A 57,671-nucleotide genomic window follows, 5' to 3' on the forward strand; every position below is an offset into this window, starting at 1 on the left:
GGCCAGGGCCGAGCCAAGCAACATGACCACGCAAACCCCGAGGACCAGCGCCCGGTGGTTCAGGGCCCATTCCAAAAGCCACAGGTAGGCCCTCTTGGACCTGGACCGGACGACATTCCCGTCAACGGCGAGCGCGGGCGCGGCGGTCTGGTAACGCGCGGAGAGGACCGGGTTGATCACCAGGGCCACAAAAAGGGAGCCCGCGAGCGCCAGAATGACCGTCTTGGGCAGAAAGGACATGAACCCGCCCATGATGCCGGGCCAGAAGATCATGGGAAAGAACGCCCCAACGGTGGTCAGGGTCGAGGTTATGACCGGCCAGGCCACTTCGCTGGTCCCGTCAAGGGCGGCCTGGAAGCGGTCCTTGCCCTCCTGCATGTGGCGGTAGATATTCTCCACGATGACGATGCCATTGTCGACCAGCATGCCGAGCGCCAGAATGAGGGAAAAAAGAACGACCATGTTCAGGGTGATGTCCAGCAGGCGCAGGAGCGCAAAGGTGATGAGCATGGACACCGGGATGGCCACGGACACGAACACGGCGGAGCGGCCACCGATGAAAATGAGCACCACGCCCAGAACCAGTATGAGACCGGTCAGGATGTTGTTTTCCAGGTCGGCGACCATGTTGCGGATGTCCTCGGCCATGTCCGCGGTCAGGCTGATGGTAAGCGTGGGCGGCAGAAGAAGGCGCATCTCCTCCACCACGGCGGCAACGCGGTCGTTGATGTCGATGATGTTCTCGCCGCTGCGCTTGATCACCTGCAGAGTCACCGCGTTCTCGCCGTTCAGGCGGCTGAGCGTCGTAATATCCTTGTAGTGATCGCGAATGGCGGCCACGTCACGCAGATAGACGGGCTTGCCGTCGCGCACGAAGGCCACGATGGAATCGATCTCCGCCGGACTGCGAAAATCTTCGGGCACACGCACCTGATAACGCATGTCGCCGATGTCCATGGAGCCGCCGGGCATGTTCACGTTACCCCGCTCCACCGACTGCAGCATAGCTGCGAAGGGCACCTTGTAGGCGCCGACGCGGTCCAGGTCGAACTCGACGTGGATTTCGCGCTCAAGGCCTCCGATGATCCGGGCGTCGAGCACCCCGGAAATGGACTCGAAACGATCTTCCAGATCCTCGGCGAAGACCTTGAGGCGCTTCAGGCTAAAAGGGCCGGACAAGACCACCTGGATGATGGGCATGTCGGAAAAATTCATCTCGCTGACCAGCGGATCGTCTTCAAGGTCCGACGGCAGGTCGCCCGAGGCCTGATCGACCTTGTCGCGGACCTTCTGCAGGGCATCGTCGATGTCCTCGCTGGGCAAAAACTTGATGGCGATGGTGGACGTGCCGTCGTCGGACTGCGAGGTCAGTTCCTCCACGCCCTCCAGGCCTTTTAGCTTGCGCTCCAGAGGGACGGTGATGAGCTTCTCCATGTCCTCCGGCGCAACGCCCTCGTAGTCCGTGGTCACGAAGATGTAGGGAATCTGGATGTCGGGTGCGGCCTCGCGCGGAAGATTGGCGTAGCTGTACAGCCCCGCCACGATGATCAGCAGCAGGGAGACCAGGACCAACGGTTGGCGACGCTGCGCGGCTTCGTTGACGATCATCGCACGTTCACCTGCGTCCCGTCCTCGACCTCGGCGTGCCCGGCCACGATAAGCCTGTCACCGGCGGCCAGTCCTTCCAGCACCTGCACGCGGTCGCCTTCGATGATGCCGAGCTTTACGGTGCGCGCCCGGGCCACTCCGCCCTGCTCCACGAAAATGATCCGCTCCCCGCCCTTGTCCTGCACGGTGAAGAGCGGCGCGGTCACGGCACCCTCAATCAGACGACGCAGAAATGCGCCCCGCGCGATCATGCCGGGCCGGATCATACCGCCCTCATTGTCCACCACCACCCTGACCTGAAAGGTACGGGTCGCGGAGTCGGCCTTCCAGGCCACGAAATCAATCGTCCCTGTCCACCGCCCCTCGGGATAGGTGTCGACAAGCACCGTGACCTCTTGCCCTTTGGCCAGGAAACGCACGTCGCCTTCAGGCACGGAAAAGTTGATGCGCATGGTGGCCACATTGACGATATCCGCCACAGGCCCACCCTCGGCCACGAATTCTCCGGGATCGACATGGACCTTGTTGACCACGCCTTCCAGGGTCGAGGCCACCGTGCCGTACTCGTATTCAACCTCGGTCTCGCGCAGCCGCGTCCTGGCCGAAGTCAGCTCGTTGCGGGCCTGATCCAGCTCCTCCCGGGCAAGAACGCCCTGCGCATGAAGCGCTTGCCTGCGCCGCAGCTGATCGTCGGCCAACTGCACGTTCGCCCGCGCGCGATCACGGGCGGCGCCCAAGGCCGACAGGTCGATGCGGGCGACATGATCTCCCGTGCGCACGGCGCTCCCTTCGGTCACGCCGACCCACTCCACGACGCCGCCGCGCTGAGCGGCCAGGCGCACATCATGCAGGGCCTCGGTCTCCCCAGGCAGGACCAGAATGTCGCGCATGGTGACGGCCTTGACCTCCTCGGTCAGGACATTGACCACGTAAGCCGGCCTGGCCGGTTCCGAGGCATTGGAAACCGGAGAATCCGCCGGCCCATCGGAGCACCCGGCAGAAAAAACGCCCAGACAAAGGACAAGACCCAAAAACAGATTCTTTCCCCAAACCATATTCATTAGCTGTATTCCTTAAACCGCCCACGGTCCTGAAGGTAAGGGGCTGGAAAGGTTCAAGTGCAAGGCGCTAGGCCAAAATCTTCCCCTTAAAACCGACCACGGTCCTCACGGTAAGGGGCTGGGAAGGTCCGAGTGCAAGGCGCAAGGCCAAAATGCAAGCCGAAGTGTAGCCGACTACATGAGGCTTGCATTTTGGCCGCAGCAACGCAGCAATCGCACCATTCGCACAGATTCATACGCAACCCGAACCAAAATCTCTTCCTTAAAACCGCCCACGGTCCTGGAGGTAAGGGGCTGGGAAGGTTCGAGTGCAAGGAGCGCGAGAAAAAACGGAGCCGAAGTGTAGCCGACTACATGAGGCTCCGTTTTTTCTCGCGGCGACGCAGCAATCGGACCTTCCCAGCCCCTTACCGGCCGTAGAGATCTTCGAAGCGGACGATATCATCTTCTCCGAGGTAGCTTCCAACCTGCACTTCAATAAGCTCCAGCGGAATCTTGCCCGGATTGGCCAGACGGTGCACTGCGCCGAGCGGCAGGTAGACGGATTCGTTCTCGCGCAGCAGGATTTCCTCGCTGTCCCGGGTCACCACCGCGGTGCCCTGGACCACGACCCAGTGCTCGGCGCGGTGGAAATGCTTCTGCAGCGACAAAACCTGACCCGACGTGACCACGATGCGTTTGACCTGATAGCGCGCGCCGTCGCCTATGGACTCGTAGTGGCCCCAGGGCCGGAAGACCTTTTTATGAGACACGGCCTCGATGCGGTTCTCGGCTTTAAGCTTGTCCACGATCTTCTTGACTTCCTGCACCCGGTCGCGCGGGGAGATGAGCACCGCGTCGGAGGTCTCGACCACGATGTGGTTCTCAAGTCCCACGGCGGCCAAAAGGCGCGTCTCGGCGTGCAGATAGGAATCGTGAACGTCGCAGAGCACCACGTCCCCTTTGGTCACGTTGCCACTCTCGTCCTTGCCTCCGGCCTGCCACAGGGCGTCCCAGGAGCCCAGGTCGTTCCAGCCGCAGGACAGGGGGACCATCACGCCCCGTTCCGTCTGCTCCATGACCGCGTAATCGACGGAGTCCTCGGGACAGGCGGCAAAGGCCTCACGGTCCAGCCGCAGAAAGTCCAGATCCCGCCCGGCCAGGGCCAGGGCCTTGCGGCAGGACTCCACGATGGCCGGTGCGAATCGTTCCAGTTCGGACAGCACGGCCTGCGCCCTGAACACGAACATGCCCGAGTTCCAGAAATATTGCCCCGAGGCGACATAGCCCTCGGCCGTCGCCAGGTCCGGCTTTTCCACGAAACGCTCGATGGCACGGGCCGCCGAGTCCGGAAGCGCCGGTCCTTGCAGGATATAGCCGTACCCGGTCTCGGGAGCCGAAGGAACGATGCCGAAGGTGACCAGGTGATCCGCGGCGGCATGCGCGACGGCCTGACGCACTGCCTCGTGAAACTGCGCCGGATCACCGATGAGATGGTCCGCCGGCAGGACGAGGAGAACCGCCTCGGGGTCGGCGACCAAGGCCTGCAGAGCCGCGATAGTCACGGCCGGAGCAGTGTTTCTGCCGACGGGCTCCAGAATGATCGCGGCCGGGGACACGCCCATGGCCCGCATCTGCTCGGCGATGATAAAACGGTGCTCTTCGTTGCAGATGATGATCGGGTCCGCAACCTCGTCCAGGCCTTGCAAGCGCAAAAGCGTGTTCTGGACCAGGGTCCGGTCGTCGATGAGCGGCAGCAGCTGCTTGGGGTACAGTTTCCGCGAAAGAGGCCACAATCTGGTGCCGGACCCCCCGGCAAGAATGACTGGAATGATCATGTTCTGCTCCAAAAAATAAAGAAATAAGGACATGCGTGCCAAAACCCGGCTTATGTACCGTGGATGATGACAAAATCAAATGGCAATTTCGCGGCCCTGGGCACGTGGGGCGGGCCATGCGCTTCCCGCCGGTCCCGGCCCGGCAAGGGGTCTGGATTTGTGAATGCCTTTGCCGTACAGGGAGGGTTAACGCCAACCGCGGCACATAAAGAGGCAGGATGATGACCAGACAAGTGATCGATATCTTTCCCGATGAACTGGAAGAATTCAAGAACAAGACCAGAGAGCGCGACTACCTTCTGATTGACGTCCGCCAGCCTTCGGAATTCGCAGAGGTCCATATTCCCGGTGCCCAGCTCATCCCGCTGCCGGAAATCGAAAACCGCATCGCGGAGCTGGACGGGGAAAAAAATCTGGTCCTGTATTGCCGCACCGGCGGCAGGTCATCCGTCGCCGCAGCCCTGATCAAGGACGCCGGGGCCCGGCAGGGCGCGATCTACAATCTGGTCGGCGGAATCGCCGGCTGGGAAGGCAAGGGCCTCAAAGACATCCCGCATCTGGAGCTCTTTCCCCGGGACATGGCCCTGAACCAGACCCTCTACAGGGCCATGAACATGGAAAAAGGGGCCTGGCTTTTCTACAACGATCTCGCTCAAGAGTACAAGGGCACGGAACTTGGCGACATGATCGAAGATATTGGCGGCATGGAAGAGGTTCATGCCCGCAGCATCTTCACATACTGGAAGAAGAACAACCCGGCATCCATCACCGACAGCTTCGATGAAACATTCGAGCGCCTGGACGGCCGGATCATGGAAGGCGGCAAGCCCATTTCCGCCTGGATGGCCCGTCTGGGCAAAGACCCCAAGGATCGCATGCTGCGGCTCCTGGAGTTGGCCTGCGAGATCGAGTACTATGCCTACGATCTTTACCGGGGCCTGGCCAAACGTGACCGCGACACCGAAGCGGTCCAGACCTACCTGCTGCTGGCCGAGCAGGAAAAAGCCCACATCCGCGTCATTACCAAGGCTCTGGACCGGTTTTTTGGTGATTAAGGTCTTTTTGAGGCAGACGCCGGACTACACCCATGCCGCAAGCATGATTCCGAATCTGCTCGACAGCGTGCTTCCGGACATTTCCGGCTTGCGTCTGCTCATCAAACCCAACTTCGTGGCTCTGCGAAACGCGCATCTGTGCTGTACCCATCCCGCCGTCATCGACGCGGCCGCAAGGCACTGCGTCGAACGCGGAGCCCGCGTCACCGTCGGAGATTCCCCGGCCTTCGGCACGGCCCAGTCCATCGCCCAGGCCATCGGGCTGCCCGAACTGCTGCGCCCCCTTGGAGTCGAGGTCGTGACGCTGGCCCGCGGGGTCTGCATCAAGAGCGGACCTGTGCGGGTCCAGGTCTCTGCCGCCGCGCTGGACGCGGACCTGATCCTAAATCTCCCCAAATTCAAGGCCCACTCGCAGATGCGCTTCAGCGGCGCAGTGAAAAACCTGTTCGGATGCGTGACCGGCGTACGCAAGGCCTGGCTGCACGCCCGGCACGGTGACAAAAAGAACCGTTTCGTTGCGATGATCTGCGGACTCATGAACGTGTTGCCACCCACGGTCAGCCTCATGGACGGGGTGGAGGCCATGCATCGCACCGGCCCCATAGCCGGCGAAGCCTTTGCGCTTGGTTTCATGGGAGCAAGCGCGAGCCCCGTGGCCCTGGACACGGCGGCGGGCATGGTTTTGGGCGCACGGCCGGAACGTTTCCCCATCTGGGACCACTGCCTGCGCGAGAAGCTGCCCGGAGCCGATGCAACAGCCCTGGACTTTCCCCTGCACAGGCCCGAGGATTTCGACGCCACGGACTTCATCCTCCCGGCGTCGCTCAAACCGGAGTCGTTTCGGCCGGACATCCTGCTGACAAGCCTCATCAAACGCATGTGGCTGGCACGATTCAGACGCTGACCCGGCGAGGCATCTGAACAAACAAGGACATCGCACATGCTCATGCAACGCTGGAAATGGATCATCACCGGAGGAGTGCAGGGAGTAGGATTTCGGCCCTTCGTCTACAAGGCCGCCCTGCACGCCAGGGTCACGGGACGGGTCCTGAACACCCCCGAAGGCGTGCTCATCGAAGTCCAGGGCGCGCCGGATCAGCTCGGCCTCTTCGAAGACACGTTTCAGGCCACCATCCCGCCTCTGGCCCGCATCGTGACCTGGGACCGGGAAACCCTCGACCCTCTGCCCGGCGAGGACGCCTTCCAAATACTCAAAAGCACGGGCGGGCATGGGCACCAGGTGCTCATCAGCCCGGACGTGGCCACCTGCGACGACTGCATCGCGGACATCCGCGACCCCGAAAACCGCAGATACCGCTACGCGTTCACCAACTGCACCAATTGCGGCCCGCGATACACCATCACCCGCGCCATCCCCTACGACCGCGCCTGCACGTCCATGAGCTGTTTCCCGCTCTGCCCGGACTGCCTGGAAGAATACGAAAACCCGCTGGACCGGCGCTTCCATGCCCAACCCAACGCCTGCCCCGTGTGCGGGCCGAAACTGTGGTTGACGGACAGAACCGGCCGGACCTTGGGCGAAAACGACGACGCCATCCGCGCCACGGCCAGATTGCTTATGGATGGCGGACTGGTGGCCATGAAGGGGCTCGGAGGCTTCCACCTCGTCTGCAATGCCCGCGACCAGGAGGCGGTGCAACGGCTGCGGGACCGCAAAAAAAGACAGGACAAGCCGCTGGCCATCATGGTCCGGGACCTGGACGCGGCCCGGAGCCTCTGCGCCCTACGCGAGGCCGAAGGAGATCTGCTGACAAGCAGGCAGAGGCCCATCGTGCTCGCCCAGGCCCGCCCGGACAGGGGCCTCGCGCCGGGACTTTCCCCGGACACCGCCTATCTGGGCGTGATGCTGCCCTATACACCCCTGCACCATGTGCTTTTCGACGAACTGTCGCATTGCGGCGCAGGGCCCACAGCCCTGGTCATGACCTCCGGCAATCTGAGCTCCGAGCCCATCTGCCTCGGCAATCGGGAGGCACTGCAACGTCTGGGGAGCATTGCCGACACTTTTCTGCTGCACAACCGCGACATCCTGATCCGCTGCGACGATTCGGTACTGCGGGTGGTGGACGAAAGGCCCCAGTTCATCCGCCGGGCGCGCGGCTACACGCCCGCCCCCATCGACCTGGCCCAGGACGGCCCCGTGGTGCTCGGCGTCGGCCCCCTGCTCAAGAACACCCTCTGCCTGACCAAGGGGCGGCAAGCCTTTGTTTCGCAACATATCGGCGACCTGGAGCACCTCGAAGCCTACGGTTTTTTCCGCGAAACCCGCGCCCATCTGCAGGACATCCTGCAAGTCCAGCCCCAGGCCGTGGTCCATGACCTGCACCCGGATTTTTTGAGCACGGCCTTCGCCCGCGAGTCCGGGCTGCCCTGCCTGCCGCTGCAGCACCATTTTGCGCACATCCACGCGGTCCTGGCCGAAAACAAATACATGGGGACGGCCATCGGACTGGCCCTGGACGGAGTGGGGCTGGGCGACGACGGCACCCTGTGGGGCGGAGAAGCCCTGCTGGTCGACACGCAAAAAATCCGGCACCAGAGGCTGGCCCGCTTTTCTCAGGTCATGCTGCCCGGCGGGGACGCGGCCACGCGCGAACCCTGGCGGCTGGCGCGGGCGTTTCTGCATGCCCTGAACATCCATGCTCCAGCGGACAAGCCGTGGCCGTGGCTTGCGGACTTCGCCGGCGCCGACAAGGTGGTCGGGCAGGTGCTGGAACGCCGCATCAATTCGCCCCTCTCCTCCAGCTGCGGACGACTTTTCGATGCAGTGTCGGCCATGCTCGGCCTGTGTGGACGCATCTCCTATGAGGGTCAGGCGGCAATCCGACTGGAAGCCATACAAGACAAGGATGAAAAAGGTGTTTATACGTGCTCTGTAATTGAATATGAGGGGATTGTGGAACTTGATACCCTGGAACTTTTTGCGCAGGTTCACGCCGAGTGGCTCGGCGGCGAATGCCCGGCAAAAATCAGCAGGCGCTTTCATCTGGGTCTCATTGACGGCCTGGCCAGGCTCTGTGTCCTCCTGGCCGAAAAGTGCTCCTGCCGCACGGTGGCCTTGAGCGGAGGGGTCATGCAGAATCTGACCCTGGCCGCCGGGCTGCCCCGGGCACTGCACGCGCATGGGCTGACCGTGCTGACCCACCGGGAACTGCCGCCCAACGACGCCTGCATCTCTCTTGGCCAGGCCGCCTACGGCCAACTGGTCCTGCAACCCTAACAGGAGTGCATTCCGTGGAAATACTCGACCGCATAAAATCAATCCTGAGCATCCTGTGGAAGGTTTTGAGCACCACCAGAGTCGTCGTTGCCAACATCTTCTTCCTGCTGGTGGTCATCATACTCTTCGGAGTCTTTTTTACCGACACGGAAGAGACGCTAAGGCAGAACTCGGTGCTGGTCGTCAATCCGGCCGGAGCCCTGGTCGAGCAGCGCAACGCGCCGAAACCGGCCGAAGCCCTGCTCAGGAAAATGGGCCGGGAGACGGCCAAGGCCGATGAGACCAAAACCCAGGACATCATCGACGCCATCCGCAAAGCCGCCACGGACTCCAATATCCTGGCCATGGTCATCGACCCCCGGGACCTGCAGGGCTGCGACACGACCAAACTTCTCGACATCGGCAAGGCCATCCTGGACTTCAAGGAAACGGGCAAACCCGTGCTGGCCCACTCCATGGTCTACACCCAGGGACAATACCTGCTGGCGTCCTATGCCGACACGATCTCGGTCAATCCGCTGGGCGGGGTGATGATCACGGGATTCGGCATGTACCAGACCTATTTCAAGGGCCTGCTGGACAAGACGCGCATCAATTTTCACGTCTTCCGCGTCGGCGACTACAAGACCGCCGTGGAACCTTTCGTGCGCGAATCCATGTCCGAAGAAGCAAAAGAGGCCGGACGGGAATGGCTGGGCGGGCTCTGGCAGGCCTATCTTGATGAAGCTTCCAAAAACCGGGGCGTCTCCCCTTCCGACATAACGTCCTACGTGGAGAACATCGACACCAGACTTGCTGCGGTGGGCGGCGATGCCGCACGCCTGGCCGTAACTGCGAAACTGGTTGACGAAATCAAGACATCCACCCAGTTCGACCAGCTGCTGGCCGGCAAGACCGGAAAGAAAGTCGAAGACCTGAACCGGGTCGACTTTCAGGACTATCTCGCCATGTCGCCCTCCGGGCAGACGGCGAGCAAGGAAGTCATCGGCATCATCAGAGCCCGGGGGGCCATCCTGCCCGGCAAGCAGCCGGAAAACATGACCGGCAGCGAATCCATCGCCGAACTTTTCCAGATGGCGCGGCAGGATCCGACGGTTCTGGCCGTGGTGCTGCGCCTGGACAGCCCCGGCGGAAGCGCGGCCGCGTCCGAGGAGATTCATCACGAGATCGCCCGTACCCAGGAAGCGGGCAAGCCCGTGGTGGTCTCCATGGGCAGCGTGGCCGCCTCGGGAGCGTACTGGATCGCGGCCGGGGCCAACCGCATCGTGGCCGCGCCGACCACTCTGACCGGCTCCATCGGCATTTTCGCGGCCTTCCCCACTTTTGAAGACACGGCCATGAACCTGGGCATCACCACCGACGGTATCGGCACGACCCCTCTTGCCGATCTCGGCAACCCCCTGCGCCCCCTGTCCGCCCAAAGCGAGAGGGCCATAGGGCACTTGCTGCGCTTCGGCTACGACCTCTTCATCGACCGCGTGGCCAGCGGCCGCAGGCTGCCTGCGGCCGACGTCGAAAACTCGGCCCAGGGCAGGGTTTTCCTGGGACAGGAGGCTCTCAGCCGCAAACTGGTCGACCAACTCGGCGATCTGGACGACGCCTTGAAGACCGCCGCCAGCCTGGCGGGATTGACCGTGGTCAACAGCAAGGAGTTGCGCCGCGCCCCATCGTCCCACGAAAAACTGCTGCAGACCTTTTTCTCGACGGCCCAGGCCCTCTTCACGCAACAGTCCCCGGCCATCTCCAAAATGCTGAACATGGTCGAAACCCAGGCCCGGATTTTCGAAAGTTTCGCCGATCCGAATCATATCTATGCGCGCAGCCTGGAGTGCGAAGGGTCGCTGTTCTGATTCAATTCCCCGCCCGGCGCCGGTCGCCGGGCGGGACCCATCTTTTTGCGTCTTGCCAACCCCTCGCCTTGTGATTAAAAAATAAGGTTTGCCTGACAGCGAACCCTCTTTTTGCGTCCTGTCTCAAACCACAACGCCGCCTGCCGGCCTTACATATGGAACCAACATGCCTCAAAAAGGACCACATATCTCCTTGGCCCCCGAACGCCTGGTCAAGCGCGTTCTGGGACTCCCGCTTGAAGAATTCCAGACCTGGCCCGAATATCTGCAGCAACTGGCCCTGGATCTGGCGGAAGAACTGTTCATCATCCGCTACAATCCCTTCATTCCGGCCAAGGATGTACGCCAGAGCGTAAACGCCAGGCTGCAGGCCGAACGCGCGGCCCTGTCTCCGGAGTACTACCGCGAGCTGTCCGGTTGCCTGGAACGTTTCTGGCAAAGCTACGAAGCAGACCAGAAATTCAAGACCACGCTGATCTCCCGCCTGTCCTCCATCATGAACAAGGAGCAGGTCGTCTCGACCTCGAACAACCTCATCGAGTGCTCCACCGACGCCACCGACCTGCGCATGGAATTGCCGGCCCTGGTCGTTTTTCCGGAAAACACCTCCCAGATCCAGGGCATCATCCGTCTGGCCAACGAGATGGGCTTTCCCATCGTGCCCCGCGGCGGGGGCTCCGGCCTGACCGGCGGCGCCGTGCCCGCCAAGCCGCGCAGCGTGATTTTGAGTCTGAGCCGCTTCAAGGAAATCCTCGACATCGACGTGCAGGCCCGGACCATCACCGTGCAGTCCGGGGTGATCACCCTGACCGCCATCCAGGCGGCAGCGGCCAAGGGGCTGCTCCTGACCGTGGACCCAGCCTCCAAGGCCGCGTCGTCCATCGGCGGCAACGTCTCGGAGAACGCCGGCGGTCCTTTCGCCTTCGAATACGGGACCACTCTCGACAACCTGCTGTCCTACAAGATGGTCATGCCCACGGGCGACGTGATCCAGATCAACCGCGTGAACCATCCCCGGCACAAGATTATGCCGGAAGACACCGCGGTGTTTGAGGTCATGGACGAATTCGGCAACAGCCGCGATGTCATCACCCTGCAGGGCGACGAGATCCGGGGCACGGCGCTGGGCAAGGACGTGACCAACAAGTTTCTGGGCGGCCTGCCCGGCGTGCAGAAAGAGGGCGTTGACGGCATCATCACCGAGGCCACCTTCACCCTCTACCCCATCCTGCGTCACTCGCGAGTCATGTGTTTGGAATTTTACGGAAATTCCATGCGCAACGCCATGTACGTCATAAAAGACATCGTGGCCCTGCGCGACGAGATCCGCACCCAGGGCGACCTGGTCAAGCTCTCGGCTCTGGAGGAATTCGGGATCAAGTACGTCCAGGCCATCGAGTATTCCAAGAAATCACAAAAATTCGACGGCATCCCCATTTCGGTCCTCATCGTGCAGCTTGACTCCGTGGATGAAGAGGCCGTCTTCGAGGCGGTGCGCCGCATCACCGGGATCTGCGAACGTTACGACAACGTGGACAGCTTCGTGGCCGCCGACGCCCAGGAGGCGGAGGTGTTCTGGCACGACCGCCATCAGCTCTCGGCCATCTCCAAGCGCACCAGCGGATTCAAGCTCAACGAGGACATCGTCATTCCCCTTGAGGTCATCCCGGATTTCGCGGATTTTCTGGAAGAACAGAACCTCTATTATCTGGCCATAGCCTACCGCGATGCCCTGCAACAGGTACAAATCCTGCCGGGCATCGAGGTCGACGACGAGTTCATCCGCATGGAGATGGACGTGGCCTCGGCCATCATCAAGGGCAAAACCTCCAAGGAGGACCTGCCCGAACAGGAACTGCAGCTGCAGACCTCCTTCTTCTTCCAGCACTTGAAATCCAAATATTCCAAACTGCATGAAGAACTGACCAAGATCTTCGACACCATGCAGAGCACCCGCGTGGTCATCGCCAACCATATGCACGCGGGCGACGGCAACTGCCACGTCAACCTGCCGGTCAACTCCAACGACCCGCGCATGCTGGGCCTGGCCGAAGAAGCGGTGGAAAAGATCTTTCACAAGGTGCTAGAGTTCAAGGGCCAGGTCTCGGGCGAGCACGGCATCGGCATCACCAAGATCGGCTTTCTGGCCGAAGAAAAGATCGCAGCCCTTCGGACCTACAAGAAGAAGGTCGACCCCAACAACATCTTCAACCCCGGCAAGCTGACCCAGCGCGACCTGGTGGTCGTGCCCTACACCTTTTCCTTCAACCGGCTCATAAAGGACATCAACAAGACGGCGCTGCCGGGCAAGGAAAGTCTGATCAATCTGCTCCTGAACGTGCAGACCTGCACCCGCTGCGGCAAATGCAAGCAGGTCTGCCCCATGTATCTGCCCCAGAAGGGGCTGCTCTTCCACCCGCGTAACAAGAACATCACCCTCGGCGCACTGGTCGAGGCCATCTACTACTCGCAACTCCAGAACGGCGAACCCGAAACCCGCCTTTTGGGCGAACTGCGCAAGATCCTGGAGCACTGCACGGCCTGCGGCAAATGTTACGCCATCTGCCCGGTCAAGATCCGCACCCAGGACGTGACCCTGCAGATGCGCGCCTATCTGGAGGAAAAAGGCGCGGGCGGACACCCGTTCAAGAACCGGGTCCTGAACCTATTGAGCCAGGACCCGCAGACAACCCTGCCCAAGATGGCCAAGATCGCCGGCATCGGGCAGGAAATGGGCAACCGCGCAGTAAACCTGCTGCCCGCCAAATGGCGCGAGCGCCTGGACAGCCCTCTGCTGCGCGGCAAGGGTCCGAGCACCCAGTTCAAGAACCTCAAGGAAGGCCTGAACCTGGACAAAGGCAACATCATCACCTCCGAAAATATCGGCAGCAAACGCGCGGTGATCTATTTTCCGGGCTGCGGCGCGGGCCTTTTCTACCAATCCATCGGCATGGCCTCGGTGCGTCTGCTGCTTGACGCGGGGGTGAGCGTGATCCTGCCGCCGAACCATCTCTGCTGCGGCTATCCGCTCCTGTCCTCGGGCTGCAAGGATCAGTTCGAGCGCATTGGCGCGGACAACCAGAAAGTCATGGAAGGGCTGATCCGCCAGGCCGAAGCGGCGGGGTTCGTCATCAAGGCGGTACTGACCGCCTGCGGCACCTGCCGTGAAGGCATCAAGGGCTATCGCCTCAAATCCCTGGAAACGCGGCAGGTGGAATTTCAGGACGTGGTCCAGTTCATCATCCAGCAAGGCAAGGGCGGATTCGGACAGGGCCCGGAGCAACTGCTCTACCATGCGGCCTGCCATCACGAATGGACCGGCGTCGCGCCGCTCAAGGCCGGAGAAATCTACGCATCCGAGCTGGGCAAGATGGTCGGCTCGAAAGTGGGCATCTCGCCGTTCTGCTGCGGCGAATCGGGCCTGGGCGCGCTGACCTCGCCCAAAATCTACAACCGCCTGCGCATGCGCAAGAAGGAACAGCTCACCGTTGATCTCGCCGGATACCCCGCCGAGAGCCCGGTGATCGTCGGCTGCCCGTCCTGCAAGATCGGCATCAGCCGCACGCTGCTTGAAATGGGAGTAAAGCGCGATGTCGTGCACACTCTCGAATTCCTGGCCCGCCTCAGACATGGTGATGCGTGGCGCAAGAATTTCCACAAGCAGCTGGCCAAGGCCTCCGTCCAGAACACTGTGCAGACGATTACGCAGGCACCATGAAGATACTCGGCATCGATTACGGGCAAAAAAGAATCGGATTGGCCATGGCCCGGCAAGGCATGGCCTTTCCGTTCAAAACCCTGGACAAAAGCACCCGCGACAAGCTCTTCGCCGATCTCATGAGCATCATCGAGAGCGAAGGCGTGGAGGCCATCGTCCTGGGCCTGCCCCTTGACATGAACGGGGATGAGACCCTGACCACCCGGCAGGTGCTGAACTTTCGCGACAGCCTGGCCAGGCGAACGGAGCTTCCCATCCACCTGGTCAACGAGGCCCTGACCTCCTTTGATGCCCGGCAGCGTCTGCGGGAAGCCGGCGTGCCTGAACGAAAGCACAAGGAAATGCTCGATCAGATGGCCGCGGTCTGCATTCTGGAAACGTACCTGGAAAATTCATGAAACTTTGGCTGAAGTTCTTCCTGGCAGGACTTGTGCTCGTGGCGTTGGCAGCCGGGGCGACACTGTTTGCGGCCCGGCAATTCATCGAAACGCCTCTGGACCCTGCCTCCAATAGCACGGTGATTTTCAATGTCGAACCGGGCGAGAACCTGTTCACGGTATCCTCGCGGCTGGAAAACGAGGGTCTGGTTCGCTGGGGCGAGGCTTTCCGAACCTACGGGCGTTTTCGCAAGGCCACGTTGCAGGCCGGAGAGTTCGAGCTTGCCGCGAACATGTCGCCACGGCAGATACTTGAAGTCCTGTCCTCCGGCCGGCCCATCCTCTATCGGCTGCACTTCCCCGAAGGGCTGACCATGCGTGAAGTGGCCCAGGCCGTGAACGCCACCGGACTGACCACGACCGATAAATTTCTCGCCGCCTGCAACGACCGCGACTTTCTGCAGTCCCAGGGCATAAACGCCACCACTGCCGAAGGGTACCTTTTCCCGGAAACCTATTTTTTTCCGCGTATCCCGGGCCAGGATCCCTATCCCATCTTAAAAGCCCTTCTGGACCATTTCAGGGCCACGGTGGCAGAGCTTCCTCAGTCCAAGGACCCTGATGAGCTGCACCGCATGGTCATTCTGGCCTCGCTGGTGGAAAAAGAGACGGCCGTCCCGTCCGAGCGCGGTACAGTGGCCGGAGTGTATGCCAACCGCCTGCGGGTCGGCATGCTGCTGCAATGCGACCCGACCATCATCTACGGCCTGGGCGAGAAATTCGACGGCAACCTGCGCCGCTCGCACCTGCAGGACCCCAAAAACCCCTACAACACCTACGTCCACCCCGGCCTTCCCCCCGGCCCCATCTGCTCGCCCGGCGCGGCGGCGCTGCAGGCCGCATCCGACCCCGAAAAGCACGATCTGTTCTATTTCGTGGCCAGACAGGACGGGTCCCACCACTTCAGCCGCTCCCTGCGCGAACACACCAACGCGGTCATCAAGTATCAGCGCAGGGGTAGGCCGTTCCCGCAATGACAACGGCCGGCTCGCTCCGCCACGCAGAGATGTCTGCGTTCCTTCGAGCCATCCGCGCAGTGAAATGCGCAACGGCGCAATGACGTCTTAACCGGCAATGACGAAAACGCTGGAGCCGGGACCAAAAATAGATTATAGATACTCCAAGCTAATTTTTCGCTTCAGTTATTTCGAATAATCGGCTATGTTTATCGCCGCTTGCCCGTTCACGAACTGACAAGAATCAGCGTGTTTATCCAGACGCCTATCGACCAGACCACGCTCACGCGAGACCCCCCGCCGGGATGTTCCCGGCAGGACGCCATATCGATTCATCATTCAAGGAGGTTGTTTGTGAAAAAACTGCTCTTTTTCGCGCTGGCATTCATCTTTCTGGCCACGGCTGCCCAAGGCAAAACCCTGAAGATGGCCCTCGACGCCGATCCGGAGTCCATGGACCCGCATGTCCAGCTCTCCGGCGGCATGCTGCAGTACACCCACCTGTGCTTTGATCCGCTGATCCGCTGGACCAAGGACATGAAATTCGAGCCCCGCTTGGCCACCAAGTGGGAGCGCATCGATGACCTGACCGTGCGTTTTTATCTGCGCGAAGGCGTCAAGTTCCACTCCGGCAACCCCTTCACCGCCGCCGACGTGGTCTGGACCATCGACCGCCTGAAGAAAAGCGAAGATTTCAAAGGCCTCTTCACTTCCTTCGCAACCCCCAAGATCATCGACGACTACACCGTCGACATCATCACCACCGAGCCCTATCCGCTGGTGGAAAACATGGCCACCTACATCTTCCCCCTTGATTCCAAGTTCTACACCGGCACCGACGAAAAGGGCCTGCCCAAAGACGCCATCGTCAAGACCGAATATTCCTTTGCCAACCAGAACGAGTCCGGCACCGGACCTTTCTATGTCGAGTCCCGCGAACAGGGCGTGAAGATGGTCTACAAGCGCTTCGCCGACTACTGGGACAAGGACAGCAAGGGTAACGTAAGCGAAATCATCCTCACCCCCATCAAGGAAAACGCGACCCGCACAGCGGCCCTCCTGTCCGGCGGCGTCGACTTCATCGCCCCTGTCCCCCCCCAGGATTTCGAACGTCTGGGCAGCAACAAGGACATCAACCTGGTCTCCATGGCCGGCAGCCGCATCATCACCTTCCAGCTCAACCAGAAGAGAAAGCCTGAATTCGCGAACCTCAAAGTCCGTCAGGCCGTCATCGCGGCCATCGACAACGCCGGCATCGTGGCCAAGTTGATGAAGGGCACCGCCACCGCCGCCCAGCAGCAGGGCCCGGAAGGCTTTGACGGCTACGTGGAAGGCCTGGCCCCCCGCTTCGACCTGGCCAAGGCCAAGCAGCTGATGAAGGAAGCCGGTTTCGAGAACGGCTTCGAAGCGACCATGATCGCCCCCAACAACCGCTACGTGAACGACGAGAAGATCGCCGAAGCCGTGGTTTCCATGCTCTCCAAGATCGGCATCAAGGTCAGCCTGAAGACCATGCCCAAGGCCCAGTACTGGGATGAATTCGACGCCCAGGTGGCCGACATCCAGATGATCGGCTGGCACTCCGACACCGAGGACTCCGCCAACTACTCCGAATACCTGCTCATGTGCCCCAACAAGGAAACCGGCAAGGGCCAGTACAACAGCGGCAACTATTGCAATGCCAAGCTCGACGAACTGGTCAACCAGGCCAACGTCGAGAACGACCGCGTAAAGCGCAAGGCGCTGCTGCAGGAAGTTGAGAAGATCGCCTACGAAGACGCCGCCTATGTGCCCCTGCACTGGCAGAACCTGTCCTGGGCAGCCAAGAAGGGCGTGGATATCCAGCCCGTCGTCAACATCATGGACTTCCCGTACCTGGGCGACCTAGTCGTGGAATAGCCCTCTTTGACGACTTGATCCATTTGCCAAGACTGTGTACGCGGGGCAGGCTTTTCACAAAGCCTGCCCTTTTTCGAACAAACACCCCCCGTCCGCGCGGCCGCAAGCGCGCTTGACCGCCAGGACGGCAACGGATTCACACATGTTTGCATTCACTGTCCGCCGTATTATCCAAGCCATCATCGTCATGCTCATCATCAGCTTCATCGGCTTCGCCCTCAAGCAGAACGTGGGCGACCCGGTGCGCGAACTGACCGGCATTTCGGTTTCAGCCGCCGAGCGCGACGCCATCCGCGAGAAGCTGGGACTCAACGACCCGTTCCTCATTCAGTACGGCCGTTTTTTGAAAGGCGCCGTGCTGGAAGGCAACATCGGCCAGTCCTTCTTCTACAAGAAGCCGGCCATGGAAGTCATTTTGAACAAGGCTCCGGCGACCATCGAGCTGGTCATGTGCTGCACGGTTCTCATTGTCATCCTGTCCATCCCCATGGGCATCTACAGCGCCATCTACCCCAGGCGGCTGCTCTCCAGGCTGATCATGGGCCTGAGCACCATCGGCGTTTCCGTACCCATTTTTCTCATCGCCATCCTGCTCATCTATGTTTTCGCCATCGAGCTGAACTGGCTGCCGTCGTACGGACGCGGAGAAACGGTCAATGTCTGGGGCTGGGAATCAGGACTTTTGACTCTGGACGGCCTGAGGCACCTCATCCTGCCGACCACGGCCTTGACCGCGCTGATGCTGCCGCTCTTCGTGCGCCTCATCCGCTCGGAAATGATGGAGGTGCTGCAGACCGAATACGTCAAGTTCGCCTGGGCCAAGGGACTGCCGCGCATGCGCATCTGGTTCGTGCATGCCTTCAAGAACACGCTGCTTCCGGTCATCACCGTGGGCGGCGTGCAGATCGGGACCATGATCGCCTTCACCATTCTGACCGAGACCGTGTTCCAGTGGGGAGGCCTCGGCTTTCTGTTCCTCGAAGCCGTCGAGCGGGCGGACACGTCCCTTTTGGTGGCCTATCTCATTTTCGTCGGCATCATCTTCGTGGTGGTGAACACCGCCGTTGACATCATCTATGGCCTGGTCAATCCCATGGTCCGCATCACAGGAAGGAAATAATGAGACTTTGGAAGCAATTCCGCGGCTCGTACTTTTTGTACAGCTTTCTGCATGACCCGGTGGCCATGGGCAGTTTCATCGTGCTGGCTCTGCTGACCCTGGCCGCCTTCGGCGCGCCGGTCATCGCTCCGCACGATCCCTACGACACCACGACCATCAACATCATGGACTCGGAAATCCCGCCGGTGTGGATGGAGAACGGCGACCAGAACTTCACCCTCGGCACCGACGCCCAGGGCCGGGACATGCTCAGCACCATGCTCTACGGCATGCGCATCTCGCTGATCATCGGCGTCGGCGCGACCTTCATGCAGGCCGTCATCGGCATCGTGCTCGGGCTCATCGCCGGATACAAGGGCGGCAGGGTCGACAACTTCCTGATGCGCATGGCCGACGTGCAGCTCAGTTTCTCGACCCTCATGGTGGCCATCTTTCTCTCGGCCATTTTTCAGGCCATTTTCGGAGTGGCCGCCTTCGAAAGCATGGCCGTGCCTTTTCTGGTGCTGGTCATCGGCATCGCCGAATGGCCGCAGTACGCCCGCACCGTGCGCGCCTCGGTCCTGGCCGAAAAGAAGAAGGAATACGTGGAGGCGGCCCGCGTCATGGGTCTGCCCGCGAACCGCATCATGTGGCGGCACATCCTCCCCAACACCATGTCGCCCATCCTGGTCCTGTCCACCGTGCAGGTGGCTCACGCCATCATGAGCGAGGCGGCCCTTTCCTTCCTGGGGCTGGGCATGCCCATCACCAAGCCGTCCCTGGGCTCGCTCATCAATTCGGGCTTCGACTACATTTTCAGCGGCTCATGGTGGATCACCATGTTCCCCGGATTTCTGCTCGTGCTCCTCATTCTGGTCATCAACCTGCTCGGCGACTGGGTGCAGGACGTTCTCAACCCCAAACTGTACAAAGGATGACCAATGACCCATCTTCTTGAAGTGCAGGATCTGGTGGTCAAATTCGGGCTGCGTTCCGGAGACCTCACTGCCCTGAACGGCATCAATTTCACCCTGAATCCCGGCGAGCGCATGGGGCTGGTGGGTGAATCGGGCGCGGGCAAATCCGTGGCCGGGTTTTCCATCATCAACCTGATCAGCAGGCCCGGCTTCATCGCCTCGGGCCGCGTCCTCTTCGAGGGCGAAGAGATCAGCGCCTACCCGCTGGAACAGATGCGCGGCATTCGCGGCAACCGCATCAGCATGATCTTCCAGGACCCCATGATGACCCTGAACCCCGTGCTGACCATCGGCACGCAGATGGTCGAGACCATCCAGGCCCACAACCAGGTCAGCGCCGCCCATGCCCGCGAAATCGCGCTGGAAAAACTGCAAAAAGTCTATATCTCCTCTCCGGGCAAGCGCCTGGGGCAGTACCCGCACGAACTCTCGGGCGGCATGCGCCAGCGCGTGGTCATCGCCATTTCGCTTCTGACCAACCCGAGCCTGATTATCGCCGACGAGCCGACCACGGCGCTCGATGTGACCATTCAGGCCGAGGTCATGGCTCTCTTGCTTGAGCTGTGCAAGCACGAGCACATGGGCCTCATCCTCATCACCCATGATCTGGGCGTGGTCTCGCAGGTCACGGAGAAGATCGCGGTCATGTACGCCGGGCGCATCGTCGAGCAGGGTCCGACGGCCGGCATCGTCACAAACCCCAGGCATCCCTACACCAAGGGGCTGATCCAGGCGTTGCCCCAGGGCGGAGGCGGACGCGGACGGCTGCACCAGATTCCGGGCATGATGCCCAACCTGACCAGCATCCCTCCGGGCTGCGCCTTCCACCCGCGCTGCGAACACGCCATGGACATCTGTCAGCGTGAAGCGCCCCCGCTCTTCGGTGATTCTGAAAACTCGGGCCTGGTGGCCTGTCATCTTTACTCGCAATCCAGGTAGACCATGACAGACAGTAAATCTCTCGTGCGCATCAGCAATGTGGTGAAGCACTTCGACATCTCCGGCGGCTTTCTGGACCGGATCAGTTTTTCCGGCGGCACGCCGACCCTGACCACGACCACAGTCAAGGCATTAAACGATGTTTCCCTCGACATCGTGCAGGGCGAAATCCTGTCCGTGGTCGGCGAATCGGGCTGCGGCAAGTCCACGCTGGGGCGCACGGTGCTGGGCCTTTACCCGCCCACCAGCGGCGAAATCGCCTTTCGCGGACAGCGTATCGACAATCTCTCGCCAAAAGAAATGCTCCCCTACCGCCGCAAAATGCAGATGGTCTTCCAGGACCCCTACGCGTCGTTGAACCCGCGCATGACCGTGCGCCAGATCCTGGAAGAGCCGACGCATTTCCACTTTCCCGAGCTGTCCGGCTCCCAGGTTCAGGACAAGGTGGCCGAGGTCATGCGCCAGGTCGGCGTGGACCCGGCCTGGGCCGGACGCTTCCCGCACGAATTTTCCGGCGGCCAGCGCCAGCGCATCAGCATTGCCCGCGCGCTGATGGTCGACCCGGAATTCATCGTCGCTGACGAGCCCATCTCGGCGCTGGACGTGTCCATCCAGGCCCAGATCCTGAACCTGATCATGGACTGCCAGGAGCGCTTCGGCCTGACCTACATGTTCATCACCCACGACCTGTCCGTGGTCGAGCACATCAGCACCCGGGTGGCCGTCATGTACCTCGGCACCCTGTGCGAACTGGCCGACAAGAAGAGCCTCTACGGCGACCCGCAGCACCCCTATTCCCGCGCCCTGCTCTCAGCCATCCCCAAGCTCGGCGCCAAGGGCTTCGCCCACATCCGCCTGAAGGGCGAGGTGCCCACCCCCATCCATCTGCCCACGGGCTGCGTCTTCCACACCCGCTGCCCGTTCGTGGAGGAACGCTGCCGCCGCGAGATCCCGAAACTGCTGAAACGCCCGAACGGCAGCCAGGCCGCCTGTCACGCGCTGGAAGAAGGACGAATCTGATGACCGACACCGCCCGCAAAGTCAGCGAGAGCGAAACGCTCATGACCCACCGCGCCCTGCCCGAGGACGCCAACCCTGCCGGCAACGTGCATGGCGGGGTGATACTCAAACACCTCGACTTGGCCGGAGCGGTCTGCGCCATGCGCCACGCGCGCATGAGCGTGGTCACGGCCTCCATCGACCGCATGGAGTTCAAGGCGGCCGTAAAGGTGGGAGAGCTCATGCTGCTGCACGCCAGCGTGAACAGGGCCGGAAAACAGTCCATGGAGATCGGGGTGCGCGTGGTCGTGGAAGACCTCATGACCGGCGAGCAGCGTCACGCGGCCTCGGCCTACCTGACCTTCGTGGCCATGGGGCCGGACAAAAAACCAGCGCTCGTGCCGGGCCTCATCCTGGAAACCCCGACCCACCAGCGCCGTAACCGCGAAGCAGGCATGCGCCGGGAACTGCGCCTGGAAGAACGCAAACGGGAGCGGCTGGCGCAGGAATCGGAAAAAGCCTGACCGCCCGTTTCGACCGGCACGACCGTTACCCTCAGCGACCAGTGCGGCCGGCGCGGTGTGATTACCCCGCTGCCGCCTCAAAAACGGTATTTACAGGCCAGCCTCTTCGGTCTAGGGGAAAGCCCTATTTCATCGTTTGGAGCACCCCATGCAAACCATCGTCGTCCTCGTGGCGTCCTATATCGCCCTGCAGATATTTTCCGATGTCGGATCTCTGCGCATTGTCATGCTCGGCGGCATGTCCATCGACGCCGGGACCTTCATCTACCCCCTGACCTTCACCCTGCGCGACATGGTGCACAAGACCATGGGCAAGCAGGGGGCGCGGCTGATGATCATCACCGCCGCCGCCTTCAACCTGCTCATGGCCGGATATTTCTGGCTGGTTTCCGTATTGCCTCCGGATATGGGAGTGGGCGCGCAGCCGGAGTTCGGCCAGGTGCTGGCGCCCCTGTGGAGGCTTGTTTTCGCGTCCATCATCGCCGAAGTCATTTCCGAACTGACCGACACGGAAATCTACAGCCTGTGGAAGAAAAAAGTCACGGCCGGCCACCAGTGGTCCAGAGTCCTGGCCAGCAATGCGGTCAGCATCCCGCTGGACAGCCTCATCTTCTGCTGGATCGCTTTTGGCGGTCTGTTTGAAGGATCGGTGGTATGGTCCATCTTCTTCAGCAACACCATCATCAAATTCGCCACCACCCTCGTTTCCCTGCCTGCCATTTATCTGGTCAAGGAAAAGGAAGCGTGTCCTACAGCGACGAATAACTGCTGAAATTTTCGAAGCAACAGATACGCGTCTGCATAAACGCTCTTCAAGCCGGGAAACCGGCTTTTCTTTTGTCGCCTTCCTTCTTTTTCAATAAATCCTCACTGCTTTGAACACGTAACAGGTGTCAATTTCGCTTCCGGGAAAAAAGCTCTGGATCATTCCGACTCATTTGGTATATGTATGACAATACTGATCCCTGATCCACCCCAACTCAAGCCATCCCAGCAGCAGGGAAGGAGATTCGGATGAAGCTCTCTATTCGCAAAAAGCTCCTTTTTGCCTTTTCCAGCACCATTCTGACTTCGATTCTGATCACCTGCGTCGTGCTGGGACTTCAGATCCGCGACTCCTCCATCGCCACATTCCACAATTCCGCGTCCAAAGAGTTGTCCCAGATAGACCGGGCCATCGGCATATTCGTGGACAAGGCTCTGAAAATGACGACCATGATTGCCCGCGACGCCCTGGTCCGCAGAGCCGACGAATCCCTGCACAGTTATGTGACCGAAACCGAGAAGAAAGCGCCCAAAGACATTGTCCGCAGTCCGCTTGAAGAGGAAATGGCGCGATTCTTCAAGAACATCAACGCCGCGCATCCCGAATACGTCGAGGTATTCATCGGCACCAAGTGGGGCGGCTTCGTCTCCTCGGGCGACAATGAAATGCCCCCCGGCTATGATCCGAGAAAACGACCATGGTACACCACGGCCATGGAAACCCCGGACAAGGCGTCCCTCTCCCCTGCCTACATGTCGACCACGGGCGAAGCGGTCATCAGCAACATGTTTCCCATCACTTCCGAGAGCGGCGAAATCATCGGCTGCACCGGACTCGACGTAGGGCTGGGGGTACTGACCAGTCTCATCGAAAAATCACCCATGGGCCAGACCGGGTACGTCATCCTGGTGCAGGATGACGGGACAATCCTGGCCAACCCCCGGCATGACGACCTCAACTTCAAGAAAATGAATGAAACCGGAGTTCCGGCCCTGACGGAACTGGGCGCGATCAGCCAGGGCGGAATGGAAGTGCGCATGGATGACAAAGATTGGTTCGCCCAGGTGCACACCATTGAGGGATTGGGCTGGAAGCTCGTCGGCGTGATCGAAAAAGAGGAGGTCATGGCCGGGTTCAACACCATGCTGCGCAAAATGGCGATCATGGCCGTGGTGCTCATGGCCGTTTTCCTGGCCCTGGCCGCTATTTTCGCCAACACCATGGCCAGGCCCATTATCAACGCTACCGGCATGCTCAAGGATGTGGCCGAAGGCGAGGGCGACCTGACACGCAAACTCGACGTGACTTCCAATGATGAAATCGGCGAGATGGCCCGCTGGTTCAACACCTTTTTGGACAAGCTCCGCGCCATCATCAGTGAAGTCGTCTCCAACGGCGGAAGCCTGAACAACGCATCCGACCGGCTGCTGTCCATATCCCAGGCCCTTACCACAGGCGCGAACGAGGCGGCCCGCAAGGCCGAATCCGTCGCATCAGCGACCCAGGATCTCAATTCCAGGTTCAGCAGCGTGGCCGCGGCCATGGAGCAGACCACCCAGAACACCAATATGGTGGCCACGGCCACGGAAGAAATGGCCGTAACCATAACCGAGATCGCCTCCAACACTGAAAAGGCCAGAACCGTGGCCGGACGGGCCATGACCGAAGCCGGGGCCGCGACCGCCGCCATGAGCGCACTGGGTGATGCGGCCATGGATATCGGCAAGGTCACGGCCATCATCACCGAGATTTCGGATCAGACCAATCTGTTGGCTCTCAATGCGACCATCGAGGCGGCCAGGGCCGGAGAGGCCGGGCGGGGATTCGCGGTGGTGGCCAACGAAATCAAGGAGCTTGCCAAGCAGACCGCCACGGCCACGGAAGAAATCAAGGAACGCATCGTCGAAGTCCAAGGCACTTCAAAAACGACTGAAGGCCAGATTATTACCATTTCCAAGATTATCGAGGAGATAAACAACATCATCGCCAGCGTGGCCGCCGCCATCGAAGAACAGTCCGTGGCCACCCGCGACATCGCAGGCAACGTGGCCCAGGCCTCGCAGGGCTTGCAGGAGATCAACGTGAACGTGGCCCAGAGTTCGGCGGTCATTAAGGACATCTCGGACGAAATCGCGGACGTGAACAACGCGGCCGAAAGCACCAACCAGAACACGGCAGAGGTTGCCCGCAACGCTGAGGAGCTGCGCAAGCTGGCCGCCAACCTGTTCACCCTGCTCGGTCGCTTCCGGACCTGAGCTCCTTTCATTCACTTCGTAAAAGAAACGTCAATGGATGACAGGCTGAAGCTCCTTGAACTGGAAACTCAATTGCATGCATGCTCGCAAAACCGTGGTGTTTGCCAACTGCTACATGCCCGTTAGCGCCCGCACCGGCAGAAAATGCGCAGACAGAATGCGCCACGAAAAAACGCCCCGAGAAACGGGGCGTTTTTTCGTGGCATCAAGGCAGTAAGGAAGGACTAGAACTTGTACGTGAAGGACACGCCGGCTATGTGGCAATCGGCGTCATTGACCTCACCGTCATAGACGTAGTCTGCGGCGCGGCCGTCAATGTCGCGGTCCGCGAAAAGCAGATAGGAGTAGTTCACGTCCACGGCCCAGTTGTCCTTGTGGAAGCCGAGGCCCGTACTGAAGATCTGGCGGTCGCTGTCGGGCAGAAGATAGTCGATGGTGTCGTCGGGCACAGGGGTGTTGTCATAGACGTAGCCGAGGCGCAGATCGAGCCAATCCAGTGCTGCGTACTCGACACCGACGTTGAAGCGCCATACGTCGTTCCAGTTTTTCTCCGAAGTGGTCTCATCCGTCAAGTTGAACGGATTGCTGTTGACCGGGATGACGTCATCCCCGAATCCAATCTTCAGTTCGTCGTACTTGCTCCAGAGGGTGTAAACCGCGCCGACTTCGACGCTCAGCTTGTCTATGGGGTACACGGCCACGCCGAAAGCAAAGGAGTCCGGCAGGGTCACGGTACCGTGGGCGGAAGTGTCACGGAAAGCTCCCAGGGCTTCGAAGGGGACCGGCGCGGTGGGGATGTCGGAAAAATTCGCGTCACCCGTGACTTTCATCGTGATGGGACTGCGATAGGACAGGCCCAGCTTGGCGTAATCGCAAGGCTGATAATGCAGGGCCATGTTGAAGCCGTAGCCCATACCGTCGGCCTCAAGATCCGTGTCGCCGTCAGGCTGACCAACAGCGCCGAAGTTAATCTTCTTTTTCAGATTAAAATTTAAATACATGGCCTCCACGCCGAAGGCGGCGGAAAGCTTATCCGTGACCTTAACGGCCACGTTGGGGTTGACGGACACGCTCTCCATGACCCCTTCGTAGGAATTGTAGCGGCCTTCCCAGTCTTCATCGAAGACTGTACCGAGCCCAAAACGCGAGAAGGTTGCCAGGCCGACGCTGTAACGATCGTTGACCTTCCAGGTGGCGTAAAAATGCGGAGGCAGGTACAGGGCGTCCTCATCCGAGGTCTTCGACTTGCCATTGGCCTCGACATCAAGCACGGGATGGATGCCCAAGACGCCGGCGGTAACCTGTACGCCTTCAAGCTGCGTAATGCCCGCCGGATTGCTCGCAAGCGCGGCCGGGTCATCGGCGCGGCCCACAGTGGCGCCACCCAGGGCCATGTCACGGGCGCCCCATTCATAAATAGCAAAACCCGCCGCAGAACAGAACTGCACCGTGACCAGCACCAGACAGCAGGCCATGACCCACGTTTTCAAAGTTCGCATCCATCCTCCCCTTTGTTGCACTGTTTGCTCCACAAGCGCGACACCTTAAGTGTGCGCTCAATATATTTTGCTAGTGCGCTAAATTAAGAAGAGTTACGCGTCAAGAGTTTTGAAAAACCCTTTTTTAAAAAGTGGATTACACGTACTCACTTGGCTGATCAGCGAAGAATAAATACTGAGTGAACGCACAAAAACAGGGCGGAAAAATGGTGGACTGGCCAGGAGGGGCTGGGTACAAGACGTTGTAAAAAACAAGGAGGCAGGCGCTGTGGTCATGGGCAACAAAGAACGCATTCTGGAGACGGCCAAACGGCTATTCGGGGAACTTGGGTACGCGGAAACCACCTACAAGCGCATCGCCCAGGAGGCAGGCATTGCCGACGGCCTCATCGCCCACCACTATGGGAGCAAGGAAAACCTGTTCCAACTGGTGGAAATTGAAATTCTCACCGACCTGCTGCTCAAAATAGATGAGAGCCAGTATTATGCATCCGACGGACTGAGCGGCGTACTCAATTTCGCAAAGTGCATCCTGAAGGCTTCCACGACGCCCGAATCAGGTTTCCTGACCCTGCTGCGTTGCTCCCCGTTCCTGGCCAACACCGTCGACGCGGACAACTCTGAAATCCTGACCGTCTGTTCCCGCGTGGTGGAAAAAATGCTTGAGTGCCTGCGCAGGGGCATCGGTGATGGTTCAATCCGCGCCGACCTGGAGCCCAACCTCGCCGCCAGCGTCATCTTCTCCACGGTCTTCGGCTCGACCCGTGCCCGCTTGCTGGCCAAGGAAAACATCCTTGGGCTCAGTTTTTCAGACGATTTTTACCCGGAAATCCTGCGGATTCTGACCAGATATCTGGAACCCGTTGAGGAGACCACGACACACGGTCACGAATCCTTGTCCTCATCCGAGTTGCCCTGAATCAGGGCATAGGCAATCAGGCATCCGAGCACAAATCCGCCAATTGTTATCCACCAGACCATCACAGCCCCCTGTCGGCAATCAACCCAGATGAAAGGATCGGCCGCGCAGCAACCATCCGCCTGCGACGGCCGTAAAGAAGGCATTGGCCGCCCAGGCTGCCAGTACCGGCGGCACCAACCCCTTTTCCCCGGCCGAGGCGCACAGCACGAACAAGCCATAATAACAAAATGTGGCCACCAGCCCGAGGGGAATGATGACGAAAAGCGATCCGAAAAAAGACACCACAGCCAGGGCGATAAGCGCCATGACCAGAACCGAGCCCGCATAGGCCAGTTTCATGTGCCAGGCGGTCTGCAACCGCTCGATATTGGATCCGGAATCCCTCAGCCGCTTTATTTCAGCGCCCAATTGCAAAAGAGGCAACGACTCAAGCCGAGTCTTGGGATCGACGATGAGAAAGCTGCTCACGTCGGTACGCAAATCAAGCTCCATCTGCGCCGCCTTCTGCACTTCAAAGGTTGCGGGCAGCGTGCGCGTCACGCCGGACAAAAGCCAGCCCTCCGGCGCGGACGTGAACTCCTGCGCCCGGATAATCTCCCGGATGCTTCCGGCGTCGTCATCCTCCAGAACATGAACCGTCAGCTCCAAGCCCCGCCCCGCAGCCGGAGTCACTGACCCCATATGCACGATGCGATTGCCTTCGCGAAACCAGAGGTCGGACAGCTGCCGTTTTTCAATCTGCCGATCGCGCACCTCCTCGTTCCAGATCCGCTCCGCCGCCCTGTGCCCGCTGACGCCCAGCGCCTCGGAAAAAAAGAGCTGCGCCACGCAAAGGGCGAGGGCGTACCAAATCACGGATTTGGCCACCGCGCCCGGAGACACGGAGCATGCTTCCAGGGCCAGCAATTCGCGACTGCGCAGCATGAGCCCCATCTGCACCATGAGCGCGATCAGAAAGACCGCCGGAAAAATCTGGGCCAGAATGAAAGGCGTGCGATAGAGAAAATAGGCGCCCACGGACGACAACCCGACTCCCGCTTCCAGAAAATTATCCAGCCGGTCGAAAAGATCGATAAAGACATAGATACCAAGGCCGATTCCGCAGACCAAAAGCAAAAGAAATAGATTTTGCCGCAGAATATAACGTGTCAGCAGATTCATGCGTCGGCCCCCTTCATGCCCACGGTTCGCAGCATCCAGGACCGGAGCACCTGAAAATTGACCTCCTTTTCCGCCGCGACCAGCCACATGCCGATTCCCGCAGCCAGCATGAAAACGACATTGGGCAGCCACAAGGCCAGAGCCGGAGCAATGATGCCGCCTTCCGCAAGGGCCATGCCCCCGGAAAGGAACACGTAATAAAGAAAAAAGGTGCCCAGGCAGGCGATCAAGCCGAACTGACGCTTCATGCCCTGGAAGAAAAAGGCCAGCGGCAGGGCGAAAAATCCAAGCACGATACAGGCCGCAGGCAAGGAAAAGCGCTTGTGCAGTTCGATGTCCACCCGGCGCTGAAAATTGACGCTCCTGTCCTCGAATCCATCGCCTTTGAGAGTCCGCAGGTCATCCCAGGACATCTCCTTGGGAGCCTTGTCCTTCAGTTCAAACCCGCCCAAAAGCCGGGTCATGTCCAAGGAAAGAATGTAACTCTCAAAGCTTATGACACTGAGCTCGCCGCCCTGTTCGCGGTAGACGTGTCCGTCCTCCAGCCGCACAAAAACCTGGCCACGCTCCGAGTCGGACTCGATCCGGCCAAGTGGAGCAACAATGGTAGCCCGAGTCTTGGACCGTGAACTGTCGAGCACGAAGACGTCCAGCAACGCACCGCTGCCCGGATCCGACTGGCGGGCATACACGGTCAGGCCCGGAAAGGAGGTGTTGAAAACTCCGGGCTGCACGTTGACGGAAGTCTTGTTCCGAGCCAACTCCACGACCGTATTGCGAAAATTGTCCATGCCCCAGGATATGCCGGAGAGGGAAATCCATACCGTCAACGCCGAACACAGCAGGCACAGGAGCAGGGGCGCAGGCAGCAGAGGCCAGAGACTGACCCCGCCGGCACGCAATGAAATAAGCTCCCGATCAGCCCCCATACGCAGAAAAGTCAAAAAAACCCCGAGCATGCACGAAACCGGAATGAGCATGATCAGGAAAAAAGGGCTCAAATAGGTAAAGAGCTTGACCAGATCGAAAAAAGTCACGCCCTGGCCCATGAACAGGTCGCGCAATTGCAGCAGGCGACCAAGCAGGATGAGACTGAGAAACCCTCCCAGACTGATGGAGGCAACAATCCCCATCTCCTTGAAGAGTTCCCGCTGCAGGAGAGGCACTCGAATCACCGGGACACGGCCTCCTCGCGATAGAACCTCGCCAGGGCCAACTCTTCCGGCGGCGTCAGGTCGAACTGCGTGGCCGCCTGGGCCATGAGCTTTTTCAAATCGGGATCTTTGTGGCGACGCTCTTCGATCCAGGCAATGGCATTGCGCAGGTTCTTGTCACCGGGCATGATGGTTGTCATCGGCTTCTCCTTCAAGGTTGTCCGTACCGACACGCCCATACAGGAAAGCCCCGCGAGGCACAATCAGATCAATCCCTGCCCTGCGGCCCGCAACGTGCACTCTCGACGCGGGCCGCATCCTCCCCCCGCCAGCAAAATGTGAGTGCGCCGTGCTCGGCGGTGGTCAAAACCGTAAGGCCCGCCCTCTCGCAGGCACCGACCACGGAAGGGTGGGGAAAACCGAAACGGTTGCCCGGCCCACAGGTAGCCACGGCCCATGCCGCCCCCACCATGTTGTAGAAACGCGGCAGCAGGCTCGACTTGGAGCCGTGATGCGGAAGTACCAGCACCTCGGCTGCCAGCGTGGCATTCCCATTCATGACCTGCGCGAGAGCCCGTTTTTCCAGATCGCCTGGCAACAGGGCCAGACCGCGTCCCCGCCACACCAGGCGCAGCATCAGGGACGTATCGTTGTCGGAGATGCCCTTCTCGCTCGCGGCGGGATGAAGCACCTCAAGCCGCAGGCCAGGCTCAATGACAACAGTGTCTCCGGCGCGCAGCGCTCGCACAGGCCATGGATCTTGCTCCAGCCTGGCGACCAACCGCCCTGAATCATTCGAGCTGTCCACTAGCCCGCTCCATCCGAACCAGCCCACATCAAACGCATCCAGAATGTAGAAAAGCCCCCGCAGGTGATCGGCATGCATGTGGGACAAAAGCACTCCGTCCAACCTTGGCGGATGCATCCAGGTCAGGGCTGGCCCAACCACGGCGCGCCCCAGGTCATAGTCGACGCTCCAGCCTCCCCCGCCATCCACAAGCACCGTCCGCCCGGTTCTGCCGCGTACATAGACCGCCTGGCTCATGCCCGTGTCCAGCACCGTCATTTCGACCTCGTCTCGCCACGGCCGAACCTCCTGCCACATGGACGGAGCGGCCAGCAGAACCAAGCCCACCCCCAGACAAAAAAGCTCTCTGGTCCGGGGGCGTTTAGCAGTCAGGAGCACGCTTCCCGCCACCAGCACAACTGCGTACCCGGCCACCTGCACTCCCGCAGGACGCAGCACGGGCGTTGCAGCAAGGCGCCCCGCGCCATCGAGCAGCACCAGGAATCGGTCCAAGGCGTCCACGCACCAGGCGGCCGCGATAAAACATCCCTCGGCCAAAAACGGGCAGCAGAGCGACGCCGCAAGCCCCAGAAAGGACAGGGGCAACACGGCCAGACTGAGCACCGGCAACCAGAGGAGATTGAGCCAGAGATGTGCGGTCACCTCGGAAAAATAGAGAATCTGGATCGGCAGAATGAATAGGTTGGCGCAGCATGTCACCGCCAGAAGCGTCAGCAGCCCGTGGACGGGCCGCCAAAGGGCGCCCCGTTCACGCAAGGGGGCAAGCAGGGCCGCAACGGCAGGCATGAAAAGAACAAGCCCGCCGACAGCCAGCACGGAAAGCTGCAAGCTCAGATCGTGGACCGAGCCCGGGTCGGAAACGACCAGCACGGCCATGGCAACAAAAAGAGAATCCTGCGGATGCGACCGTGATCCGATGAAGAGATGAGCGGCCACGGCGGCAAGCATGAGAAAGGCGCGCAGCAGCGACGGGGAAAAATCGCCGAGCCAAAGATAGGTGATGACCGGCGGCAAAGCCAGGATAACGGCCAATTTCCGGCGAGGCAGGACCAGAAGTAGCCGGGGGTAAAGTCGGCTCGACACCCTGGCCAGACCCAAACCGAAGCTTGCGACCAGCGCCAGATGCAGCCCTGACAGGGCCAGACTGTGGGACAGTCCGGCCCGGCGGATGCGATCCATGAAACCGGGCTCAAGCAGGAATCTGTCCCCGAAAAGGAGCGCCCTGACTGCCGCGCCGCCCGGCGTATCCGGAACCAGCGTCCCCGCCAGCTCCAGGAGTCCGGAACGAAGACAGGTCCTGCCTTCGCCCCAGATCACGGGGACATCGCCACGGGAATACGCCCGGTGCCGAACGTCCTTTCGGCTCCAGTATTCCTCGGTGGAGGAAAGACCGAAATTGGCCCTTGAGCGCAGTACGCGGATGCGCAGGTCCGCCTCGAACTCCCGGCCGATCTCCGGCACGAAAGGAGGGTCGGTCCAGGTCCAGAGCAGTCGGCCCGGCAAGGTCGCGTTTGTGTCCAGCGCGACCACATCGCGGGCAAAAACACCGATCCTGCGCCCCGGGTAGGTGCGCACCTCATCCACGACGGCCCGGATTCGAGTCTGCGCGTTCCAGCCGGGCAGACCCTCCTGCGTCTCGGGCCTGCCCGCAACCAGCCCCAGCCCGAAACACAGCACCATGAACGCGAGGGTCCGGCCGCGACGAACCAATGCCAGCGCGGTCAATGCGCAGAGGATAACGACGGGAAGAGCATGGACCCAGGCAAGAAGGCCGCCGAGGTAACCCAGTACGCCCAGTTGCCAGGGAAGAGGGGGGATGGGGTCTTTGATGCGCGTTTGGTGCACCTCCTGCCCTGGCAACGTAGCAAAACACATCCCTTGTGTCGTACGCAGAAGTCTGTATTCTCAGCCACAAAGGACCAAGAAGGGCGTTGCCTCCCGGCCACATCTCGGGCTATGCATGCCTTTAAGGTCGCCACGATTTGGCAATGCCTGCGCAAAGATTTCAAGGAGCCGAAATGGAAGAATTTTCAGTACTGTTAGTGGATGACGAGGAAGACTTCCTGCGCACCATCATCAAAAGGCTGGCCAAGCGCGGCCTGAAGGCCCAAGGCGCGTCGAGAGGCGAGCAGGCGCTGGCCATGCTGGCGGAGGAACCTCGCGACGTGGTTGTCCTTGACGTGAAAATGCCGGGCATGGACGGGCTGGAAGTTTTGAAGAGGATCAAGACCAATTGGCCGAGTACCGAGGTCATCATGCTCACCGGCCACGCCAGCATCGACGCGGCCATGGAGGGGATGAATTGCGGTGCCTTCGACTACCTGATGAAACCTGCGGATCTGGAAGACCTGCTCTACAAGCTTGAAGACGCGTATCGCAAGAAATGCGTCACCAAAAGCCGTCAGACCCCCTCCCCCATGAATGGCGAACCGGCGTAAGCCCGGCTCGTTTACAACAGGACTTGACGTGGCGCATTCCCGCTTCTTCTTCGATTCCAACGACTACACGCTGCTGCGCATCGTCAACGATGTTCTGGACCGCACTGCGCAAAGCACCAATATCCATTCCCTGCTTGATTCGTGCATGCATCCGCACGGCATCAAGGAAATGGCCGCGCCCCGGGTGCTGCGCATCGCCTATGCCATCGCCAGTCTTCTGGGATCTCTGGAAGTGGGCATGTCCTCCGACCGGCTCAACGCCCTGCGCGCGCTCAAAGACGAAGTGCTGCTCGCGGGCAACGCCTACCTGCAGAAAAACACATCGCGGGTCCTCTTGCAGATCATGAAGGAGCTCATTCGCCACCGGGAGGATGAAGCCACTCAGCTGCGTCTTGCACACGACTTCCGCATGGCCTCTTCCGGCAAACCCCGCGTGGTCCGGGCTGAACTGGACAAATACCACCTCCTGGAAATGCCGGAAGCGTGGAACCAGCTCGCCTTCGACCACCATGTCCACGACGCCAACACCAAGGGCCGCAAATCCCCGACCCATCTGGTCATGGACGCCTGGATCAAGGGAATTCGCTTTCTGACCGTGGTCTACTACAATTACGTCGACGCCGAAGTAGCCGAGGAGCTTCTGGAAGCGGGCTGCATACTGGGCATGCACATCCGCATCGGCATCGATGTCTCTTCGCGCTTTCGAGGCAAATATGTCCGCGTGATCTGGGAACCCCAGAGTTACACCGACCCCAAATCCTTCCGGGCCTTTCTCGAAGAGCAGCCAGTCAAGGCCTTCATGAAAGAAGGACGGATGGTTTCCGCCTATCAGCAAAAATACGTCTTTGAAGCTCTGCAGGCATACAACCGCACGCACCTGGCGCAGATGGCCGAAGAGTACGGACTTGAACTCGACAGGCTCGACGAGAAAGCCTTCGCCACCTTTGTGGGCACAGGCCAGCCGTCCCTCTTGCACCTGGCCAAATACATCCAAAGCGGTATGCAGCCCAAGCTCAAGCAGATCGCGCAGGCCATGGCCCAGGAGTATGAAACCGCCACGCCAAACCGGCGCAAGGAGTTGCAGGAGCGTTTGAAAGCCCTGAACTCCATCGATTCGGAACTGATTATCAACTGCTATCTGCAGCCATGCCGGAACCCGGAATTGCACGACCCGACCATTCCCCAGGACACTCCCGAAGTCCCGCCCCTGCTGCGCCTTAAAACCGGAGAGCTGCTGCCAAGGCTGGCCAAATTTCATTCCACGTCCCATTTCACGCTGAACCTAAGCAACCTCTCCACCGCCGATGCCCTGGAAATTCTGTACGATTGCCAAGGACATATCAGCAACATCGAGCTCTATAACCTAAAAGACGCGGTCAGGGGCAAATGGTCCATGCCCGTGTCGTCGCAGTTGGTTTGTCCGGGCGACGCCGTGGACGCCATCAGCCCGGAGCGAACCTGCGCCCAGATCGCCGAACTGCAAAAGGCCCTGAACGAAGACAACGTCATCGCCTTGAAGCGCGCCATCCGTGCCGTGATCTGGTCCTTCGAAGAAGACCGCCTGGCTCTGGAAAATACCTTGTCCCATTCGCGCAACAAGAATGCGCTCTCGCATGCGGCCGAGCTTGAACGCGAACTTTTGCTCATGGAGGCGCGCAAGAACAAGCTCCTCGACATTCTTTTCAACATCGAAACGTTTCACAAATACTACAAAAAACGGCCCCTGGGCTCCCGCATCGGAAGTGGATCCACGGGCCAATCGCGGCACCAGTACGGGATGGGCGTGGTGGTGCTTGAAACTCTCCCCAAACGGGCTCAAAAAATCGCGCTCGACCAGTCCCGGGGAGAGCGCAAACAGCTCCCGGTCACCGCCAAGATGACGGTCCATTTCCGCGCCCACTGTCGCGCGCAGGGAGAAGATTCATCGCTAATGAGACTGGCCCGGAGGATTCCGGGCATGGAACTGACGGGATGCGGCCGGGAACAGGAATGGTTTCTGGACAGTATCGACATCCATCCCAAACGCTCGGGCAATATCGTCACCCTGGGCGGCGTGCAGCTTGAGTATGACAACGGGCTGCGCATCACCAAAAAAAATGGCGCGGCCGGCGAAAACCATCTGTCCCTGAAGTATCTGAACACGGGGCTGAAAAACGCCCTCAAGATCCTGATCGGATTCATCCCGGCCTTCCTGACCTTTGCCCTGACCAAAGACTGGTGGGTGCTGGCCTATTTCGGGGGGCTGATCTGGTTCGCCATCACCGGAGTGCGCAACATCCTGCAGGCAGTGCTGGGCGGAGGCGGTTTGACGCGCTCACCTCTCCTGCAATGGAACTCCCTGATCAGTTGGAGCCGCGTAGCCGACGATCTGCTGTACACAGGCTTCTCCGTTCCCCTGCTGGACCTCCTGGTCAAGACCATGATCCTGGACCGGGGCCTCGGCATCACCACGGACACGGACCCGGTCCTGCTTTTCGCATCCATGGCTCTGGCCAACGGCATCTATATCTCCAGCCACAATACCTTCCGCGGCCTGCCGCGTCCGGTGGTCCTGGCCAACTTCTTCCGCAGCATCCTGTCCATTCCCCTGGCCGTCCTCTTCAACAGTGGCCTAGCGAGCGGCATGCACACGGCCGGGATGACCGGGGTGGAGCAGGCCCTGCAGAAATGGGCCGCCATCACCTCGAAATTCGCTTCGGACTGCGTGGCGGCGGTCATCGAGGGACTGGGTGACCGTCACAACAACGTACGGGTGCGCCTGGCCGACTACCGCGCCAAGCTCATCGCCATGTATGACGCCTTTGCCCGTCTGGACGTCCTTTTTCCGGAAGAGGACGTGCTGGACATGCTCCAGTCGCCGAAAATGTTCATAGAGACGATTTCCTACGAAGCGCGCGACCTGGAAAAAGTGCTCATCGTCAACGCCCTTGATCTGATGTATTTCTGGCTCTACCAGCCTCGGGCCTCCAAGGCCCTGGAGTTCATATCCCAGGACATGACCAAGGAGGAATGGCTCATCTTTCTGCGCTCCCAGTATGTGCTCAAACGCTATCGCGAGATCAGCCAGATGTTCGTGGACGGTTTGGTGGGCAAGAACTTTTCACGGGCCCTGGCCTTCTATCTGGACAGGTCGGATGAATACCTGCTGGATATGGAAAAGATGGGACACAGCCGCAGGCTGCGCTAAAAGGGGACTAGGCTCCCACTTCTTTTAGCTCCATTTCCTGTCGATCATCAGGTGCGAGAAATACCCCAGCACGGCCGCCCCGTAAAAGGGGGCCATGCCCTTTGGCGTTGCGCCGTAAAGCCAGATCGGGAGCAGCACAAGAGGCAGGGGAACGGCGAGCATGGCCCACCAGGTGTGGGTCCAGCCGCGATGCGGACCGATGGCCGGAAACATGGCCGCCAAGCCCAAAACCGCCGCCCATTTGTAATAGCCCTGCAGAATGAGGGCGAAATCGAGCACAGCCAGGGTCAGATAAAAAACATGCTGGCCCTTGGAGTCCGTGTCGACGTCCGGAAAAAGACTCCCCAGCAGCACCAGCGCGGCGAGCACGGCCAGTTGCGGCAATTCCGGGACATACGTCCCGCTCCAGAACAATCCTCCCAGTACGGCCCCTCCCGTCAGCACCCCGCCGAGTAGGTGTCCCTTGTATCCGGGCATGGCATCCTCCAGAAATGCAAAAGCCCGGTCAAGCCGGGCCGTTGCGGATGAATGAAACAGATTACATGGCGTCGCTGGCGTCCAGTTCGGCGATGGTCTTGTCGATGGATTCGCGCAGCTCCTGGGGCAGGCCCATTATCTCCACGTTCAAAAAGCCGCGCACGATGGTGGAGGTGGCTTCGTCCTCGTCCAGGCCGCGTGCCATGAGATACTCGATCTCCTCCTGGGCGATCTTGCCCACGGCCGCCTCGTGGGAAAGCTCCACGCCGGTCACGCAGCCCTGCAATTCGGGGATAGCGTGGATCAGACCGCCGCCAAGGATCAGCCCCTTGCACTCCAGATGTCCGCGCGCCGGAACCGCGTTGCCGATGATCTCGCCGCGCGCGACGATGGTTCCGCCGGTGGTGATGGTGCGCGAGATGATCTCGCCGCGCGTGTTCGGAGCATTGAGCACGATGCGGTTGCCCGTGTCCACATGGGAACCGGTGGGAGTCACGATAACGGAATTGAAGCGGGCCACGGCCCCTTCCCCATTCAGGTAAATCGTCGGGTAGGACTGCACGGACTTGACCTTTTTAAGCAGAACGTAGTTGTTCTGCAGAACGCCCCTCTCCTCCACGATGCCTACGGTGCGCGGCCGGACCATGACATCCTCGCCCCAGTTGTGGACCATGGTGAAAGTCAGCTTGCCACCCTTCTTGATGTAGAATTCAGAGATGCCCAGATGCAGGGCCGAGGTCACGTCGTGGGACGTGGCGCAACCGGTCACGATGTGAACTTCGGAATCCTCTTCCACCACCACGATGTTGTGCACGTTCTGGCCCACGTTCTGGCCCTTGATGAACAGGCAGGTCTGCACAGGCTCGGCGACCTTGACCCCTTTCTCGGTGCGGATGAAATAACCGCCATGCAGCTCTTCCCTGGCCGCCGCACGGGTGAAATCGTCCTTTTCGGGGTCCATGGCCTTCCAGAAATACTCGGGCAGCCCGTCGTATTTCTTGAGCGCCTGACGAATGCCCAGCACCTCCACGCCCTTGCCCGCGCTCTTGCAGTGCACGGTGGAGTGGTCAAACTGCAAAAACGTGCCCGCGCGCTCGCCGGCGGCGTCCACATCCACCCCGACCATGCGCAGCTCGCGCTTGCTCTCTTCGGACAGGGTGGAAAAATCGGGCAGCTCGGCGCTCTGCCTGCCGGAAAAAGAGTAGGAGTTCAGATCAACCAGGGTTTGGCTTAGTTCAGACATCTGATGCACTCCTTGTAGCCGTACTTGCTGATGTGATCCAGAATATCGCGGGGCCGGGTCGGCCGCGTGTCGCAGCACAGCACCCCGTTGTACATGACCTGACCGCGGTCGGCGTTGACGTAGTCGAGTATGTAGCCGGTGTGGGTGATGATGAGGCCCGAGGTCTTGTTGCGGCGACGCAAGTCGCGCATGCACGTTTCGGACGACGGAGCCGTCGCGCCGTCAAGCAGGGCGCGGGCCGTGTTGCCGATGAGGACCATGTTCTCCAGATCCACCCCGGATTCCGGCTCGTCGAAAAGGATCAGACTCGGATTTTGGGCCATGAGCTGCAAGAGCTCGGAACGCTTGATCTCGCCTCCGGAAAAACCGGAGTTGATGTCGCGATCCAGAAAACTGTCGAAATTGACGGTCTTGGCCATGCAGTCGACATCCACTTCCCGCCCGCGGGCGCACATGGAGACCAGATGACGGGTTTTCAGGCCATGGATGGTCGGGGGCCGCTGAAAGGACATGCCTATGCCGAGTCTGGCCCGTTCGTAGGTGGGCATCTCGGTGATATCGACGCCCTTGAAGACAATCTTGCCCGCAGTCACGGTGTACCCGCTAAAGCCCATGAGTGCCATGAGCAGCGTGGTTTTTCCGGAACCGTTGGGACCGAAGAGAATGAACGTCTCTCCTTCATCGATATTCAGGTTAATCCCTTTCAAGACTTCCCTGTCACCGATATTGACATGCAGGTTTTCAATCTGAAGCATATGGTATCCTTGTGGTATGAAAGGCAGGCTGGCGCGACAAAACAAGAATCAGCGCTTAATTGAGGCAGGGCCAAATGTCCAGTCGCCCTACTTCCACTCCTTCCAGGTTTCGGAACGGTAACAATAATAGCAGCGGGAATCATCCCGGAAAAAACGCAGCAGCAGCATGCCGACCACGAACCCGCCGATGTGCGCCCACCAGGCCACCCCACCGCCGCCCGCCGGTGCCAGCATCCCGGAAAGGACCTGCGTCAGGAACCAGGCCCCCAGATAGAACACGGCCGGCAGCTCGAAGATGAAGGGAATGATCAGGATAGGCAGGAAAGTAACCACCTTGGCGTGCGGATACAGAAAGAAATAGGCGCCCATGACCCCGGCGATGGCCCCGGAAGCCCCGACCACGGGCATGGTGGAAGAGGAATTGGTGAGCATGTGCACCGCGAGCGCGCCAAGACCGCACAGCAGGTAGAAGACCAGGAACTTGAAGGGCCCCATCACGTCCTCCACGTTGTCCCCGAAAATCCAGAGGGTCCACATGTTGACGATGAGATGCAGCCAGCCGGAATGCAGGAACATGTGTGTTCCAAGCGGCAACAGCAACCCTTCGGGATATCCCTGAAATATGGCCCACTGCGGGTCGAAATAGCGTGCCGGGACCACGCCGAACAAATGAAAGAGCCTGAATTCCTGGGCATTGCTCAGGCCCAGGCCAGCCAGAAAAAAGGCGATGTTCAGGGCCAGCAGCGTCCACATCATGTAGGACCGATGCCGGGAGGGGATGTTGTCGCGCAGGGGAAACATGGGTCAGTCCGCCTCCTCCATGGTGTCCGGGTTTTCAAAAATGGCGCACAGTTCATCGACGCACCGCTCGGCATGGCCGCGTAGCATCTCCTGCACGACCTGGATCAGAGCCCGCGCGCGGGAATGAAGATCCTGCAGGGAACCGGAATTGTCGACCACCAGCTGCGCCATGCCGACCTTCCTGTCCTGGGGCCATTGCCAGGAATCAACCATGACTATTCGCTCCGGGCTCCAGCCCCGGCCCTGCAGCCTGGCATGCCGCAGACGGTCCGGGCAATAGACCACCGCCAGCAGGTCGATCTCTGCGGCCAGCCCCGCTTCGCACAGCAGGGGAATCTCGGCCAGGGTCACGTCCTCGTCATGCGCGGCCCGGAAGGCGTGCAGGGCATGACGAACCAGCGGATGAACCAGTCGCTCCACCTCGCGGCGCAGGCTGTCGGACTCGGCCAGGGCGCTGCGGAGCAGGTCCTTGTCCACCCCTCCGCCGGGATGCGTGAAGCGGGTCCCGAAATGATGCTCCAGAATGGCGCAGCCCTCCCCGCCCTTGGCATAGGCCTCGGCCACCACCCGATCCGCACAGAAGACCGGCACTCCCATCTCCTCGGCCACTGCCCTGACGGTGGATTTTCCGCTGCCCACGGCTCCGGTCAGGCCGATGCAGGCCCGTTCACGGCAAAGCTCTCGCAGCACCTGCAGAAAATCATCCGGCGGCGGCGCGCAAAACTCCATGGATTCAAAACTGCGGGGATGCTCGAAACGCAGCTGCCAGGCATGCAGCATCTGCCGGGGGGCGCGCGCAGCGGTTTGCTTGTCGGCATAGACCGCGTCCCCCAGAAGGGGATGACCCAGCGCGGCCATATGCACCCGGATCTGGTGGGTGCGCCCGGTCATGATGCGCACCCGAACCAAAGAAGCGCTCCTGTCGGCAGCGCTCCAGAGCAGTTCAAACCTGGTCTCGGCCGCGCGGCCGCCGCGTTCAACCACGGCCATGCGCGTCTTGATGCTCGGATGCCGCCCCAAGGCAAGACTCACGGTCCCGGAGGAATCAGGCACCCCGGCGACCAGAGCCAGATACTCCTTGTAGACCTCCCGGGATGCGAAGGCCTGAGTCAGGCTCAGGCGGGCCGACTCGGACAAGGCCAGCACGATGAGCCCGGAGGTGTCTTTGTCCAGGCGATGCACGATCCCCGGGCGCTCCCCGGATTGAGACAGCAAGGCCGGAAAATGATGGGCCACCCGGTGCACAAGGGTCGGCTCAGCTACCGACGGCGCTGGATGGACGGTCATGGCCGGAGTCTTGTTGACCACGACCAGATCTTCATCGGCAAAAAATACATTCAGGGGCCCGTCATCGGGAACGACGCTTGAATCAGTGTATTCGGGGGCAAGTGTCAGGGTTTGTCCGGGCATGAGCCTGGTCGCAGCCTTGCTGCAGACCTGCCCGTTGATGCGCGCTCGCCCGTCCTTGATCCAGGCCTGAACGCGGCTTCTGCCCACGCCCTCCTCTTCAAGGCAGGTCTGCCAAAAAACATCCAGTCGCTGCCCGACATCCGCGACGCCAACCTTCTCCACATATTCCTGCATGCAGCCTTCCCCGTTACAACCGTGACCGGCCGACTCGGCCCGAAACGTACAATGTTTTTTTGGATTCCCGATACAACACGTTTTGCGTAGTCACCTTTCGCGCCGCTGACAAATGAAAAGGCGGCCCCGATCGGGACCGCCTTCCACTTAAGTCAATGTCGGAAGAAGATTATTTCTTCTTGTAGACACCCTTCAGTTCGGCCAGGATGCGGCGGTTTTCAGCGCGACCGGCATCGGTGTCATTGGTGGCGATGGGCTTGCTCTCGCCATAACCGACAGCGGAGAACAGGTTGGTGTCCATGCCGAGTTCGTTGACCAGATAGTCGCGGACGGCCTTGGCGCGTCGTTCGGACAACTTCTGGTTGTATTCGTCGGTACCCACGGAATCGGTGTGTCCGGCGATTTCAACGACGGTGAAGGACTGCTGCTGTCTCATGTAGGAAGCGAAATCAGCCAGCTCCTGATGGTATTCGGGCTTGATGTCGGACTTGTCGAAGTCGAAGTTGATCTTGAGCGTCACGATATCGTCAATGGGGCAACCGGCGGCGTCAACAGCCAGGCCCTTGATGGTGTCGGGGCACTTGTCGATGCAGTTGTTTACGCCATCGCCGTCGTCATCCAGGGAGCAGGGATCAACCGCAGTTGCGTCATCGTAGAAGACATCTTTCACGAACTTCTGCAGGGCGGCGTCATCGGCCAAATCGGCGGCGGAAGCGCCAACGCCGCAAGGCTGCTTCAGGGCGGTGATAGCGTCGAGCAAGGGCTGGTTGCCGTTCACGGTGTCGGCAAAGCTGATGGTGTGGAAACACGCGCCGTATTTTTCAGCCAGGGCGGCGGCAACCTTGACGGAGCCTTCGCCGGTGTTTTCACGGCCATCGGACACGACAATGACGGCACTGCGGCCCACGGCACCCTGCAGGGCGGGTTCAAGACCGGCCAGGCCTACACCAAGAGGCGTGGGGTTGGAGCCGATCACTGTAGGAATCTTGGCGATGGATGCACCATAGCCGGCGGTGGTGTAAGCTTCCAGAGCCTGGAGTTCACCGGCCGGAGCGGCGGTGCTGAGGGCGCCCTGATAGCCAAGTTCGGGGATCATGGCGTTCATGCGTTCGAGCAGGGCCTTGGCCAAAACGATCTTTGTTTCCTTGGTGCCTACATACTTCTCGTCCATGGAACCGGAGCGGTCAACCAGGATGAAGAAGTTGTCTACCTTGCGCACATAGTTTTCGGCGGCCACCGCCACGGAGGCGGAACACATGGCCACAAGCAGAGCCAAAAGAACCAATTTTTTAACTTTCATACGTTCTACTCCTCGGGTTGATATTACTTCTCAAATGAAAAAGCGGACATTTTTCGGAAAACCTGTCTGCTTATCTTTAGCTCTATCACAATTTATTGTCAAAGGCAGAAAAACAAAAGAAATATAAAATCTTCATCGGCAAACGGGTCGCCGTGGCAAATATGACTTGACCCTCGACTGAGCAGCGCCGACAATCAATGATATGGACGAATCTCTCAGGGCTGTCCCGGATTTTAAACGAGTCATTCTGCACTTGGACATGGACGCTTTTTTCACCTCCGTGGAACAGGCCGACGATCCTTTGTTGCAAGGGAAGCCTGTAGTGATCGGACAATCCTTGCGCGGAGTGGCCTCGGCGGCGTCATACGAAGCCAGAAAATACGGCATCAGATCCGCCATGCCCATCGTGCAGGCCAAAAAACTCTGCCCTCACGCAGTATTCCTGCCCGGCCGCATGTCCCGCTACCGTGAAATCTCGGTAAAGATCATGAACATTATGCGCGCGCTGTGTCCACTGGTCGAGCAGGCTTCGGTCGACGAGGCATATGCGGACATAAGCGGCACCCGGAGGATTTTCGGGCCTCCGGAAAACATCGCCCGGCGTCTCAAAGCCGAGATACTGGCCGCAACCAACCTGACCTGCTCCGTGGGCATCGCCCCCAATAAATTCCTCGCCAAGATCGCTTCGGACTGGAACAAGCCGGGCGGCCTGACCTTCATCCCTCCCGCCGACGTGCCCGCGTTCCTGCGCGACCTCCCGCTGGGCAGGATCCCCGGAGTCGGAAAACAGTTTCAGGAGGAGTTACGCCGCATCGGCGTGACCACGATCCCCCACGTTCTGGCGCACCCGCGAACCTACTGGAACGAGCTCATGGGCAAACGGGGAGCGTTCCTGCACGACAGGGCCTGCGGCATCGATGATTCGCCCGTGGTGCCCGGCAGCGATCCCAAGTCCTGCAGCGCGGAAAATACCCTGGACAGGGACACGCTTGACCGAACCCTGCTTGAGCGCTGGTTATTGATCCAGGCCGAACGCATCGGACGGGAACTGCGGGGGCTCGGGAAAAAAGGGCTGACCGTGACGCTCAAGATCAAATTCCAGGATTTCTCTTCCATCACGCGCAGCAGAACCCTGGCCAGGCCCACCGACATCACCACGGAAATCTTCGAGGCCGCGCGCATGCTCCTCACTGCCGAAAAACTCCCCCGGCCCGTCCGTCTCATCGGCACCGGAGTTTCCAATTTCCGCTTCGTGCAGGCCGAACTGCCGCTTATGCCCGATGCGGGCCGCAAGCGCAGTCAGCAGCTGGACCAGGCCATGGACCGCATCCGGGACAAGTTCGGAAACAAAAGCATCCTTCGGGCCGAGGCCGCCATCAGGGAATCGGACGCCGTGAACGACCTTTTATCCCAAAAAAATCGCACATCGAACGGACAATAATACTTGCCAAAGAAGATTTTTCTTGCTTGGGAAATCCGATTCGAACATCAAGCATATAAGGATATTCCATGTTTTCTCATGCCATCACCCGCATCCCCGGCCCGGATTACCCAAAAGGACTGACCACCTCCACCCTGCCCGCTCCAGACCTTGAACTGGCACTCCGGCAGCATGACGCATATGTACGCTGCCTCGAATCCCTGGGGCTGACCGTTGAAGTCCTGCCCGCCGCGCCCGGCTTCCCCGACGCCTGTTTTGTCGAGGACACGGCCGTAGTCGTCCGCGAGACGGCAGTCATCACACGCCCCGGAGCCCCGTCGCGCACGGGCGAGACGGTTCATATCGAAGCCGCGCTGGCCCCCCACCGCCCCCTGGCCCGCATAAAGGCGCCGGGCACCCTGGACGGAGGCGACATCCTGCAGGTGGGCAAACACTTCTTTATCGGCGTGTCGGACCGCACCAATGACGAAGGCGCGAGGCAGCTCGCCGCCATCCTGGCCGTCCACGGCTACGAGAGCAGCATCATCAAGGTGGCTGCGGGCCTGCATCTCAAATCAAGTCTCAACTTCGTGGGCGAAGACACCATGCTGGTCACGGCCGACTTTGCCGGACATCCGGCCATCGCCGATTTCAAACAGATCGTCTGCCCGGCGGACGAGGAATACGCGGCCAACACGGTGCTCGTGAACGGCACCCTGATCATGCCGACGGGCTATCCCCGGACCAGAGCCCTGCTGGAACCGCTTAACCTGCCCATCGTGGAACTGGACACCAGTGAATACCGCAAGATGGACGGCGGTCTGACCTGCCTGTCCTTACGTCTGCAAAACCCTGTTTCTTGAGTTTTCGACCATCACGGCGTAGGGGAATCAACGCAAGGGGGATATGTAATGGAACTGTTCAAAAATCGATACAAACGTGAATTCATCGAAGTCGCCTGCCCCAAATGCAAGCAGACCAAAATCATCTGCCTGCCCGAGGAGGAGATACCCACCTGCGAGTACTGCAAAGTCAAAATGAACATCAAAGAGGTTCTGACCGAGGGAAAATATTGACCACCGGCAAGCCTTGTAACCAAAGAGGAGGCTCTATGCGTTTTATGACGAAGATTGTTTTGGCCCTGCTGCTGGTCGCGTTTGCGGCCATGCCCGTCATGGCCGCGGATCACGAACTTGCCCAGAAATCCACCCTGAACGAAATCCTGAAGCGCGGCGAGCTGCGTGTCGGCCTCGACGCCGGCTACATGCCCTTCGAGATGACGGACAAGAAGGGCGAGATCGTCGGCTTCGACGTGGACATGGCCAAGGAAATGGCCAAGGCCATGGGCGTCAAGCTGACCATCGTCAACACCGACTATGACGGCATCATTCCCGCCTTGATGGCCGACAAGTTCGACATCATCATCAGCGGCATGACCGTTAACCAGGAACGCAACCTGCAGATCAATTTCGCCGACCCGTACATCGTCGTCGGCCAGGCCATCCTCTTGAACAAAAAGCACGAGGGCGCGATCACTTCCTATAAGGATTTGAACGATCCCAAGTTCACCGTTGTCTCCCGCATCGGCACCACCGGCGAACAGGCCGCCAAGCGCATGATCCCCAAGGCTCAGTACAAGAGCTTTGAGAAGGAGTCCGACGGCGCCATGGAAGTGGTCAACGGCCAGGCCGACGCGTTTGTCTATGACCTGCCCTTCAACGTGGTCTTCATGGCCCAGCAGGGCGGCAAGAACCTGGTCCTGCTGGACAAGCCCTTCACCTACGAGCCCCTGGGCTTCGGCGTGAAGAAGGGTGACCCGGACTTTTTGAACTGGCTGGACAACTTCCTGACCCAGATCAAGAACGACGGCCGCTTCGACCGCATCTACGACAAGTGGATCAAGGGCACCGAGTGGCTCAAGGACATCCAGTAATCAAGCAAAGTTGAGGGATCCGGCTTTTCATGCCGGATTCCTCGTTTTCATGACTTAAGCATCACCAGGACGGACAATGGCCACCTACACCGGACTCGATCGGCCCAAAAGCAAATTTTATTACCAGTTCTGGAGTCTCGCCTTCGTGATCGGGCTCTGCAGCGCCATGGCTCTGCTCTACTACTCCACGAAAAAAGTGGAGTACACATGGAGATGGAACCGCGTACCCCAATATTTCATTTACGACGACAAGGTGAACATCCGCGCGGAGATGGAAGGGACCATCACCTCCATCACGGAAACCGGCGAGAACGTACTCGTGACGGTGCAAGGCGACGACGGGGAAGAAAGCCACACCCTGCCCAAAACCTCGCTGCTGCTGGCCCCGGGCGACTATGTCTATGCGGGCGACAACATCGGTTTCTACTCCGAGACAAAGCCCGGCATCCTGATCGAAGGACTGCTGCTGACTCTTGAAGTGAGCGCTCTGGCCATCGTCTTCGGCATCCTGCTCGGCCTCTTCACGGGTCTGGCCCGCATCTCCGACAACCCGGCCCTGCGCTGGGGAGCCATCGCCTACATCGAACTCATCCGCGGCTCACCGCTGCTGGTGCAGATATTTCTCTGGTACTTCGTGGTCGGCACGGTCATCAACAGCATGCTGTCCCAATACGGGATCGGGCAAATCCCGCCGCTCTGGTTCGGCGTCATGGCCCTGGCCATCTTCACCGGCGCCTACACCGCCGAGATCGTGCGCGCGGGCATCCAGTCCGTGCACCGCGGCCAGATGGAGGCCGCACGCTCGCTCGGGATGACCTACAACAAGGCCATGCGCAAGGTCATCCTGCCCCAGGCCTTCCGCCGCATCCTGCCCCCCCTGGCCGGACAGTTCATCAGCCTGGTCAAGGACTCCTCCCTCCTCGGCGTCATCTCCATCCGCGAACTGACCAAGGCTTCCCGGGAGGTCGTGTCTTCGTCCCTGCAGCCCTTTGAAATCTGGATCGTGTGCGCCATCCTGTACCTGGTCCTGACCTTTACCCTGTCCATGTTCGTGCAGTATCTCGAACGCAAGGCCATCTAGAGGATATCATGCACAAACCACCCATCATCGACGTTCAAAGCATCGACAAGTTCTTCTACACCCCGGAACGTTTGCAGGCCCTGAACCGCGTATCCTGCACCGTGGCGCATGGGGAGGTCGTGGTCATCATCGGGCCGTCCGGTTCCGGGAAATCAACCTTCCTGCGCTGCCTGAATCGCCTAGAATACGCCGATACCGGACACATCATCATCGACGGCGTGGACATTCTCGATCCCAAATGCGATATCAACGCCATTCGCGCCGAAGTGGGCATGGTCTTCCAGTCCTTCAACCTCTTCCCGCACAAGACGGTGCTGGACAATCTGACCATGGCCCAGATGTCGGTGCGCGGGCGCTCGAAAAAAGAGGCCGAGGCCAAGGGCATGGCGCTCCTGGAAAAGGTCGGCATCGCCGAAAAGTTTGCGGCCAGACCCGAGCAACTCTCCGGCGGTCAGCAGCAGCGCGTGGCCATTGCCCGATCCCTGGCCATGGACCCGAAGATCATGCTCTTCGACGAACCCACCTCCGCCCTTGATCCGGAAATGGTCGGCGAGGTTCTGGACGTCATGAAGAACCTGGCCCGAGAGGGAATGACCATGGTCGTCGTCACCCACGAAATGGGTTTCGCGCGCGAGGTCGCGGACCGGGTCCTGTTCATGGACAAAGGCGAAATTCTGGAACAGGGCGCGCCCGAACATTTTTTCACCGCGCCAACCCTGGAACGGACCAAGGAGTTTTTGGGGCAAATTCTCTGATCAGACAACGACAACCGAGGAAGGAGCGAGATGAGCAAGGCGCTACAGCATCAATTGGCCAAGACCATCAAGGAACAGGGCGACATGGCCCGGGATATGGCCATTGCGGAACTCAAAGACCTGAAGAAAGACCTTCTGGAACTGGAAAAAGCCCTGACCACCAAGAAGACCCCCGACCAGGGTCTGCTCATGGACATTTCCCACGGCGCCTTCGAACTCTTCCGCACAGCCTCCATCGTCCTGGAAACAGACAACCTGCAGGATCAGCTCCAGCACGCTGCCGAAGCCGGCAAGGACTTGGAATACCTCGAAAAAAAGGGAGCCATCCTGCTCACTAAACCCGAAGGCTGGCACTGGTTCACGCCCAAGGGCGAAATGCTTTTCCTGGCCGCGCCGAACGAGACCAGGCTGGCCGCCCAGAAACTGCAGGAACGCATCACCCGCAAGACACCCGCCAAACCAGCCCCCAAGCCCCAGGCACCGCCCAAAGCTCCGCCCATTTCGACGGAAGATTGATCTTGGGTCAAACGAAAAAATGCCCGCCGGACCGAATGGTTCGAGCGGGCTTTTCATTTGTGGAGGCGAGGAAAGATAGGCAGAAATGCCCCGTGATCTTTACTTCAATCCCAAAGCTTCGCGTTGCATATTCTGGTATTGCTTATTGGCTGCCCTTAGATTGTCCTTACGCTGGCGGAGGATGTTCTTCTCGGAGACGGAGGCTGTACCCTTGAGGCGATTGGTCAGACGGGCGGTGTGGGAAAGGATGAATTCTCGAAAAGCATCGAGGGGAAGGCCGCCTTGCTTGCGTTTGGCGGAAAACGCATGGGCAGCTTTGGCATAGGCCTCTTTATCCTGCACAAGCGTAAGGGACCCAGAGGCCTCTTCAAGCTGTTTCAGGTCAGGATTAATGCTGCTCACCATCTCGGCGGAGTTTGCGTATGTGGCGAGTTCCTGCTGCAGAGTCAATTTTTCTGCAGCAAGGATGAGCTCAGGGCTATTGGATTTTTCTAATTGTTTGTACGTTGTAAGCGTGGCGGGCAAGCTTTTCTGAAATTCCACCGCCTCTAAAGATGACTCTTTAAGCTGAAATAGGCCCCAATCACGCGAGAGATTTTCAAAAAGCTCATCTATCAAGCCAGGCTTTACCATGAACTGTCTCCGCCTCAGAAAGATCGTACCCTTGTTCTCGCAGATACTCGATCCCAAAGAGCTCTTTTCCGGCAGCGACTAAATGCGTTGGGAGAGGAATTTTTTTGAGCAGCCGACTGGCTTCCCCGTGTTCACCTCGCTCTTTTGCGGCAAGCGAAGCGCTGAGAATCCGAAATCTTTCTTCTCGTGTCAGCTTTTCCATGATTATCTCCAGTTTTTCTGATCGATAGGGCAACCCGCTTTCGGTGTCCAGAGCGGGGCAAGCCCATTCCTCGGCCAGGTTTGGTATTACACGCCCGGCCTTCTGGACTAATCCCGGTTTTTTTGAATCCTCCAAGCCTGGAAGCAGGCTGGGATAAGACCTAACCACCACTCATTTACAGGACAATAGGGTCCGCTACTGATCTTTCCCCAAAATCTCCCCATTTTTGACATGGCTCAAAGCGGCCTTATCTCAAAGCCCCTAGACAGGACTCACGCAACAAACAGCGGAGGAACGCATGAAAAGAAAAATCATTGAAATAGACGAAGAAAAGTGCACGGGCTGCGGCCAGTGCGTGACTGGATGCGCCGAGGGCGCTTTGGCCATCATCGACGGCAAGGCCAAGATCGTGAGGGATATGTTTTGTGACGGGCTCGGAGCCTGCATCGGGCATTGCCCCGAGGACGCCCTGCACATCATCGAGCGCGAAGCCGACGATTTCGACGAGGAAGCGGCCATGGAGCATGTGCGCAAAATAGGCGGCGTCGAGGCCCTGGTTCACGGAGCGGGACACGGCGGCTGCCCGTCGGCCCAGGTTTCGACCCGCACGGCCGGACATGGCGGCTGCCCTTCCGCCGGCATGATGCGCATGACCCCGTGCGAACAGGCCAACGTGCCCGCAGGCCAGGCCGGCTCGGCCCTGTCCCACTGGCCCGTGCAGATCCGGCTCGTTCCGCCGCACGCGCCTTTCCTGCAGGACGCGGATCTCTTGATCGCCGGAGACTGCTGCCCCGTGGCCACTCCGGATTTCCACGGACGCTTCCTGGCCGGACGCACGGTCATGATCGGCTGCCCCAAATTCGACAACGCCGGGGAATACGTGGAGCGCCTGACCCAGGTCTTTGCCCAGAACAGGATCAAGTCCGTGACCATCCTGGAAATGGAAGTGCCCTGCTGCTCCGGCTTGTCGCGCATCGTGGGACAGGCCCTGGCCAACAGCGGAAAGGACATTCCCGCAGTGCGGGCCATCGTGGCCAGGGACGGCAAGGTCAGCGAGGAGAAATTCACCCCCCCGGCGACGGCCCCTCAGGGATTGACCCGGCTCTAAGTCCAGCCCCAAGCTCTGGGACGCATCATCCGCCTCCCGAGCCCGCTTACCGGTTCCAGTCCTGGTCGCGCACCCGGACAAAAGCCTCTTCCGGCACAGCGAGGGGCTGCGCAAGAACACCCTCTTCCGCCATAACGCGGTGGAGGGTGTTTTTGCGTTCACGCTCCGGCCACTGCTGACACAGCAGCACGCCGGCAAAGACCACGGCCACCCCGGCAAGCTGCCAGGCGGTAAGACGCTCGCCCAGACACAACCAGCCCAGCAGCATGGAAAACACGGGAATGAGATTGACGAAGGCCGAAGCCTGCCAGGCCGGAAGCTTGCTGATCCCGTAGTTGTAGAAACCGTACGCCCCGATGCTTATGCATACGCACAGGTACAGCACGGCCAGACTGGGACCTGGCGGGAAGGCCTGGGGCATCACGGTCGTCGGCAGAAAAAGCAGCGGCAAAAAAAAGACCGTACCCACCATGGACTGTACGGCGGTCAAAAACCAGGGGGAGTAGCGGGAGCAGAGCTTTTTCATGCTCACGGTGTAGCCCGCCGCGCAGAACATGGCCAAAAGTTCCAGAAAATTGCCGAAAAGCGGTCGCGGAGCCGCCTCCGTGGCCACTCCGGAAACGCTGACCCAGACCACTCCGGCCAGGGCCAGGATCAGGCCCGACCATGAGCGGGCGGTCAGGCGCTCGCCCAGGAAAAATCCGGCGCAGACCGCGACCAAAACGGGCAGCGTGGCCGCGACCATTCCAGCCTGGGAAGCCGAGGTCATGGTCAGGGCCTGGCCCTCGAACACGAAATAGAAGCACGGTTCGCACAAGGCCATAAAGATCATGAAACCCAGATCTTCCCGGCGCAGATTCCGCGGACGCCAGCGCGGCAACACGAGCAGAAAGAGAAAAGCCGAAAGGGCCATGCGCATGAAAACAACAACAATGGGATCAAAAAACATCACCGCGTACTTGAAAGCCACAAAAGAACTGCCCCAAAGCAGCATGCCGACAAACAGGGAAATAAAAGGAAGAGCTGAAAAAATTGGCATCGCGACCCACCAAAGCATGCATAATAGCAGTATATTTTAAAAAAAAGCTTGCATAGAATTAAGGCTGCACCTACGTATTAAGCGAAGACTCATAAATAATCATGAGTATCCGGCCCTCTTCCGACAACTTTTCGAAAAGCAGACATTCCATGCACGACTCACCTTTTGAAAACATGTCCGAAACTGCGCAGCACTTCAGTACTCCGCAGCTTGAAGATATTTTTCAATCTGTCTTGAGCGACATACAAAACCATCGTCTGCTGAATTGTGTGATCGGATTTCCAAAATCAGGCAAGACATTTTTTCTGAACCGCCTTGCGTCAGCCCAGAATGCCCATACATTAAGCATCACCGCATCATCCGGTCAGACACTTTCCCAAACAATAAATGAGAAATTGTCACCCGAGAAGGAAAATAAAGCGGCTTTGACCCAACTGCTTCGCGAGAAGAAGCACGTTATTCTCTTCGTCGACAATTCCCATCTGCTTACGGATGCGGATTTCGCATTCCTGGGTGGCCTCTTCAGCCTGACAAGGCACCTCTCGACAGTGCTGCAGGTCGTCCTGGTCGGAAACGGCGAAATCGTGCACAGGCTGGCCAGGCCCGAAAACAGGCCCATCTACAACATGCTCGGAGCCATCTGGACTCTCCCCAAGCTGAACCGCGAACAATCCCTGGCCTACATCCGCTTTCTTCTTGACGGCGCCGGACTGGACACAGACCTCATCGGCAATCCCGAGGCAGTGGCCAAACGCGCTGCGGGAGTGATTGGCATCCTGCGCATGCTGACCATGACCCTGGCCTTGAAGGCCCTGCATTCGGATCACTCCTGCGACGCGGAAGAGGCCCTGAATTTCAAAAGCAACTGCCCGGAAACAGAGAAAAAACCGGACGAGGCCATGCCGACCCAGAATATGGCATCCGGAAATTCCTTGATGGCAGGCGTGATCCTGGCTCTGATCATGGCGGGAATCATTGCGATATTCCTGTTCTTTTTTTCCTGGCTCATGCCGGAAGCGCGCCTGGGAGACATGTTCTCGGCCATCACCGGCAGTGCTCGGCAGGAGATAGTCGAGCCAGCCCCAGTCAGCCCCGCTCCCCCACAAAACGTCCAGGCGGCGTCCGGCTCCGTGCACTGGCAGAGCGTGGCCAAGACCGTTTTTCGCAAGCGCACGACGGACGGCCCCTATTCGCTCCAGCTCGGAGCGTATCCGACCATGGAATCCCTGCTGTTGCATCTGCCGCGTTTCATGGACCAGAAGCAGCCCCTGTTCTGGAATCACGATCAGGGCGATGGGCGCTTCTCGCTTTTCGTGGGGCGCTTCGAAAGTTTCGAACAGGCCGGGAAATTCGCGGAACAAAACAACCTGGCCGATACGCCGGTGGTCTTCAGACCCTTTGTGGCCACGGTGGGCCCACTCACGGATCAGCAGCAGATCAACCGCGCAAGCATGAGCCTCGGACTGCCCGAGCAGCTGGACATTTTCGAGCGCGAATTGGTCAACGGAGTCGAGATCCAGTTCGCCCTGGAACGATCCCGCGATGACGCCCTGGCGCATTGCACCCGCGCCGAACAAAAAGGGCTCTCCTGCGCCGTCACGCAATATGAATGAAAAAGGGACGATCCTGCCACTAAAGGGCCATGATCGTCCCGAAGGTCTGATCTCAATCCGCAGGCGATAGTGCGCTACTCGCGCAGATCAAGCACCCGTTGCGCCTTGCCTTCCGACTTGGGCAGGGAATTCTGCTCCACCAGATCGATGCGCGCGGTGATGAGGATCTCGTCGCGCAGCCTGGAGCTGATGCGACTCTGCAGGCTCTTGAGCTCGCGCATGTCTTCCACGAAATACTCTTCCTTGACCTCCACCTTGACGCGCATCTGATCCAGATAGCCGTCGCGCTCCAGCACGATCAGGTAGTTCTGTCCGACTTCCGGAATGCTCATCAGCACCTGCTCGACCTGCATGGGGTAGATGTTCACCCCTTTCAAGATGATCATGTCGTCGGCGCGGCCCATGATGCGATCCAGGCGGCGATGCGTGCGCCCGCAGGCGCAATCCCCGGGGATGAAGCGGGTCAGGTCCTTGGTGCGGTAGCGGATGAGCGGCATGCCTTCGCGGCAGAGCGTGGTGATGACCAGCTCGCCGATTTCGCCGTCCGGCAACTGCTCGCCCGTCTCAGGATCGACGATCTCGGCCAGGTAGGCGTCCTCCCAGATATGCATGCCGCTTTGCTCCAGGCACTCGAAGGCCACGCCCGGCCCGTTCATCTCGGACAGTCCGTAGGAGTTGTAGGCCTTGATCCCGTAGACTTCCTCGATGCGCTTGCGGATGGCAGCGGTGTGAGGCTCCGCGCCGATGAGGGCCACGCGCAGGTTCAGACGATCGGGAGTATAGCCCATCTCGTCTTTGACCGTGCCCAGATGCAGGGCATAGGACGGGATGATATGAATGACGGAGACTTGAAAATCTTCCAGGAGCTTGAGCTGGCGCTTGGAATTGCCCGCCCCGGCCGGGATGGTCAGGCAGCCCAGACGCTCGGCGCCGTAATGGATGCCAAGCCCTCCGGTGAAGAGTCCGTAACCGGACATGTTCTGGAAAGTATCCTCGGCCCTGATCCCGACCATGTGCATGCAGCGGGCCATGAGATCGGCCCAGGAATCGATGTCGTTTCTGGTGTAGTAGATGACGGTGGCCGATCCCGTGGTTCCGGAGGATGCGTGCAGGCGGACCATGTCGGAGACGGGCCGGGTCAGCATGCGCGCGGGATAGGCGCTGCGCAGGTCGTCCTTGGTGGTGAAGGGGAGCCTGGCAACGTCCGCGGCGGAAGTGATCGCCTCCGGGCGTATTCCCATTTCGGCGAAACGGCGGCCATAAAAGTCGGACCGGGCCGCGCGTTCGAGAGTGGTTGCAAGTCGCGTCTTCTGAACCTTGTCCAATTCGCTGCGCGAAAAAAATTCTTCCGGGCAATAGGCTTTCATGGATGTGTCCGCTCTTGAGTTGAAGGTACGCGGGATTGGTCAGTACGCGCCGCCGTCCTCGGACGGTAGACCTACTTCCGTAAGATTCTCGAATACGGTGTACTGGCCGAAATAACCCAGACGGATGGCTCCGACAGGACCGTTACGCTGCTTGCCGATGATGATCTCGGCGATATTCTTGTTCGGATTGTCCTCGGCCTTGTTGTAGGCCGCATCACGATAGATGAAGACGATGACGTCGGCGTCCTGTTCGATGGCGCCCGATTCGCGCAAATCCGAGATCATGGGCCGCTTGTCGGAGCGCTCCTCGACCTTGCGGTTGAGCTGCGACAGGGCGATGACCGGCACTTCAAGCTCCTTGGCCAGGGCTTTCAAATTACGCGAGATATCCGAAATTTCCTGTTCGCGGGAATCGCTCTTGTGGGAGGAGCGCATGAGCTGCAGATAGTCGACGATAATGAGCCCCACGCCCTTCTCGGCCTTGAGGCGCCTGCTGCGGGCCCGTATTTCCATGGTTGAGAGAGCCGGAGTGTCGTCGATGTAGATGGGTGCCCTGGAAAGGTCCTCGGCGGACTGATAGAGCCTGCTCCAGTCCTCGTCGTTCAGATACCCGCTGCGCAGGCGGCTCAGGTCCACCCGGCCGTGACAGCCCAGAAGACGCATCATGAGCTGGTCCATGGACATCTCAAGGGAAAAGACCGCCACGGGCACATCGTGCTGAATGGCCGCGCGCATGCCCATGTTCAGCGCCAGAGCGGTCTTGCCCATGGACGGACGGGCCGCGAGAATGATCAGGTCGGACTTTTGCAGTCCGGCGGTCATCTGATCGAAATCCGTGTAGCCCGTGGGCACACCCGTGACCAGTTCGCCCTGCCCTGCCCGCGCCTCCAACTGTTCGAAGACCCGCTGGACCAGATCCTTGCTGCTCATGAAGACGGGTTTGCCCTTGGATTCGGCAATGGAGAAAATCTGCTGCTCGGCCTGGTCCAGCAGGGATTCCGTCTGCTCGCCGGCTTCAAAGCAGCTGGTCAGGATCTCGGAGGAGGTCTGAATGAGCCTGCGGCGCACGGACTTGTCACGCACGATCTGAGCGTGAAAGACGGCATTGGACGCCGAAGCCACGGATTCGGCCAGGGAGGCCAGGTAAACCGTGCCGCCGACCTCGTCGAGCTGCCCCTTGGTCTGCAGATATTCGGCCACGGTGACCAGGTCCACGGGCTCGCGGCGGCGGTACAGTTCCTGGAAGGCCTGATAGATGATGCGATGCACCGGCGAGTAGAAATCCTCGTCGTTGATCGTATCGACCAGGGTATGAAAAATATCGTTGCGCAGGAAAACCCCGCCCAGCACCGCCTGTTCGGCTTCGGTGTTATGAGGGGGGACTCTGCGCAACAAATCAGAAGAGGCCTTTTGCAAGGCCTCCTCTGGTTGGATTTTAGTTCCGAGGCGCTGCCCGAACTTACTCTGCGGCTTCTTCGGTTGCATCGGCCTGCGGTTCGGGTTCGTTCACCTGTTCCTGACGACCATGCTTGACCACATTCACGGTCAGCTTGGCCACGACCTCGGGATGCAGCTTCACATCGAGGACGTATTCGCCCAGGGCGCGGATGCCGTCATCGAGCTGAATCTTGCGGCGATCCACTTCCACTCCCTGCTCTTCCAGGATCGTGCCGATCTGGGAAGAAGTGACGGAGCCGTAAAGCTTGTCGCCATCGCCCACGCGCACTTCGATCACGACCTTGGCAGCCTCGATCTTGGCGGCCAAAGCGGCGGCCTCGGCCTTGACGGCGTCGTTCATGGCCTGCAGCTTGCGGCGTTCCTGTTCAAAGACCTTCAAGTTGCCGGGACTTGCCATGGAAGCAAGACCCTGAGGCAACAGATAATTTCTGCCATAACCGGGACGGACCGCGACGATGTCGCCCAGTCGTCCCAGATTATCCACGTCTGCTCTCAAAATGACCTTCATGATCAAATCTCCTAGACTCTAGATTTTTTGAGCACGTCGGTGCTGTGGGTAGCCGTGTAGAACATCAGAGCCATCTGGCGGGCGCGCTTGACTTCACGGGTGAGAGCCCGCTGGTGCTTGGCGCAGGTGCCGGTGATACGGCTGGCAATGATCTTGCCGCGATCGGTCACGAAATCGTTCAGGACTTCCGGGTGCTTGTAATCAAGCAGGATCTCGGGATTCTCGCAGAAACGGCAGTACTTTCTCCGGGGTGCGAATTTCTTCTTAAAGGACATGTTATGCCTCCTCGGTTGCCGCAGCAGGGGTCTCGGCGAGTCTGACGGTAATGAACTTGAACACGCCATCGGTGATGCGGACATTGCGTTCCAATTCCGCGACAGCCTTGCCAGGCATGTTCATTTCCATGCGGACGTACCGGCCACGATTGAACTTGCGCACCGGATATGCCGTATCCTTGACGCCCCAGTCGTCGACCTTGAGAACGGTGCCGCCCTCGCGCTCGACAATGGCGCTGAAGTTGTTCACGATTTCGCGGCATTCTTCCACACCCAGCTCAGGGCTGAGCAGGATCAATTCCTCGTACCTTGTCATCATTATAAATCCTCCTTACGGGTAAAAGCCCTCCCATTCCATTCGGGGGAGCAAGGAAACAAGGATCGTTATTCCCATCCGCAACCACTGTCAAGGATAGCATCCGGCAGACTTGAAGGTCGCGCCGATTGCGCTTACACCCTGCGCATGATGCGCATCATTCTTCTCCTCCTGCTGCTCGTGCCGCCCCTGCCCCTTCTGGCCGCCCCGCCGAACGTGCTCGTCCTGCATTCCTATCATCCTGGCCTGTCCTGGACCGACACGCTCAACACGGGCATCCGCGAAACCTTTCGCGCCGAGATGCCTGAGGCCTTGCTGTGGGTTGAATACCTGGACACAAAGCGCAACACCGACACGTCCTATCTCTCCCTGCAGGCCGCGCTCCTGCGGCACAAGCTGGCCGAGAGCACCTTCAACCTGATCATAACCACGGACAACGATGCCCTGGATTTCGTGCTTAAGTACCGGGACGACATTTTTCGCGGCGCGCCCGTCGTCTTTTGCGGCGTCAACGATTTTGCGCCCGAACAATTGCGAGGCCAGAAAGACATCACCGGCCTTGCCGAAAACCCGGCCTTTGCCGAAACCATGCTCGCGGCCCTCGCCCTGAACCCCGGCACAAAAGAGTTCGTGGTCATCGGCGCGGACCAGGCCATCACCGACCTGCTCACCGACCGCTCCCTGCGCGCCCTGGAACAGCAGTTTCCGGCCATCCGCTTCACCTACTGGAACAACCTTGACGCGCGGGAACTGCGCACCCGTCTCCAAGAATTGGGCCCCGGCCAGATCATCCTCATCCACGGGGTCATGCGCAACGAGGAAGGGGTGCTGGTCGATTATCGCGGCAAGAATCTCTTCCTCTCCACCCACGCCGGGGTGCCCATCTACGGATTCTGGGATTTCGAGATGGGCACGGG

Annotated in this window: 50 protein-coding genes (2 of these 50 only partly in view); 28 read left to right on the forward strand and 22 right to left on the reverse strand. The window is 59.8% G+C overall.

Features of this window, described 5'->3' with window-relative positions; translation table 11 throughout:
- The 3 genes from DBAC_RS08935 to DBAC_RS08945 all read right to left on the reverse strand — a co-directional run.
- A protein-coding gene (locus DBAC_RS08935) for an efflux RND transporter permease subunit (RefSeq protein WP_015773964.1) crosses the window boundary here: on the reverse strand, nucleotides 1-1,608 show its 5' portion. It extends 1,524 nt beyond the left edge of the window; only the first 1,608 of its 3,132 coding nucleotides appear in the window; the start codon lies at nucleotides 1,606-1,608; the stop codon falls past the left edge of the window.
- The gene (locus DBAC_RS08940; protein ID WP_015773965.1) at nucleotides 1,605-2,669 is read right to left on the reverse strand and encodes an efflux RND transporter periplasmic adaptor subunit; all 1,065 of its coding nucleotides are present in this window, start codon (nucleotides 2,667-2,669) and stop codon (nucleotides 1,605-1,607) included. The genes DBAC_RS08935 and DBAC_RS08940 overlap by 4 nt, the downstream gene beginning before the upstream one ends.
- 407 nt (nucleotides 2,670-3,076) lie before the next feature.
- On the reverse strand, nucleotides 3,077-4,486 hold the full coding sequence (locus DBAC_RS08945) for a mannose-1-phosphate guanylyltransferase/mannose-6-phosphate isomerase (RefSeq protein ID WP_015773966.1): 1,410 nt from the start codon (nucleotides 4,484-4,486) through the stop codon (nucleotides 3,077-3,079).
- Between the two features lie 218 nt (nucleotides 4,487-4,704).
- Between DBAC_RS08945 and DBAC_RS08950 the strand changes: the two genes are divergently transcribed.
- The 15 genes from DBAC_RS08950 to DBAC_RS17900 all read left to right on the forward strand — a co-directional run bounded on the left by DBAC_RS08950 (nucleotide 4,705) and on the right by DBAC_RS17900 (nucleotide 25,201).
- Nucleotides 4,705-5,541 carry a rhodanese-like domain-containing protein gene (locus tag DBAC_RS08950; protein WP_043810761.1) on the forward strand — a complete coding sequence of 279 codons (837 nt, stop codon included), beginning with the start codon at nucleotides 4,705-4,707 and terminating at the stop codon, nucleotides 5,539-5,541.
- Entirely contained in the window at nucleotides 5,534-6,445 is a 912-nt protein-coding gene (locus DBAC_RS08955; protein ID WP_015773968.1) for a DUF362 domain-containing protein, read from the forward strand. Before DBAC_RS08950 ends, DBAC_RS08955 begins: the two co-directional genes overlap by 8 nt.
- Nucleotides 6,446-6,481: 36 nt before the next feature.
- Entirely contained in the window at nucleotides 6,482-8,782 is a 2,301-nt protein-coding gene (hypF, locus tag DBAC_RS08960; RefSeq protein WP_015773969.1) for a carbamoyltransferase HypF, read from the forward strand.
- Between the two features lie 14 nt (nucleotides 8,783-8,796).
- Nucleotides 8,797-10,632 (forward strand): signal peptide peptidase SppA, encoded by a 1,836-nt coding sequence (sppA, locus tag DBAC_RS08965; RefSeq protein WP_015773970.1) that lies wholly within the window; start codon nucleotides 8,797-8,799, stop codon nucleotides 10,630-10,632.
- Between the two features lie 166 nt (nucleotides 10,633-10,798).
- Nucleotides 10,799-14,350: an FAD-binding and (Fe-S)-binding domain-containing protein gene (locus tag DBAC_RS08970; protein WP_015773971.1), complete on the forward strand. Its 3,552-nt coding sequence runs from the start codon at nucleotides 10,799-10,801 to the stop codon at nucleotides 14,348-14,350.
- The gene (gene ruvX, locus DBAC_RS08975; protein WP_015773972.1) at nucleotides 14,347-14,748 is read left to right on the forward strand and encodes a Holliday junction resolvase RuvX; all 402 of its coding nucleotides are present in this window, start codon (nucleotides 14,347-14,349) and stop codon (nucleotides 14,746-14,748) included. The genes DBAC_RS08970 and ruvX overlap by 4 nt, the downstream gene beginning before the upstream one ends.
- The gene (mltG, locus tag DBAC_RS08980; protein WP_015773973.1) at nucleotides 14,745-15,764 is read left to right on the forward strand and encodes an endolytic transglycosylase MltG; all 1,020 of its coding nucleotides are present in this window, start codon (nucleotides 14,745-14,747) and stop codon (nucleotides 15,762-15,764) included. The genes ruvX and mltG overlap by 4 nt, the downstream gene beginning before the upstream one ends.
- 333 nt (nucleotides 15,765-16,097) lie before the next feature.
- Nucleotides 16,098-17,642 (forward strand): ABC transporter substrate-binding protein, encoded by a 1,545-nt coding sequence (locus DBAC_RS08985; RefSeq protein WP_015773974.1) that lies wholly within the window; start codon nucleotides 16,098-16,100, stop codon nucleotides 17,640-17,642.
- A 142-nt stretch (nucleotides 17,643-17,784) separates the two neighbouring features.
- Nucleotides 17,785-18,762, forward strand: coding sequence for an ABC transporter permease (locus DBAC_RS08990; RefSeq protein ID WP_015773975.1), 978 nt, complete (start codon nucleotides 17,785-17,787; stop codon nucleotides 18,760-18,762).
- Nucleotides 18,762-19,679, forward strand: coding sequence for an ABC transporter permease (locus DBAC_RS08995; protein ID WP_015773976.1), 918 nt, complete (start codon nucleotides 18,762-18,764; stop codon nucleotides 19,677-19,679). Before DBAC_RS08990 ends, DBAC_RS08995 begins: the two co-directional genes overlap by 1 nt.
- Before the next feature lie 3 nt (nucleotides 19,680-19,682).
- Nucleotides 19,683-20,657 (forward strand): ABC transporter ATP-binding protein, encoded by a 975-nt coding sequence (locus DBAC_RS09000; RefSeq protein ID WP_015773977.1) that lies wholly within the window; start codon nucleotides 19,683-19,685, stop codon nucleotides 20,655-20,657.
- Nucleotides 20,658-20,660: 3 nt separating this feature from the next.
- On the forward strand, nucleotides 20,661-21,677 hold the full coding sequence (locus DBAC_RS09005; RefSeq protein ID WP_015773978.1) for an ABC transporter ATP-binding protein: 1,017 nt from the start codon (nucleotides 20,661-20,663) through the stop codon (nucleotides 21,675-21,677).
- The gene (locus tag DBAC_RS09010; protein WP_015773979.1) at nucleotides 21,677-22,180 is read left to right on the forward strand and encodes an acyl-CoA thioesterase; all 504 of its coding nucleotides are present in this window, start codon (nucleotides 21,677-21,679) and stop codon (nucleotides 22,178-22,180) included. Before DBAC_RS09005 ends, DBAC_RS09010 begins: the two co-directional genes overlap by 1 nt.
- 148 nt (nucleotides 22,181-22,328) lie before the next feature.
- Nucleotides 22,329-22,952: a queuosine precursor transporter gene (locus DBAC_RS09015; RefSeq protein ID WP_015773980.1), complete on the forward strand. Its 624-nt coding sequence runs from the start codon at nucleotides 22,329-22,331 to the stop codon at nucleotides 22,950-22,952.
- A 242-nt stretch (nucleotides 22,953-23,194) separates the two neighbouring features.
- The gene (locus tag DBAC_RS17900) at nucleotides 23,195-25,201 is read left to right on the forward strand and encodes a methyl-accepting chemotaxis protein (protein ID WP_015773981.1); all 2,007 of its coding nucleotides are present in this window, start codon (nucleotides 23,195-23,197) and stop codon (nucleotides 25,199-25,201) included.
- 224 nt (nucleotides 25,202-25,425) lie between these two features.
- Here the strand turns inward: DBAC_RS17900 and DBAC_RS09025 are convergent, their stop codons facing one another.
- Nucleotides 25,426-26,700: an OmpP1/FadL family transporter gene (locus tag DBAC_RS09025; protein WP_015773982.1), complete on the reverse strand. Its 1,275-nt coding sequence runs from the start codon at nucleotides 26,698-26,700 to the stop codon at nucleotides 25,426-25,428.
- 274 nt (nucleotides 26,701-26,974) lie between these two features.
- On the opposite strand from DBAC_RS09025, the gene DBAC_RS09030 reads away from it, so the two are divergent.
- A complete protein-coding gene (locus tag DBAC_RS09030) occupies nucleotides 26,975-27,619 on the forward strand; it encodes a TetR/AcrR family transcriptional regulator (RefSeq protein ID WP_143890869.1) in 645 nt (214 codons plus the stop codon).
- An 81-nt stretch (nucleotides 27,620-27,700) separates the two neighbouring features.
- On the opposite strand, the gene DBAC_RS09035 is transcribed toward DBAC_RS09030, so the two are convergent.
- The 4 genes from DBAC_RS09035 to DBAC_RS09050 form a co-directional block, all read right to left on the reverse strand.
- Entirely contained in the window at nucleotides 27,701-28,783 is a 1,083-nt protein-coding gene (locus DBAC_RS09035; protein ID WP_015773985.1) for an LptF/LptG family permease, read from the reverse strand.
- Entirely contained in the window at nucleotides 28,780-29,958 is a 1,179-nt protein-coding gene (gene lptF, locus DBAC_RS09040; RefSeq protein ID WP_015773986.1) for an LPS export ABC transporter permease LptF, read from the reverse strand. The genes DBAC_RS09035 and lptF overlap by 4 nt, the downstream gene beginning before the upstream one ends.
- Nucleotides 29,955-30,137, reverse strand: coding sequence for a hypothetical protein (locus DBAC_RS09045; protein ID WP_015773987.1), 183 nt, complete (start codon nucleotides 30,135-30,137; stop codon nucleotides 29,955-29,957). The genes lptF and DBAC_RS09045 overlap by 4 nt, the downstream gene beginning before the upstream one ends.
- A 68-nt stretch (nucleotides 30,138-30,205) precedes the next feature.
- A complete protein-coding gene (locus DBAC_RS09050; RefSeq protein WP_167320927.1) occupies nucleotides 30,206-32,590 on the reverse strand; it encodes a DNA internalization-related competence protein ComEC/Rec2 in 2,385 nt (794 codons plus the stop codon).
- A 173-nt stretch (nucleotides 32,591-32,763) separates the two neighbouring features.
- Between DBAC_RS09050 and DBAC_RS09055 the strand changes: the two genes are divergently transcribed.
- Nucleotides 32,764-33,183 (forward strand): response regulator, encoded by a 420-nt coding sequence (locus tag DBAC_RS09055; protein ID WP_015773989.1) that lies wholly within the window; start codon nucleotides 32,764-32,766, stop codon nucleotides 33,181-33,183.
- A 28-nt stretch (nucleotides 33,184-33,211) separates the two neighbouring features.
- Nucleotides 33,212-36,370 carry a hypothetical protein gene (locus tag DBAC_RS09060; RefSeq protein ID WP_015773990.1) on the forward strand — a complete coding sequence of 1,053 codons (3,159 nt, stop codon included), beginning with the start codon at nucleotides 33,212-33,214 and terminating at the stop codon, nucleotides 36,368-36,370.
- A 24-nt stretch (nucleotides 36,371-36,394) separates the two neighbouring features.
- Here the strand turns inward: DBAC_RS09060 and DBAC_RS09065 are convergent, their stop codons facing one another.
- The 6 genes from DBAC_RS09065 to DBAC_RS09090 form a co-directional block, all read right to left on the reverse strand.
- On the reverse strand, nucleotides 36,395-36,847 hold the full coding sequence (locus DBAC_RS09065) for a metal-dependent hydrolase (RefSeq protein ID WP_015773991.1): 453 nt from the start codon (nucleotides 36,845-36,847) through the stop codon (nucleotides 36,395-36,397).
- 61 nt (nucleotides 36,848-36,908) lie between these two features.
- Nucleotides 36,909-38,090 (reverse strand): SufB/SufD family protein, encoded by a 1,182-nt coding sequence (locus DBAC_RS09070; protein ID WP_015773992.1) that lies wholly within the window; start codon nucleotides 38,088-38,090, stop codon nucleotides 36,909-36,911.
- Complete coding sequence (locus tag DBAC_RS09075) at nucleotides 38,078-38,845, reverse strand: ABC transporter ATP-binding protein (RefSeq protein ID WP_015773993.1); 768 nt, start codon at nucleotides 38,843-38,845, stop codon at nucleotides 38,078-38,080. The genes DBAC_RS09070 and DBAC_RS09075 overlap by 13 nt, the downstream gene beginning before the upstream one ends.
- A gap of 87 nt (nucleotides 38,846-38,932) precedes the next feature.
- Nucleotides 38,933-39,646, reverse strand: coding sequence for a rhomboid family intramembrane serine protease (locus tag DBAC_RS09080; RefSeq protein WP_015773994.1), 714 nt, complete (start codon nucleotides 39,644-39,646; stop codon nucleotides 38,933-38,935).
- A gap of 3 nt (nucleotides 39,647-39,649) precedes the next feature.
- Nucleotides 39,650-41,230 carry a dephospho-CoA kinase gene (gene coaE / locus DBAC_RS09085; protein ID WP_015773995.1) on the reverse strand — a complete coding sequence of 527 codons (1,581 nt, stop codon included), beginning with the start codon at nucleotides 41,228-41,230 and terminating at the stop codon, nucleotides 39,650-39,652.
- A 169-nt stretch (nucleotides 41,231-41,399) separates the two neighbouring features.
- The gene (locus DBAC_RS09090) at nucleotides 41,400-42,530 is read right to left on the reverse strand and encodes an OmpA family protein (RefSeq protein WP_015773996.1); all 1,131 of its coding nucleotides are present in this window, start codon (nucleotides 42,528-42,530) and stop codon (nucleotides 41,400-41,402) included.
- Between the two features lie 202 nt (nucleotides 42,531-42,732).
- Between DBAC_RS09090 and dinB the strand changes: the two genes are divergently transcribed.
- The 7 genes from dinB to DBAC_RS09120 all read left to right on the forward strand — a co-directional run bounded on the left by dinB (nucleotide 42,733) and on the right by DBAC_RS09120 (nucleotide 48,235).
- Nucleotides 42,733-43,971: a DNA polymerase IV gene (dinB, locus tag DBAC_RS09095; RefSeq protein WP_015773997.1), complete on the forward strand. Its 1,239-nt coding sequence runs from the start codon at nucleotides 42,733-42,735 to the stop codon at nucleotides 43,969-43,971.
- A 68-nt stretch (nucleotides 43,972-44,039) separates the two neighbouring features.
- On the forward strand, nucleotides 44,040-44,813 hold the full coding sequence (locus DBAC_RS09100) for a dimethylarginine dimethylaminohydrolase family protein (protein WP_015773998.1): 774 nt from the start codon (nucleotides 44,040-44,042) through the stop codon (nucleotides 44,811-44,813).
- Nucleotides 44,814-44,861: 48 nt separating this feature from the next.
- On the forward strand, nucleotides 44,862-45,026 hold the full coding sequence (locus tag DBAC_RS19315; RefSeq protein ID WP_015773999.1) for a hypothetical protein: 165 nt from the start codon (nucleotides 44,862-44,864) through the stop codon (nucleotides 45,024-45,026).
- Nucleotides 45,027-45,061: 35 nt separating this feature from the next.
- Entirely contained in the window at nucleotides 45,062-45,883 is an 822-nt protein-coding gene (locus tag DBAC_RS09105) for a transporter substrate-binding domain-containing protein (RefSeq protein ID WP_015774000.1), read from the forward strand.
- Nucleotides 45,884-45,959: 76 nt separating this feature from the next.
- Nucleotides 45,960-46,964 (forward strand): amino acid ABC transporter permease, encoded by a 1,005-nt coding sequence (locus tag DBAC_RS09110; RefSeq protein WP_015774001.1) that lies wholly within the window; start codon nucleotides 45,960-45,962, stop codon nucleotides 46,962-46,964.
- An 8-nt stretch (nucleotides 46,965-46,972) separates the two neighbouring features.
- A complete protein-coding gene (locus DBAC_RS09115) occupies nucleotides 46,973-47,719 on the forward strand; it encodes an amino acid ABC transporter ATP-binding protein (RefSeq protein WP_015774002.1) in 747 nt (248 codons plus the stop codon).
- A 30-nt stretch (nucleotides 47,720-47,749) separates the two neighbouring features.
- Entirely contained in the window at nucleotides 47,750-48,235 is a 486-nt protein-coding gene (locus DBAC_RS09120) for a hypothetical protein (RefSeq protein WP_015774003.1), read from the forward strand.
- A gap of 99 nt (nucleotides 48,236-48,334) precedes the next feature.
- Here DBAC_RS09120 and DBAC_RS09125 read toward each other — a convergent pair whose 3' ends face one another.
- Together DBAC_RS09125 and DBAC_RS09130 are read right to left on the reverse strand one after the other, a co-directional pair.
- Nucleotides 48,335-48,868, reverse strand: a complete 534-nt coding sequence (locus DBAC_RS09125; RefSeq protein WP_015774004.1) for a hypothetical protein — start codon at nucleotides 48,866-48,868, stop codon at nucleotides 48,335-48,337.
- Nucleotides 48,843-49,070, reverse strand: a complete 228-nt coding sequence (locus DBAC_RS09130) for a hypothetical protein (RefSeq protein WP_043810773.1) — start codon at nucleotides 49,068-49,070, stop codon at nucleotides 48,843-48,845. The genes DBAC_RS09125 and DBAC_RS09130 overlap by 26 nt, the downstream gene beginning before the upstream one ends.
- 298 nt (nucleotides 49,071-49,368) lie before the next feature.
- Here DBAC_RS09130 and DBAC_RS09135 point away from each other — a divergent pair, with 298 nt between their 5' ends.
- Nucleotides 49,369-50,178: an ATP-binding protein gene (locus tag DBAC_RS09135; RefSeq protein ID WP_015774005.1), complete on the forward strand. Its 810-nt coding sequence runs from the start codon at nucleotides 49,369-49,371 to the stop codon at nucleotides 50,176-50,178.
- Nucleotides 50,179-50,224: 46 nt separating this feature from the next.
- Here DBAC_RS09135 and DBAC_RS09140 read toward each other — a convergent pair whose 3' ends face one another.
- Complete coding sequence (locus DBAC_RS09140) at nucleotides 50,225-51,217, reverse strand: DMT family transporter (protein ID WP_015774006.1); 993 nt, start codon at nucleotides 51,215-51,217, stop codon at nucleotides 50,225-50,227.
- Nucleotides 51,218-51,390: 173 nt separating this feature from the next.
- Between DBAC_RS09140 and DBAC_RS09145 the strand changes: the two genes are divergently transcribed.
- A complete protein-coding gene (locus DBAC_RS09145) occupies nucleotides 51,391-52,830 on the forward strand; it encodes an ATP-binding protein (RefSeq protein WP_228644975.1) in 1,440 nt (479 codons plus the stop codon).
- A gap of 74 nt (nucleotides 52,831-52,904) precedes the next feature.
- Here DBAC_RS09145 and DBAC_RS09150 read toward each other — a convergent pair whose 3' ends face one another.
- The 5 genes from DBAC_RS09150 to rpsF are packed head-to-tail and all read right to left on the reverse strand — an operon-like array spanning nucleotide 52,905 to nucleotide 56,754.
- Nucleotides 52,905-54,197 carry a phenylacetate--CoA ligase family protein gene (locus DBAC_RS09150; RefSeq protein ID WP_015774008.1) on the reverse strand — a complete coding sequence of 431 codons (1,293 nt, stop codon included), beginning with the start codon at nucleotides 54,195-54,197 and terminating at the stop codon, nucleotides 52,905-52,907.
- A gap of 39 nt (nucleotides 54,198-54,236) precedes the next feature.
- The gene (gene dnaB, locus DBAC_RS09155; protein ID WP_015774009.1) at nucleotides 54,237-55,682 is read right to left on the reverse strand and encodes a replicative DNA helicase; all 1,446 of its coding nucleotides are present in this window, start codon (nucleotides 55,680-55,682) and stop codon (nucleotides 54,237-54,239) included.
- Nucleotides 55,657-56,163, reverse strand: a complete 507-nt coding sequence (gene rplI, locus DBAC_RS09160) for a 50S ribosomal protein L9 (RefSeq protein WP_015774010.1) — start codon at nucleotides 56,161-56,163, stop codon at nucleotides 55,657-55,659. Before rplI ends, dnaB begins: the two co-directional genes overlap by 26 nt.
- 11 nt (nucleotides 56,164-56,174) lie before the next feature.
- Nucleotides 56,175-56,438 (reverse strand): 30S ribosomal protein S18, encoded by a 264-nt coding sequence (gene rpsR / locus DBAC_RS09165; RefSeq protein WP_015774011.1) that lies wholly within the window; start codon nucleotides 56,436-56,438, stop codon nucleotides 56,175-56,177.
- Nucleotide 56,439: 1 nt separating this feature from the next.
- The gene (gene rpsF, locus DBAC_RS09170; protein WP_081434502.1) at nucleotides 56,440-56,754 is read right to left on the reverse strand and encodes a 30S ribosomal protein S6; all 315 of its coding nucleotides are present in this window, start codon (nucleotides 56,752-56,754) and stop codon (nucleotides 56,440-56,442) included.
- A gap of 147 nt (nucleotides 56,755-56,901) precedes the next feature.
- Here rpsF and DBAC_RS09175 point away from each other — a divergent pair, with 147 nt between their 5' ends.
- A protein-coding gene (locus DBAC_RS09175) for an ATP-binding protein (protein ID WP_015774013.1) crosses the window boundary here: on the forward strand, nucleotides 56,902-57,671 show its 5' portion. It continues 1,612 nt past the right edge of the window; the window shows 770 of its 2,382 coding nt (coding positions 1-770); it begins with the start codon at nucleotides 56,902-56,904; the stop codon falls past the right edge of the window.

This window comes from Desulfomicrobium baculatum DSM 4028 (genome assembly GCF_000023225.1).
Classification (GTDB): Bacteria; Desulfobacterota; Desulfovibrionia; order Desulfovibrionales; family Desulfomicrobiaceae; genus Desulfomicrobium; species Desulfomicrobium baculatum.

Excerpts from the sequence above, each read along its gene's own strand:
- DBAC_RS08940 (WP_015773965.1), bottom strand. The coding sequence starts at position 2,669 with ATGAATATGGTTTGGGGAAAGAATCTGTTTTTGGGTCTTGTCCTTTGT.
- DBAC_RS08945 (WP_015773966.1), bottom strand. The coding sequence starts at position 4,486 with ATGATCATTCCAGTCATTCTTGCCGGGGGGTCCGGCACCAGATTGTGG.
- DBAC_RS08950 (WP_043810761.1), top strand. The coding sequence starts at position 4,705 with ATGATGACCAGACAAGTGATCGATATCTTTCCCGATGAACTGGAAGAA.
- hypF (WP_015773969.1), top strand. The coding sequence starts at position 6,482 with ATGCTCATGCAACGCTGGAAATGGATCATCACCGGAGGAGTGCAGGGA.
- DBAC_RS08970 (WP_015773971.1), top strand. The coding sequence starts at position 10,799 with ATGCCTCAAAAAGGACCACATATCTCCTTGGCCCCCGAACGCCTGGTC.
- ruvX (WP_015773972.1), top strand. The coding sequence starts at position 14,347 with ATGAAGATACTCGGCATCGATTACGGGCAAAAAAGAATCGGATTGGCC.
- mltG (WP_015773973.1), top strand. The coding sequence starts at position 14,745 with ATGAAACTTTGGCTGAAGTTCTTCCTGGCAGGACTTGTGCTCGTGGCG.
- DBAC_RS08990 (WP_015773975.1), top strand. The coding sequence starts at position 17,785 with ATGTTTGCATTCACTGTCCGCCGTATTATCCAAGCCATCATCGTCATG.
- DBAC_RS08995 (WP_015773976.1), top strand. The coding sequence starts at position 18,762 with ATGAGACTTTGGAAGCAATTCCGCGGCTCGTACTTTTTGTACAGCTTT.
- DBAC_RS09000 (WP_015773977.1), top strand. The coding sequence starts at position 19,683 with ATGACCCATCTTCTTGAAGTGCAGGATCTGGTGGTCAAATTCGGGCTG.
- DBAC_RS09005 (WP_015773978.1), top strand. The coding sequence starts at position 20,661 with ATGACAGACAGTAAATCTCTCGTGCGCATCAGCAATGTGGTGAAGCAC.
- DBAC_RS09010 (WP_015773979.1), top strand. The coding sequence starts at position 21,677 with ATGACCGACACCGCCCGCAAAGTCAGCGAGAGCGAAACGCTCATGACC.
- DBAC_RS09015 (WP_015773980.1), top strand. The coding sequence starts at position 22,329 with ATGCAAACCATCGTCGTCCTCGTGGCGTCCTATATCGCCCTGCAGATA.
- DBAC_RS17900 (WP_015773981.1), top strand. The coding sequence starts at position 23,195 with ATGAAGCTCTCTATTCGCAAAAAGCTCCTTTTTGCCTTTTCCAGCACC.
- DBAC_RS09025 (WP_015773982.1), bottom strand. The coding sequence starts at position 26,700 with ATGCGAACTTTGAAAACGTGGGTCATGGCCTGCTGTCTGGTGCTGGTC.
- DBAC_RS09030 (WP_143890869.1), top strand. The coding sequence starts at position 26,975 with ATGGGCAACAAAGAACGCATTCTGGAGACGGCCAAACGGCTATTCGGG.
- DBAC_RS09035 (WP_015773985.1), bottom strand. The coding sequence starts at position 28,783 with ATGAATCTGCTGACACGTTATATTCTGCGGCAAAATCTATTTCTTTTG.
- DBAC_RS09045 (WP_015773987.1), bottom strand. The coding sequence starts at position 30,137 with ATGACAACCATCATGCCCGGTGACAAGAACCTGCGCAATGCCATTGCC.
- DBAC_RS09055 (WP_015773989.1), top strand. The coding sequence starts at position 32,764 with ATGGAAGAATTTTCAGTACTGTTAGTGGATGACGAGGAAGACTTCCTG.
- DBAC_RS09065 (WP_015773991.1), bottom strand. The coding sequence starts at position 36,847 with ATGCCCGGATACAAGGGACACCTACTCGGCGGGGTGCTGACGGGAGGG.
- DBAC_RS09070 (WP_015773992.1), bottom strand. The coding sequence starts at position 38,090 with ATGTCTGAACTAAGCCAAACCCTGGTTGATCTGAACTCCTACTCTTTT.
- DBAC_RS09075 (WP_015773993.1), bottom strand. The coding sequence starts at position 38,845 with ATGCTTCAGATTGAAAACCTGCATGTCAATATCGGTGACAGGGAAGTC.
- DBAC_RS09080 (WP_015773994.1), bottom strand. The coding sequence starts at position 39,646 with ATGTTTCCCCTGCGCGACAACATCCCCTCCCGGCATCGGTCCTACATG.
- coaE (WP_015773995.1), bottom strand. The coding sequence starts at position 41,230 with ATGCAGGAATATGTGGAGAAGGTTGGCGTCGCGGATGTCGGGCAGCGA.
- DBAC_RS09090 (WP_015773996.1), bottom strand. The coding sequence starts at position 42,530 with ATGAAAGTTAAAAAATTGGTTCTTTTGGCTCTGCTTGTGGCCATGTGT.
- dinB (WP_015773997.1), top strand. The coding sequence starts at position 42,733 with ATGGACGAATCTCTCAGGGCTGTCCCGGATTTTAAACGAGTCATTCTG.
- DBAC_RS09100 (WP_015773998.1), top strand. The coding sequence starts at position 44,040 with ATGTTTTCTCATGCCATCACCCGCATCCCCGGCCCGGATTACCCAAAA.
- DBAC_RS19315 (WP_015773999.1), top strand. The coding sequence starts at position 44,862 with ATGGAACTGTTCAAAAATCGATACAAACGTGAATTCATCGAAGTCGCC.
- DBAC_RS09105 (WP_015774000.1), top strand. The coding sequence starts at position 45,062 with ATGCGTTTTATGACGAAGATTGTTTTGGCCCTGCTGCTGGTCGCGTTT.
- DBAC_RS09110 (WP_015774001.1), top strand. The coding sequence starts at position 45,960 with ATGGCCACCTACACCGGACTCGATCGGCCCAAAAGCAAATTTTATTAC.
- DBAC_RS09115 (WP_015774002.1), top strand. The coding sequence starts at position 46,973 with ATGCACAAACCACCCATCATCGACGTTCAAAGCATCGACAAGTTCTTC.
- DBAC_RS09120 (WP_015774003.1), top strand. The coding sequence starts at position 47,750 with ATGAGCAAGGCGCTACAGCATCAATTGGCCAAGACCATCAAGGAACAG.
- DBAC_RS09125 (WP_015774004.1), bottom strand. The coding sequence starts at position 48,868 with ATGGTAAAGCCTGGCTTGATAGATGAGCTTTTTGAAAATCTCTCGCGT.
- DBAC_RS09130 (WP_043810773.1), bottom strand. The coding sequence starts at position 49,070 with ATGGAAAAGCTGACACGAGAAGAAAGATTTCGGATTCTCAGCGCTTCG.
- DBAC_RS09135 (WP_015774005.1), top strand. The coding sequence starts at position 49,369 with ATGAAAAGAAAAATCATTGAAATAGACGAAGAAAAGTGCACGGGCTGC.
- DBAC_RS09140 (WP_015774006.1), bottom strand. The coding sequence starts at position 51,217 with ATGCCAATTTTTTCAGCTCTTCCTTTTATTTCCCTGTTTGTCGGCATG.
- DBAC_RS09145 (WP_228644975.1), top strand. The coding sequence starts at position 51,391 with ATGTCCGAAACTGCGCAGCACTTCAGTACTCCGCAGCTTGAAGATATT.
- DBAC_RS09150 (WP_015774008.1), bottom strand. The coding sequence starts at position 54,197 with ATGAAAGCCTATTGCCCGGAAGAATTTTTTTCGCGCAGCGAATTGGAC.
- dnaB (WP_015774009.1), bottom strand. The coding sequence starts at position 55,682 with ATGCAACCGAAGAAGCCGCAGAGTAAGTTCGGGCAGCGCCTCGGAACT.
- rplI (WP_015774010.1), bottom strand. The coding sequence starts at position 56,163 with ATGAAGGTCATTTTGAGAGCAGACGTGGATAATCTGGGACGACTGGGC.
- rpsR (WP_015774011.1), bottom strand. The coding sequence starts at position 56,438 with ATGTCCTTTAAGAAGAAATTCGCACCCCGGAGAAAGTACTGCCGTTTC.
- rpsF (WP_081434502.1), bottom strand. The coding sequence starts at position 56,754 with ATGACAAGGTACGAGGAATTGATCCTGCTCAGCCCTGAGCTGGGTGTG.